This is a genomic window from Leptolyngbya sp. FACHB-541, from assembly GCF_014695875.1.
Classification (GTDB): domain Bacteria; phylum Cyanobacteriota; class Cyanobacteriia; order Elainellales; family Elainellaceae; genus JAAUTN01.
The window spans coordinates 1-57,671 of the sequence record NZ_JACJPC010000034.1 but is presented as its reverse complement, the minus strand read 5'-3'; the positions used below and the strand labels follow the sequence as shown (position 1 = coordinate 57,671).

Here is a 57,671-nt window from a genome sequence, read left to right as displayed (position 1 = left end):
AACGGGTAAGCTGTCTATTCAAAAGATTAGTGAGTCGTGGGCAAAGCATTTACAAGTTGGTGGAGGTCAGGATCTAATTATGAACACTGCTAAAGAATTGGTTTTACCTGGAGACAACACGAACCCCGACCTAGAAAATGGTTCGGTTTTCTTTGTGGGTACGGCAACTGTGATTCTGCGATATGCAGGATTTACAATCCTGACTGACCCTAACTTTTTGCATCAAGGCGACCATGTGCATTTGGGATATGGGTTGCGATCGCAACGTGTCACCGATCCGGCGATCGCCATCGAAGAATTGCCGCCGCTTGACCTGGTTGTGCTGTCTCACATGCACGAAGACCACTTTGATCGAGTGGCAGAACAAAAGTTAGATAAATCACTCCCCATTGTCAGCACTCCTCATGCCACAAAATCATTGCAAAAGAAGGGCTTTAACGCAGCGCAGGCAATTGATACCTGGGAATCTATAACGGTGCGTAAAGGGGAGCAATCCCTCAAAATTACCTCAATGCCGGGACGGCACGGTCCGGGTATTCTTGCGGCGGCATTGCCCCCCGTAATGGGCAGTATGTTGGAGTTTCAGTCTGCTGGGCAAACTCACTTTTGTCTTTACATCACTGGAGACACACTGGTGTACGAGCAGCTTAAGGAAATTCCAAAACGCTATCCCAATATTGATTTAGCGCTGCTGCACCTGGGTGGGACAAAGGTATTTGGGATTCTGTTAACTATGAATGGCAGACAAGGTGTGGAAGCAATTCAACTAATTTCCCCTCAGACTGCAATTCCGATTCATTACAACGATTACACCGTGTTCAAATCTCCACTTGAGGACTTTAAAGCCGCTGTGGTGTTGGCAGAGTTAGAAGATCGAGTGAAGTATCTGAAGCATGGTGATACCTACAACTTTCAGGTAAGGACTCAAATTGCAAAGGAGAACTGAGCATGAGTGAGCAAACAAGCCCAAACTCTGATGTAACGGATCAAGATAAAGCGGGGCAGGGTTGGATGTACTGATACTACTGATATAGGTAGAAATGCTGCTCAAATCACTCTTAAGAGGAAGGCGATCGCCTTCCTCTTTCTTGATTATGGGGAATAGTTTGGCGATCGTAGTCCCACCGAAGCTGATCTGGCATTAAACCCTACTTCACTCAAATACTATGGCGTTCCCCAAGCAGCTATTGCAGAAATGGAAGTCCTTTAAGAGTTGGCTCTTTTACCTGGGTTACGCGCCCCATGCGTATGTCTACTCGCGGACTCGCGATCGCCTTGAGCGTGAGTATGCTCCCCCACCTACCTCTGAGGGCTTTGACCAACCAGGGAAACTGCTTCAGGCAGAACCGAGTGAGCGAGGCGCTCGCTTTTACTTTGAGCAGGCTGAGCTTGACATCACATTTCTTACGGCTGATTTGGTGCGGCTAAGTTGGCAGCCGGGAATTCCTCCAGTGCCCTACGGAATTGCCCGCCAAGAATGGGATGCAGTAGAAACCACACTAGAAGAAACAACAGAAGGGTGGGCTTTATTCAGTCAGGGAGAGGGCGCTACTAAAGTCACTGTTAGCTTTGAGGGAAGCATCAAGTTCTATGGCAGCGAAGGGCAGTTACTCCGAACTGAACTGCCGCCAAAACTTGAGGGAGAATCCTGGACACATCAGGCGGAACTGTTACCCGACGAAGGAATCTATGGTTTGGGGGAACGGGCAGCACCGTTGAATTTGCGGGTTCCTCGAAAGATAGTTGAGAAGGACAAAACTACATTCAGCCGCTCCTACCGGATGTGGAATTTTGATGCGGCAGGCAAGTATAGTCCTGGTAGCGATCCGCTCTATATCTGTATTCCGGTCTATTTGGGGCTACATCGGCAAGGTAGCTACTTAGTGTTTTATGAAAACACCTTTGAAGCAACTTTTAGCTTTGAAGATACTGCTACTGCTGCCTTTACAGGAGGCGCATTACGGTATTACTTTGCTGCGGGTACCCCAGATCAACTGGTAGAGCGGTATACAGAACTGACCGGGCGATCGCCCCTCCCTCCTCGTTGGGCGTTGGGCTATCACCAATCCCGGTGGGGATATGAGACAGAGGAAGCGGTTCGGACAACGGCTAAGGGGTTTCAGGAACACAATTTACCTCTGAGTGCAATTCACCTAGACATCGATGTACAGGTAGATTATCGCGCCTTCACCATTGACCCCGATCGCTTCCCCAAGCTGCCCGAGTTCATTAAAGAACTGGGTGAATTGGGAGTGCAGTTCATTGCCATCCTCAACCCCGGAATCAAATACAGCCGCAAAAGTCATCTTTTCTTGGAAGGTCGGCTGCTGGACGCATTCTGCAAATATCCCGATGGTGAGATTGCGATCGCTCCCGTTTGGCCCGGTTTAACCGTCTTCCCTGATTACACCCATCCGGCTGTGCGAAAGTGGTGGAGTCGCCAATATGCCTACCTTTTAGACGTGGGAGTGGCTGGCTTTTGGCATGATATGAATGAGCCTGCTGCCTTTGTGGCTTGGGGCGATCGCTCTCTACCCAAACCCATGTTGCACTACATGGAGGGCAGAGGTGGCACTCACTTAGAGGCACACAACGTTTATGGATTGATGCAATCCAAAGCAGGCTACGAAAGCCTGTGTCAGAACCAACCACACCAGCGCCCTTTTATTGTGTCGCGGGCGGGCTGGGCAGGGCTCCAGCGCTACGCCTGGACCTGGACAGGCGATATTGAAGGAAGCTGGGAAGCTTTGCGCCAAACTATTTCTACTGTTGTAGGGTTGGGACTTTCGGGTATTCCTTATAGTGGTCCTGACATTGGTGGCTTTCAGGGAAATCCTAGCGCAGAGCTGTATTTGCGCTGGTTTCAGATGTCTACTTTCCTCACGTTTTATCGAACTCACTCTTCAGTGGAGGCAGACCACCGCACACCCTGGACGTATGGTGAGCCAACTTTAAGCATCATTCGAGAACTATTGAAATTGCGTTATCGCTTGATGCCCTACTTCTACACATTGGCATGGCAGGCAAGCCAAAAGGGATACGCGCCAGTCCGTCCACTGTTTTGGGCTGATCCGAGTGACCTCAATCTGTGGGGTGTAGCAGATGCATTCTTGTTAGGAGACAGCTTACTTGTTTGCCCGGTTTTGGAGGAAGGGGGGCGATCGCGCCAAGTTACTTTACCCAAAGGAAACTGGTATGACTTCTGGAACGGCAATCTGTTAGAAGGTGCCACAGAGGTTGATCTGGATGCACCTTTAGAAACAATTCCTGTGTTGGTGAAAGCAGGTAGTATTCTGCCAATGGAAGACTATCAACAACTCACTTTGCACCTTTATCCACCCGTTCAAGGAAATTGTGAAACATCAGTCTACAGTGATGCAGGGGATGGGTATGGAGAATGGCGGCTGGATCACTTTCAACTGATTCGGTTTGAGCATGGATTAGATTTAATCTGGCAGGAAGAAGGTGAGTTTCCTTTCCCCTACACCAGTATCCAGATTCAAGTTCATGGCTTTGAGCTACAGCAAATGTGGGTTGATGACGTAGAAGTAGAATGTGAAGGGAATCAATGGAAGGGCGATCGCTTCCAAAAGATCTACTTGAAAGGAAACTAAGTAATGAACCATCCATTTCATGATGAAAAAAGCCTGTCACAGGTTGCTGAAGAGTTGGGTAATGAGGCATTGGTATTAGGGTTAATTCCTAGTTTTGTCGTGCGTCATTTTCCGGACAGCAAACAGTTTTATATTCCTGATGAAAACCAGTCTGCACCACTTACCCCAGAGGAAGCATACCTGCGTTTGAAGAAGATGGTTGAACAAGCTGCTGCAAAGCGGGATGATGAAGGGTAGAACCTGACTCCAAGAGGACTGATCCATGACACAGACTCGGACTGAATCTACGGGCGTTGGACCCGTGATTGTGAGCCCAATGGATCATTACAACCAGGAGCTGATTGCAAATCTTCATCCTGCCGATTGGGTCAATCCTACACCCGCTCAGCGATATAACCTGGTTGTAATTGGTGGAGGCACTGCTGGGCTAGTGACAGCGGCAGGAGCAGGGTTGCTGGGCGCAAAAGTCGCCCTGATCGAAAAACATTTACTGGGCGGTGATTGCACTAATGTTGGCTGTGTTCCTTCCAAAGCGATGATACGCTCGGCACGAGTGGCAGGTGAGATTCACCGTGCCAAGCACTACGGAATTAATGTGCCCGAGGGAGTGACGGTAGATTTTTCCGCCGTGATGGAGCGACTGCGACGAGTTCGTACAGAGATTAGCCCAAACGATTCTGCAACACGATTTCAGCAAGAGTTTGGGGTAGATGTATTTTTTGGAGAGGCGCGGTTTTCAGGGGCAGATGCCGTAGAGGTAGCGGGACAAACGCTGCGGTTTAAGAAAGCAGCGATCGCCACAGGTTCCTCTCCCGCTCGGTTGCCAATCGAAGGGCTGGAGGAAGCCGGATATCTCACCAACGAAACGGTGTTTTCACTCACCGAAAAGCCTGATCGTTTGGCTGTCATTGGTGGCGGCTACATTGGCTGTGAATTGGCTCAAACCTTTCGGCGATTGGGGTCAGAAGTCGTTTTGTTTCAGCACGGCTCCCGCATTCTTGAGCGGGAGGACATTGATGCATCAAATATCGTGCAGCAAGTGTTTGTGCAGGAAGGCGTTCGACTGGTCTTAAAGTCGCAAATCAAGCGAGTTGAGAAAAAAGATTCTGTCAAAGTGATCCACTACGAAGCAGATGGGCAGGAGAATGCTGTCACGGTGGATGAAATCCTGGTGGGGGCAGGCAGAACGCCAAACATTAAAGGCTTAAACCTGGAAGCAGTAGGAGTTAAGACCGATCCCAAAAAAGGAGTGATCATCGACGATTATCTGCAAACCACAAACCCTAACATCTATGCAGTCGGTGATGTCTGCATGAAGTGGAAATTTACCCATGCTGCCGATGCTGCCGCCCGTATCCTAATTCAAAATGCCCTGTTTGCGGTTGCTGGAATTGGGCGCAAAAAGCTGAGTGCGCTAAACATGCCTTGGTGCACTTATACCGACCCCGAAGTAGCCCATGTTGGACTCTATCCTCACGAGGCTCAGGAACAGGGGATTGAAGTTGATACTTTCTGTGTCTCTCTTAATGATATCGATCGGGCCATCGTCGATGATGAAACGGAGGGCTTTCTAAAAATTCACGTCAAACAGGACACAGACAAAATTGTCGGAGCAACGCTGGTTGCGCGGCACGCTGGCGAAATCATTAGCCAGATTACCCTGGCAATGAACCATCAAATTGGGCTGGGGGCGATCGCCAACACCATCTACCCTTACCCCACCCAAGCAGAAGTGATTCGTAAAGCTGCCAGTCAGTATGGACTCAAGCGCTTAACCCGCTTTAAGCCCCTTGCGACTAAGCTGCTGTCTTGGAGACGTTGACCGGCAAAGCTAAACCTATCGGTCTTGGGTTAGTGCCTGGAACTCCTCGTTGGTTCGCAGCGGTTCTAATGTGTGGTCGGTTCGAGCCATGATGCGATAAAGGTTTGGGCTGAGAACTAGCGCCCGATGCAGATTTTTGATTGCCATCTCGACATCGCCTTGCAGGGTGTATGAGCAGGCTTTGCCATACCAGGCATTGGGGTTGTCGGCATGATGCTTGAGGGAGCGATCAAAGCTGGCGATCGCTTCCTCGTGTCGCCGCATTCTACTCAACACCAGCCCTCGATAATTCCAGGCATAGTAGCAGTTGCTCTTAATCAAAAGCGTCTTATCTAAGCTGGTCAGCGCTTCTTCGTAGCGTTTTAGGGCAGCCAGAGAGGTGGCCCGATTGTACCAGGCGTGATAATCGTCAGGCTTAAGCTTGACCGCTTTGTCAAAATTTTCGATTGCTTCACTGTAGCGATGCAAACAGGCGAGGGCGTTGCCCCGGTTATACCAGGCTTTTTGGTCTGCCGGATTGAACTTAATCGCGACGCTAAACCCGTCTATGGCTTCTTCATAACGTCCTAATCGTGCCAGGGCAATGCTTCTGCCATGCCAAGCTAAGGCAAGTTTGGGCTTCAGTTTCAGTGCCTTGTCAAAACTGGTAATTGCTTGATCGTGCGCCCCGGACTCATACAGCGCATAGCCCCGATGCATCCAGGCCTCGTAATTCTCCGGATTAACTTCCAGAAGTCGATCTAGCCTGGCGATCGCTCCTTCATATCGCTTGAGTTCGTAGAGCGCACTAGCCTGACTAAACCAGGTGTGCAAGTCTTGATCCTGACTCATGACAAACCTGAGCAAAGACGAAATGGGGTGAATTATTTCTGAAAATACTGGATGCAATGCCCTGATCTGCCTGAGTAGGAGTAATTTGTAAAACTCTCCTACCAAATCTAGCCGAAACTGAGTAACGCCATAGATTGAGTATATGGGTATTTTCTACCTCAGTAGTATTCCCAATTCTCAATATTTGCCACCAGAGCGAGGAAGTATCAGGATTTTATTAGTTCACATATACTGTCGTGGGCAAAGCTGCAATTGTTAAGATCTTGGATTGCACGAAGCTATATCCTATCTTCGGAGCAAAAAATTAATTCAAGAACCGCAACATGGCTGAACTGAAATCGCACCGCATAGAGAAAGATTCGATGGGTGAGCGGCAGCTTCCGGCAGAAGCTTACTACGGCATTCAAACTCTGAGAGCAACCGAGAATTTTCCGATTAGTGGACTAAAACCGCTGCCGACCTACATTGATGCCTGTGTTTTGATCAAGAAGGCGACAGCGATTGCCAATGGAGAATTGGGCTGTATCTCTTCAGAAATCAGTCAAGCGGTTGTGCAGGCAGCGGATGAAGTGTTGCGGGGTAGCCTGCGGGATCAGTTTGTGGTAGACGTTTATCAGGCGGGTGCGGGTACCTCCCATCACATGAACGTGAATGAGGTCTTGGCTAATCGCGCTCTAGAAATTTTAGGGGATCAGAAGGGTAACTATAAACGGGTAAACCCCAATGACCATGTGAATTATGGGCAGTCCACCAATGATGTGATTCCCACCGCAATTCGGATTGGTGGTTTGCTGGCGCTGGAGCATTCGCTGTATCCGGCACTAGAGGGGGCGATCGCGTCTCTCAACCAAAAAGCTGACGAGTTTCACGATGTGATTCGCTCAGGGCGAACCCATTTGCAAGATGCTGTTCCAGTACGGCTGGGCGAAAACTTCCGCGCTTGGGGACAAATTCTCGCCGATCACCTAACGCGAATTAGAACAGCCGCAAAGGATCTGACGGTATTAGGTTTGGGCGGTAGTGCTGCCGGAACGGGATTGAATACCCATCCTCAATACAGATATCGGGTCGCCGAAATTCTGTCGGAACTGCTGGGGCAACCTTTGCAGCCTGCGCCTCACCTGATGGCAGCAATGCAAAGTATGGCACCGTTTGTGAATGTGTCCGGTGCGTTACGGAATCTAGCTCAGGACTGCGCCAAGATTTCCCACGATTTGCGCCTGCTCGATTCTGGTCCCAAAACCGGATTCAAGGAAATTCAACTGCCACCCGTGCAGCCCGGTTCCTCCATCATGCCCGGAAAATACAATCCGGTGATGGCAGAAATGACCGCAATGGTGTGCTTTCAGGTGATGGGTTACGATGCGGCGATCGCCCTGGCTGCCCAAGCCGGACAGCTAGAACTCAACGTGATGATGCCGCTGATTGCCTATGATCTGATTCACAGCATTGAGATTTTGGGTAACACATTAGTCGCCTTGACCGAAAAGTGTATTCAGGGAATCACGGCTAAGGGCGATCGCTGCCTAGCTTACGCCGAGGGCAGTCTAGCACTGGTGACAGCGCTGAATCCTCACATTGGCTACCTGAATGCTGCTGCGGTTGCTAAGGAATCTCTGGAAACAGGCAAATCTCTTCGCCAGATTGTTCTAGAACGAGAATTAATGAACGAAGCCGAGCTAGCCCAAGTTCTAGACCTAGAAAAAATGAGCCTGCCTCCAGAGGTTTGATTCCCAATTCCTAATCTCCTACCTTCGTCTTCGCCTCCAGGCTTTCCAGACGGCTCTTTAGCTCCTGGTTATCTTTCTTAAGCTGGTCTAGATCCTGCTGGAGTTTTTTCACAGCCTGATCTTGTCCAGCATTTTTTTGCACCCGCTGCACGGCTTCTTCTGCGATGCGGCGTACCCGACCATCGGGGGTTTGGTCTGCTAGCGCTTGCAGAATGCCGACCGCTTTGATGGTTTCCATTTGCCCTAAAGCACTGGCGGTTGCCACCTGGATGAGGAAGAAGGTTTCACCGGACAGTTCTTCCAGGCGATCGAGGATGCGTTCCAGGTTGAGGTTGGACTGTCCGGTGGAGATTGCGCCCAGTGCCCGAATCGCTGCCAATCGCAGCGCTTGCGGAACGCCAGCAGCAGTGTATTCCAGGATCAGATTCAGGGCAGCTTCGGAGGTTTTGAGTTTGCTGAGTCCGGCGATCGCCCCACTCCTCACCGTTTCATTCCAACCTGCCCGTTCCTCTAGCACTGACCTCAACAGCTTCAGCGCTTTCTCTTCCTTGGATTTGCCATTCAGGTTAGAGGCTGCGACCGTTCCCAGCACGCGAATAGCTGCTGCCTCGACGTAATAGCTTGCATCTCCTTGTTCAACGATGGGTTTGAGCGCTTTGTAGCTCTCCAGGGTTTTGATTTTTGCCAGTGCTTCCACGACTGCTCGACGGACTCTGGCTTCGGGGTCTTGCAGTCCTGCCACCAGTCCGGTAAACGCCTGGTCAAGTTTGACAGAGGCAAGCTGTCCGGCAATTTCTGCCCGCACTCCCCAGAAGGAATCGGTTTTTAGTGCTTCAGACAAGGCTTTAACTGCTTCTAGCCCGCCTTTTTTGGCCAGCGCTTCGGCAGCATAGATGCGCGAAACCGGATCGGGGTCATGCTGAAGTTGAGCTTTCAGTTCTGCCACTGGATATTCCAATGTCACAGTTTTGAGGTAGCGATTGTCTACGTCAAAGCTGATGAACTGAGGCTTTTCAGGCAGAGGGAAGTAGAAGGTCTGCTCTCGTTCATGCAGCCGCACCGTGAAGGTTTGCAGAGAAGGCTTAGCTTGCTTATCTCCGTCCTTGATGTAGCCAAAGCCGATCGGTAGCTTCAGGTCAAACAGGGTGCTGTTGCTGCCGTTGCTGTTTTCCTTTGCCTGGGTTTGAGTGACGGTAAGTTTTACCAGTTTGCTGTCGCCGTCCCAGGAATAGGCGATTTTGAAGTCGGGGTGTCCACCGCGGAAGACATACTGGTCAAACAAGAAATGCAGGTTGCGTCCGGTGGCTTTTTCGATCGCCCTCAACAAATCAACCGTTTCGACGGTTTTATGAGCGTTGTCCTGAACAAAGGTATGAACCGCTTTGAAGAATAGCTCATCGCCTAACTCGGCGCGGATCATGTGATAAACACAGGCTCCCTTTTCGTAGAGGTGGCGATCATAAAGTTCGATCGCTTCTCGGTAAATGTGGGTGACGATGGGGCGGCGATAGCGAGAACTGTCTTCAGAAATGTAGCTGCGAGCTTCGTTCAGCATGTAGTAAGCAGCAGCATCGGCTCCATATTCGTGATCCGTCCACAGCACCTCGGAATAGGAAGCCATGCCTTCTTTGATCCAGGCGTGTGACCAATGTTTGATCACGACCAGGTCACCAAACCATTGGTGGGCTAGCTCATGTGCGACCAAGCTCTCGGTGCCGCGATTATCCAGGGCCGCTCGTTCGTCGATCAAGCAGCGATCGGTGAGCAGCGTGGTGGAGGTGTTTTCCATACCGCCGAAGATGAAGTCATCGACGCAAACCTGAGCGTATTTGGGGAAAGCGTAGGGATAGCCAAATGCCTGACTGAAGAATTCAATCATTTCAGGCGTTTTGCCCATGCTGCGACGGGCATCGTCTTCGCGCCCTTTTTCGACGTAATAGGTGACGGGTTTGCCCTGCCATTCGTCTCGAATTTCGGCAAAGTCGCCAACTGCTAGGGTCATCAGGTAGGTAGGATGCACCTGCTGCTGTGACCAATGGTAAATTTTGTCGTCTCCAACGGCTTCAGTGTTAATCAGTTCGCCGTTGGAAATTGCCATAAATTGCTTGGGGACGCGCACCCGAATTTCGGAGGTGGCAAGCTGTCCGGGATAGTCGAAGCAGGGAAACCAGAAGCGGGAGTCTTCGTCTTCGCCCTGAGTCCAGACTTGGGTGGGTTTGTTGGGATAGTGCTGGTCGGGAGCGATGAAGTAAAGTCCCCGCTGAGGATTTTCGACGCGGTAGGCGATCGCCACCACAATCGGCTGTCCTGCCTCGGTTTCTTGCTTTAGCCGCACCTGAAGCTGTTCGCCATCATAGTCGAAGGGTTGCTCTACTTCATCGACCTGTACTGATTCAATTTGCAGGTTGACGGCATCGAGCATCAATCTGTCAATGCCCCTGCGAACGGGATTGATCCGAATGCTACAGGTGCCTTGATAGCGCTGATTGGGAATATCTAGCACCAAATCCAGGAAAATATGCTCGACCTGTCCAGGGCGATCGGGATTGTAATGAGGTCTGGCTCCCGGTAGCTCAAAGGACTTGTGACCGTTGTTTTCAGAATCAAAGTAGGACTGTAGCATCGAAAAGTTAATCCTGAGAAGCTAAAAAGTACAGATGGCGGCTAACGAATAAGTCGGAATCAGTCTGACTACCAGATTAGCGCGATTGGGAGAGATAAGTGGAATGGTGGATGTACGTCAACAGTAGGCTGTTCGGCTATGAGAGTTGTTGAAACAGAGCATTTAATCCTTCGTAGGCTGACGGTTGAAGATAGCGAGTTTATTCTTGCACTCTTGAATGACCCTTTGTGGTTGAGATTTATTGGTGACAAAGGTGTGAGAACACTTAATGATGCTCGTGACTATATTTTGAAGAACCTAGTTGCTATGTATGAGCGTCTCGGCTTCGGACTGTATTTGACTGAGCTAAAGGGCACGGGTGTCTCGATCGGGATTTGCGGTTTGATAAAAAGAGATTTCTTGGAAGATGTGGATCTTGGATTCGCCTTTCTTCAGGAGTTCCGGGGAAAAGGATACGCATATGAATCTGCTTCTGCCGTGATGGAGTATGGGAGAAGCAGTTTTGGCTTAAATCGTATTGTCGCGATCGCCTCACCGGACAATTTCGATTCAGCAAAGCTGCTAGAAAAGCTGGGATTTAGGTTTGAGAGAATGGTCAAACTGGCTGATGATAGCGAAAGCGTGAGTTTGTTCGCCTCTGACCTCTAACACTTCACAGTAGCGGAGGGATGAACGTCCCCGACGTTCATCCAAAACCTGCTCGGCTTGAATCTCAGCAGATTAGGGTGCCTTGCTAGAAACGAGAATTTCGCTCAAGCTCTTATTTGAGATAATAAGCCTATCTGTTTATAAATCCTTGATAGTAACCTGTGCCCTATGACTGCTGTGAATGCTGCGCCTCGATTGGCTTCTCGTTTGGTAAATGGAGTGCTGGCGGTGAAGCCGCTAGCAAATCTGGCAAAACACCAAGCCCGCACGATGATGATTAAGCGGGCTGAATCGATTGGGGTGTACTGGCGAGAGGAGGTGAAGGCGTTGCGATCGCGCCGTCCGTCAGGTACGCAATCTGTTTCTGATGCTGAGCTTTCCCCCGACTGGGAAGCAGACCTGACGCGGATTCAGAATCCTGAGTTGACCTATCCAGAGTATTACTTGCGTCCTTTCCATGCCTATGATGAAGGCAACTTAGGTTGGGAAGCCGCAATGGAGGTAGATGTTGCTGCCCACGCGGTTCACGCTCGGATCTGGCCAGAGGCGGGAGCGAAAGGGGATGCAATGCTGCGGCAAAGCTATCACGATGTGCTTAAGGCGCAACTGCCTGCTGATCCCACAGACATTCTTGATCTCGGCTGTAGCATTGGCATGAGTACGGTTGCACTTCAGCAGACGTTTCCTCAAGCAAGGCTGACGGGGTTGGATCTGTCGCCCTACTTTTTGGCGATCGCCCACTACCGCACTTCTTCACTCCCTAACTCTCCCACTTGGCTCCACGCTGCTGCTGAATCCACGGGTTTACCCGATCATTCTTTTGACCTGGTTTCAGCTTGTCTTCTATTACACGAGTTGCCTCGTGCGGCTTCGGTTGAGATTTTTCAGGAGGCTCGACGATTGCTGCGTCCGGGTGGACATTTGACGATCATGGACATGAATCCAAAGTCAGACGTTCACGCGAAGATGCCGCCCTATGTGTTGACGCTGCTGAAGAGTACGGAGCCATATTTGGATGATTATTTTACGTTCGATATTGAGGAGGCGATCGCTTCAGCAGGGTTTACGAGACCAACGGTGACGTGTAATAGTCCTCGTCATCGGACTCTGATTGCTCAGGTCTGCTAAAGCATCTCTGTCTTTTTGTTCTGTTTCTCGATTCAAGTCTTTTTCGGGGGCAAAGCCCCCGAACCCCCATTGAGGGACGAAGCGCGTCCCCCAAACCCCCTCCGCAAGGAACTAGGATAGGCGGCATAACGCGCTTCGCATTGCAGGGGTGGCAAGTATTCTGGTGTGGCGATTGCAGGGGTGGCAGGTATTCTGATGTGGCGTTCACTCGATTGGGCGAGTCTACAGCATGAGGTTGAGGATTGGAATAGGAGGCTACATTGATAGTGATCAGCAGCTCAGCCTAACACTCCAACCCCCAACCTTTAATGCCCAGTCTCAATCACGGGCACATTTTGGCTGAGGCGCTGTCAAGTTGTTTAGAGGCTTTATCTCTTCACCTCACCTAAAAAACTATTATGAAAACTCTTTGGCTTTTATCAACGTTGGTTTTACTTGAGTTGATTAATTTAACGACTTCAGCTCAGGCGGCGCAGTCTCAGTTAGACAACGGTTCTGCAGGTCTAAATCAAGGTTCGAGTGGCGACATGGTTGTTGCAGATGCCCGTGAGGATTTTGAAGATTGGCTTGAACGCAATGGACGTGATCGGGATGATGACGATGACGACGACCGTCGTGATCGTGACCGGAATGATGACGATGACGACGATGATGATGATGACCGTGTTCGCGATCGCCAGGATGAGGCGCGTGAAGATTGGGAAGAGCGGCGCGATCGCGGGGATTGGGAGGACGATTGGGAAGATGATCGGTTAGGCGATCGCGACCGGGATGATGACGACGATGATGACGACGATGATGACCGTATTCGCGATCGCGATGACAACCCCATTCGGACTGGACGCGAGAACTGTGTAAACCCTAGAGACGATCATCAGGGATGGCGTTGGATATTAGACCAAATCGGTAGGGGCTGTGAGTAAGCGCACCGCTCAATCCTAAACTTCTGCGAGGACAGGTTCCTGTTGTTCTACTGGATGTTCTACTGTCTCTGTTGCATAAACCTCGCAGGAGTTATTTGGGCTTTCGATCAACTTAACCTTGTGTAGAGATGCCCCAATTTCTCGAATCGGCTCTTGCAGCAGGTCGCGAATGTGGATGGCAATGTTCTCTGCTGTCGGCACTACCTTTTCAAAATAGGCAATATCTTTGTTGAGAAAAGTGTGGTCAAAGGGTTCTACAACGTAATCGTCTACTGCCTTTTGAAGGGCTACCAGGTCGGCAATCATACCAGTGCGCGGATCGATTTCGCCTTTAATCGTGACTTCCAGATGATAGTTGTGCCCGTGTCCATTGACGCGGGCACATTTGCCATAAATTTCTGAATTTTGCTCTAGTGTCAGGTGGGGTAGTGCTAGACGATGCGCGGCGCTAAAGTGAGTGCTAATCGTTAAATACGCTTCCATGTTGTTTCCTTCGTATTCAGCCCAAAGTTCGGGATGTTCAAAGAGTTGAATGCGGACAAGAGGCAGGTGTGGTGAAAGTCGCTGCCAAATCACCCGCGCCATATTTTCGGTGGTGGGTAGAGTTTGCTGAAATTCTGTCCAGGCATCGTTGAGATAAGAGAAATCTAGCTGGCTGGTGACTTCTCGCTTGATTACCTGCTTTACATCAGACAGGTTTAGCACCATGCCATATTCGTCTAGATCCCCTTCCATGGAGACATAGAGGATGTAGTTGTGCCCATGTCCAGGCGCACGAACGCAGGGTCCAAACCGTTGAGCGTTCTCTGCATCGCTCAATTCTGGTAGACAATAGCGATGGCTAGCCGAAAACTGGGCACGGCGATTGATAATGCACTTCATAGGTGAGGAAATGTATTAAGTTCCGTAAATCTGCTCCACTGTCAGGATAATCCAATTGCCACTCTATTTTCATCTGCAATTGGATGTTGTGCCATTTCTCAAAAAAGGATTACAGATGGAAAGGCACCCTGCGTCGTGTGGGGCCTTTCCATCTGTAAATTTTTCGGCAATTCTTGCAAATCGGCATTGTGATGGGAACCAGTCCGCTGGCGCTTTCGCTCGTGCAAATCACACCGGTGGAAGGATGAGAATAGTGTTCGTCGCTATAGTGACTAATACTCTGTTGGTTCCTCTACCACTTGAGGCTGGCTTGGTGGAATGCCCTCGATCGCAATCAGGGCCTCCATCACTCCTCTGGCGATCGGGGCAGCAACGGTAGAACCGTAGGCATCTTCCCCTTGCGGCTCGTCAATCACGACTAGTACCACGTAGCGTGGTGATTCGGCAGGGAGAATGCTAACAAAGCTGGTAATGCGAGCTGATTCATAGTAGCCTCCATCCGGGCTGGGTTTTTGGGCGGTTCCAGTTTTGCCTGCAATTCGGTATCCCAAAATTTGGGCTGACTCACCTGTACCTTCTTGAACGGCTACCTCCATCATGCCCAAAACCGACTGGGCTGTTTGGGGGGAGAATAGCCTGCGGGGAGCGGGCAACTTGGGTCGCCAGTATGCCTGTCCTTCGGCGTTATATAGTCCTCGCACCACATGGGGAACGACCATTTCACCCTGATTGGCTAGAGCACCATGCAGTTGCAGCAATTGCATCGCCGTGACCGAGAAGCCATGCCCAAATGCGGTTGTGGCTGGTTCTACTGGAGAACCTACAAATTGCTCCAGGCTCTTGATCTGTCCCTGGCTTTCAAAGGGTAGGTCGATGCCCGTAGGTTGCCCCAGACCAATTTTCTCCAGCCAGCCGTAATAGTCTGCTGGATCAAGGCTTTCCATGATGTGAACCATGCCAACGTTGCTGGAATATTGGATGATTTCTTGAACGCTGAGCGATCCCCGTCCGCCTCCGCGTTCATTGTAGTCAGAGTTCTGAATTGGCCAGCCATCGACTTCAATCCGGCCTTCGTCATAGAACACGTCATTGGGGCTGACGGCTCCCGACTCCAAAGCGATCGCCACATTAATTGGTTTAAACGTCGACCCCGGTTCGTAGGAATCGGTCAAAACCCAAGTACGAAATAGGTCCAGGTCAAATTGGTAATATTGGTTGGGATCGTAAGATGGCTCAGTCACCATAGACAGAATTTCGCCAGTTTGCACGTCCATCACCATCACGGCTCCCCGCTTGGCACCAAACTGCTTCATCTGCTGTTCTAGCGCCAGACGGGTGGCGCGCTGCAACCGACCATCTAGCGTAATTTGCAGCTGAAGGTCGTCCTGGTGCAAAAAGCTGCCCGACAGCTCATCGGGAATAATTGCGCCATCTCCAGCACGGCTAACCTGAACAGGCTCTATCGATCGCTCTAAAATACTTTGCTGGCTGTATTCCAGTCCTGCCTGACCCTGCCGCTCTGTGTTGACATAGCCAACTACCGTAGCAAACAGATCCTGCTGCGGGTAAAACCGCTGTTGATGTCGCTCTAGTTCCAGTCCATCCAAGCCCAGGTTAGCGATGCGGTTGGCTGTCTCCTCAGGCAGGTCATACTCAACTCGGATACCACTGTCACTTGAAGAGAACAGTTGAAAAAGCTCTTGCTCTGGGCGATTTAGGATTGGGGCAAGTTGAGTGGCCATCTCCTGCCGCGACTGCTGAAACAGAAATGGGTGAGCGTATAGCGTGTGAGCAGGTTCGTCGATCGCTACTACATTACCCTGGCGATCGATAATTGGGCGACGGGGCACAAATGGACGCAGCGCAACAGTCTGCTGGTTCTCTGCTCGCTGGCGCAACATGGGAGCTTGAACGATTTGTAGCCTCACCAGGTTGAGCGCAAGCCCAGCCCCACCGATCATTAGAACTCCCCAGACTGCTAGCAAGCGCGATCGGTTAGAGGGACTGATGGGCGATCGCTCCCCAATTTCCCGACCTGAACCGTCCTCCAATCCACGTTGGGGCGATCGCTTCAGCGAAGGCTGAGTCAAAGCGCTAGCGGATTGCCCACCTCGTAGGCGCTGTCCTTCCTTCTCAGCGGCCTTGCGGCTACGGAAGTTGCGAAAGGGAGGAAAAGAGATAGCCATCTCGATCAATATCCTAAAGGTGCCGTCTGAATCGGTTGTGGCGCAGGTGCCGCCTGTACAGGTGCAGGCTCGGTGAGAGGTGCAGGCTGTAAAAAGATCGCGTGGGTCGGATCGGGTATAGATAGCCCAGATGCCGGATCTTCTGCCTCTTGAGCCATCCGATCCTTTAGCACCTCGGTTGCTGCGGTCAACTGACGCTCTTGGCGCTGTAGAGCGTCAAGTCGATCATATTCCTTGCCCCAAAGCTGTTGTGAGTAGACTGTCCAGCCATAGACCGCTAGCGCGGATGCAACCAGGGAAAACGTAACAACTGTAGAAGTTCGCTGGGCAAAAGTTAAAGCTCGGAGCCACAGAGGATTAGCTGCTTGAGTGGGTAGCTGCACCGTTTGGCGAACCGCCGCCTGTGAACCAATGGGCTGAAGTTGAGACTGCCCAGATCGCCGCTCAATAGAGGGTTGGAATTGAGCAACTTTAGATCCCCCCGCGTAACTGCCGGGTTGTCTGGGTGGAAAACGTCGGCTAGAAACATTGGATCTAAGTGCAGCAGTCATGACTTTACTCCTCAACTAATGACGATGATGCTAGCCGCCTTTCTAAACATTGATGTCCACAGCAAATGTGTTGACAACAGATGTCTTTAACAATAAAAGCGATTTAGAGCGCTAGCGCAAATGAGAATTATGCTTTCACAATCTCGCTTAATGGGACTTTTAACCTTACTAATTGATTCGCTAATAGATCCACAAACTAATCAATTCGCAACAGGTTCTCAACAGGGCTGCTCGAATTAACAATACTCAAGTATCCAGGTAATGTAACAAGTAAACTACTAAATTTCCCAAAATTTCCGATTAAACTCTAGCCTTTCGGAAAAACTCTGAGGTTTTGCGACCAGGAGAAATGCTGGAGCAGCAGCTTGCCCTTGCACAAAGAATAGGCTGCCTGCTTTCTGAGAACTTCTTTGATTGCTTTGGGTCGTTTAGCGAGGTAGATGATGCCTAGTGCGAATCTAATGCAGACCCGACAAACTAAATAATTACACGATAATCGCTGATTTCAGCAAAATCTTGCCCACAAAATTAGAAGGGGTACCTCTAAGAGATACCCCGATTTGATGATTTAGTTTCGCGCTGAATCCAGTAGTTCCTAAATTTTGGTGCCGCACTTGGGGCAGAAGTTATGAGTCGCCGAGTTCTCGGTGCCACAGCTGCTACATGGGATCACGTCAGGCTGCTGCTTTGACTTAGGACGCTCTGGTAGACCGATCATTTGGGCATTGCTCTTGCCAGGGGCAACCATAGGGTAGCAGTTTTCATCTTTTTTGACGCGGATATCCATCAGCACAGGACCGTCGTGAGCCAGCATTTCGGCGATCGCCCCCTCCAACTGATCCCGCTCAGTCACAATCATGCCCTTGATCCCAAATGCTTGAGCCAGGATGACGAAATCTGGCATCCCAATTTCCATGTTGGAAGAAGAGTACCGTTCTCCGTAGAATGCTTGCTGCCACTGGCGCACCATCCCCTGCCAGCCGTTGTTAAGAATCACGGTCTTGACGTTGATCCCATACTGAGAAAGCGTTGCAAGCTCTTGTAAGTTCATTTGGAAGCTGGAGTCGCCGCTCACGCAGATCACCTGCTCATCAGGTAGTGCCACCTTTACACCCATTGCAGCGGGCATTCCAAAGCCCATCGTGCCCAGACCTGCACTAGAGATCCAGCGACGCGGTCCATTTTTGAGAAACTGCGCGGCCCACATTTGATGCTGCCCCACATCAGTGGTGTAGTAAGCATCAGGAGCTTGACGGTTGAGTTCGACAATAACTTCCTGAGGGGCAATACTGTCTGGGTAGCTGGGCACCACTAGCGGATAGTCCTCTCGCCAGCGGTTTATCCGACCGAGCCATGCTTGCGTCAGGCTGGGATCAGCCGGAATGCCGTCTTCCAGGTCACGGCGCAGCAGATCGGTTAGTACCTGTCGCACATCTCCCACAATCGGCACATCAGGAGTGCGATTTTTGCCCACTTCAGCGGGATCAATGTCAATGTGAATGACTTTGGCATGAGAAGCAAATTCATCAAGCTTGCCCGTGACGCGATCATCAAACCGCGCCCCAACCGCAATCAGCAAGTCACACTCACTCACCGCAAAGTTGGCGTAGGCTGTGCCGTGCATCCCCAACATGCCAACGGAGAGAGGATGGTTTTCGTCAAAGATACCTTTGCCCATCAGAGTTGTAGTAACGGGCAACTGAAAGCGTTCTGCCAGGGTGTGAATCTCAGCATGGGCCTCAGCTGCGATCGCTCCACCGCCCACATACAGTAGCGGCTGCTTTGCCTGCCGAAGCAGCTTCAACGCCTGACTCAGCTGACGCGGATTCCCCTTCACCGTAGGACGATAGCCGGGTAGCTTAACACTTCCGGGTTCCACAGGGGTGTAGTCAAATTCTTGCAGCCCAATGTCCTTTGGCACATCGATCAAAACTGGTCCTGGACGACCCGAACGGGCAATGTAAAACGCTTCTGCCACAATCCGCGCCATATCCTGGGGATCGCGCACCACATAGGAGTGCTTGACGATGGGCAGCGTAATGCCGTAGATATCTGTCTCCTGGAAAGCATCACTGCCAATCGCAGTACTGGGAACCTGCCCAGTCACAATCACCATTGGAATCGAGTCCATCTGTGCTGTCGCAATGCCTGTAACCAGGTTGGTCGCACCAGGACCAGAAGTGCCAAAGCAAACGCCAACTTGTCCAGTTGCCCGTGCGTAGCCGTCCGCCGCATGGGAGGCTCCCTGCTCGTGTCTGACCAGGATGTGCTGAATGCCGCCAGCTGCCTCTGCTCGATAAAGCTCGTCATAAATCGGTAAAATTGCGCCGCCGGGGTAGCCAAAAATGTGCTTTACCCCATGACGCTTCAGGCTATCAATTAAAGCAAATGCGCCAGTTGCGCGAACTGCTGTCGGTTTGGGAAAGGGAATTGTGGACGCAGACGTAGTTTGAGCAGGTGCAGCAATTTGGGAACGCACAGGGAAAACCTCACGCATAGCTTAGATCTGTATCTAATGATGCACTAAATCGTTAATGATCCAGTCTAGTTCTGATACTAGCTCCTGTCGAGAGTTGTAGAGTTATCTCGCTCAATGTCGCTCAGAGTGCTAAAACCTCTTGCAGGCTCGGGTTTTGACGTTTAAGCAAGGCTTGAACGGAGTGATGCAGTTTGTCAGTGTTTTTTGACTTAAAAATCAGCCCGTCAGTCTGGAATCAATTTGACGAGTTAGCAGGTCGATCAAAAATGCGGCAGCAGTGATAGGGGCTCGGCGGGGGCTGTTAGGAAACAGAGATGGCGATTGCTCCTCCCCTTTAAGCTGATACCCCCAAACGGTTTGGGGCGATCGCCATAGTTCTAGATGCGGTACGGGTGGGTCAGCATAAAAACTTTCTGCTGCCGCACCCAAAGGCGCTGAACTCCAGTGCGTAAAGAAATCGTGGCTCAGGCGGTATAGCGGAAATTCACCCCTCAGAGGTACACCCCAACCATCCACTGCAATAAATGCTTTCACCTGTCCACCTGATCGCTGCCAGGTTCGGGCTGCCCCAATTGCCCCGACGACTCCAGCACTAAAACTGAGAAAAACTAAAGAAGCATGAGAGGAACTCGGTAATAGATTCGTGGATAGATTTTGATCAGGCTGTTCTGAATTCTTGCAAGGTTTCCCTATCCACGCGTAGAGCGTTTCTAGAATGTGAAATGCGGAGTAGGGGGGATAGCGATCGGATGGAAAAATGAAGTAGTTCGTTAATTCTCTCAGAGGTGTCCGAGTGACATCTTCTAGACCTGCCAAAAAGCTCGCAGTTAGCTCTGGTGGATGAATTCCCGGACAAATAATTAGGCTCATAAAAGTCAGGAACTCGAACTCGAACTCGAAGCCAAAACTGGCTCTGGTTGGGGTGTGGGTTTGCGACTATGCTGCTTGCCTCTGGGAGTAATTAGCCAATTGTTGTTGCCGTGTAGGTGATCGTATAGCCCCACAATCGCAATCATATTTTTGAAGGTGATATACGGGAAAAACAACAGCATGTGCTTGATGTAATAGGTCACTGGGTAGCGCACAAAAGCGATCTTTGCTGTTGCTAAAGTTTGATAAATCCCGCTAAACACCGCCACAACTGTACTCAAAAATAGATACTGATTGTCAGAAGATTCAAATGAGCCCTGATAAAGGAACAGACTTAGGACAATCGGAATAATTTGGATGGCAGTTATGGAATAAAGCTCACAAAAATAGAGTAAATAAGTCCAGTAAACCTTTTGCCACAGACTTAGTTTAGGCGATCGCCAGACTCGGCGCTGATATTTGAGGCTAACTTCTAACCATCCCTGTGCCCAGCGTTTGCGCTGAAACCAAAAAGATTGTCCATCAACAGGCGCAAGCTCCGTGGTGATGATGCTGCGGTCATGCAAAATGCGATAGCCGTTTAGCAAGGTTCGCAGTGAAGCATCGATGTCTTCAGTCAGCATCATTGGGTTAAAGCGGATCTGCTTTAACACCGAGGTACGCCAGTAGCCGTTTGAGCCACCAAAAATGCTGGAGTCTGTCAAGAAAGATTTGGCAGGATGGCTAATCCCATAAAGCGTCTCAAATTCTATCGCGACGTTTTCGGTCAGCAGGTTTTGACTATGGTTACGAATAATGTTGCGTCCTTGAATTACGTCGTAGCCCCGCTCAATCCAACGCCAGGCCCGAAAGAAGCAATCTGGAGCAGGATGATGGTCTGCATCCAACACACACGCAACTTCACCCGTAACAATATCTAATGCAGCATTGAGGTTTTCGGCTTTGGAGCGACTGCCCTCAACTCGCAACAAACGTAACTCCGGATAAGACTGAGCAAGACTGTGCAGGTCATCTTCCACAGGCAGGTCTATCGGCGTGTTGTAGGTGAGAATCACTTCTAACCCACCTTCAGGACGCTGTACGTTGAGCAAGATGTGCCTGAGTGTATCTAGGATGATCGACTGCTCGTTAGGCAGATAGGCCGCAATCAAAAACGAGCAACGCGGCGTGGGCCGCTTTGGCTCGGGGAGTCTGGAGCCACCCATCCCTAACAGTGATTTGGTGCGTTGGTGAAATTGCCCCAATCCTGACTTGACGTTGTACTGGTCTGTGGCAAAGCGGCGAAATAGGGCGTTGGTGGTTTCTGCAATGATGATCAATGCACTAGCCATATAGAAGGTGGCGATCGCCATGTGCAAGTTCATCAAATCCCATCCTCCTACTCGCAAACAGTAGTAAAAGATGGTGGGGACACCAATCAACACAACGTGGGTATAAATCAGCTTGTGTAGCTCGATTGTCCACTTCGTCACTTAGTTACCCTCCGGAGGTTTTTTAGATAAATCTTGAATCGACAGGTGTTTGATGGCTAGAGGAGGTGAAAAGAAAAGGTGAGGGAAGAAGGTGCCTAGTAAAGTCGGTTCAGGGACATAGAATGCGACAAAAAAATAATAGTGTGAGGAGTAACTAAGAGAGTGAGTTGTATTTGGAGCCATTGCGACTGATTGAGGAGTCGTTCAAGGAGGAGTGGGTGTCCGGTTCCAGGTCATCCTCGTTTAGCCACAAAATTCTTTGACCATCAGTAATCTGACAGAGAAAAACCTCCTTGTCGTCTAGCAGTCGCTCTATTTTTATCACGGTCCAGCCTGCTTCGTTCCGATATCGGACGCGATCGCCAACCTGAGGCAACCAGGACCGAATTTGAATCTTGGGGGCGATCGTCAGCACATAGTCAAGGTCACGCAGTATCCCCATGACCACTCGCTGAAGCAGCGGAGTCGCATGGTCTGCCACCATAGCCAAAAGTAGCGTTGCGACAATCATGGCTGGCAGCAGCAGCCAGTACAACACGCGGCTATCTTCAACCACCAGATTGATGGTTCGATCCAGCACAAAATCGTGGATCAGAAAGTAGCTGTAGCTGTGTGCCCCCAGCCAAAGCATCGTTGATTTAGCGAGGCGAATTTGTGCTAAAGCCTGAAATGCCACCATGCAGCAAAGGGTTAGACCAATCGGCAGCAGCAAATCAGCAAATACCCAGCCCAGGCGCGAAAACTGGCAGATGAAACCCATTACGTAAAACAGGATGCCAAATCCCAGCACCCATCGTGTCGGCCAAAACAGTGGCCCTTGCCCCGCGCGGTAAGCCCGTGCCACCACCATGCCTAGAACAAAGGTGCTGAGCTTAGCAATAAACGGTAGAAATGGCAGCCAATCTGTGGCTGTATCTAGAACAACATAAGTGGGATGTCCGTCAAATTTGTAAACTGCTAGTGCCCGATAGCCAATCGTTAAAGCAAGGCTGACAATCAGCAAATTGCGAGATCCCCACCGCCGGAGCAGATGCCACAGGAAAGGGAAAATCAGGGCAAAACTGAGAATGAGAGGCACAAACCACCAGGGTCCACTGCTCTTTAGCAGCAGTTCGCCGGAGTACTCAAACAGCAGCGGAAAGCTAGCACCCGCGAAAACGTACCACAAGTCGGGTCTGTAGCTGTTTGTTGCGATTCCAATTGCCCATAGGAAGGGGTAAGACAACCAAGCAACTGTCCAAAGGGGCCAGAGAATCCGTAAAAGCCGATGCTGCAAAAAACTGCCGACTTCTAAGGGTTTCCCTTTTAAGGACAACACCAAACTAAATCCGCTGATTAAAATGAAGACATCAACAAACTGAAACCCAAACCAGGCTGGAAAGCTAAGAATATAAGTTAGCAAGTTGTGCCCCAAGCGATCGCTTGCTACCTCAATCAAGCGAAGATTCGCAGCTAAGCCCAATGGTTTTGGGGTAAATGCATAGTCTGTAAACAGAAGCTGAGCGTGATAAACCAGAAGCATCACTGCGGCAAAAATCCGAATTCCTTCTAGCCACGCTAACCGTTGTGATGATGAGCCTTTCACAGCAGCCATAGATCCTTACACCTCTTCAAGAAGGGCTTAAATTTGGCAGTACAAGCTGTCTGGAAAAACTTGCATTTCCAGACACCAAATGCGGCTACTTGCGCTAAAAGACCAAACTCGAAGCTAATTGGGTTAAACGGTTTGAACTAAATCAATCTGAAGCCAGGATTTGAGACTAAAAGATACAAAATCTCAATGACAAGCTGGTTTCAAAACAGCCTCTTTGTGCAAACAAAAGGGCGACCCTACTTGGCTGAGAAAAACTCTCAGCATCTACTCACATATGCTTTTCTAGAAAATTGTTACGGTTCATAACGGGTCTTCTCGCTAATTCGTCACTTGTAACAAAAATACGTGTATATTACATCACTCCGAAGTTGTACATATTTCTTCATGTGTTGATGAAGAATAATTGAAGAATAATACCATTTTTCCTTTGGACTGCTAAGTTTCCAGTCCGCGACCGCTGAAAAGTATTGCTTATCACCCTTGGTGAAATTTTTGGGGACAAACAAACAGCAGTAGCAGGCACAACCCCCTGCCAAAGCGAAGGGAATTAGTTCAATTGCTTCTGCTAGCGAACAGAGAGTGCTAGCGGAGCGCTTCGTCTCTACAAAATCTTGAAACCTAACGGCGGTTTCTAATCATCAACCTCACTGATGCGGCGCAGGTTGATGACATCGCTCATTTTGCGAATTTGAGTGAAGGTGCGATCGAGCTGCTGATGATCGCGAATGTCAATTCCCAAATCGATAATGGCGGTCTGCCCAGGAATGGTTTTAACTTGAGCACTGCGAACATTAATGTCGTGATCGGTGAGGCGAGACAGAATATCTTTAAGCACACCCACTCGATCAATCACTTCAATCTGAATTTGCACCAGGTAGGTGTGGACGCGACTGCCATTTGTAACGGTTGAATTCCAGCTAACGGGAATCAGGCGATCGCCCGGAATGCTCTCCGTATTTTGGCAGCCCTGCCGATGAATTGAGATGCCGCGACTGCTGAGGGTGACAACACCGATAATAGACTCACCTGGTACTGGGTTGCAGCAGCGGGCCAGGTGGTAAAGCAACCCTTCTACGCCAGTAATGGGGGAGTCAGACGGACGTGTGACTGGACGAGGGGCAGCGGTTGTACTGCTGGGCAATAAGACCATCTTGCCATCATCTACTTCAATCGCAGGCGCGATCGGTTGCTGGGCTTTAATGGCTTCTCTGATCCGGTTTACCACCAGATTGAGCGTCATTTCCCCGTAGCCTAGAGCAGCCAGCAGGTCTTCTACAGACTGGTAGTTACATCGCTCTGCCGCACTTTGCATCGGATCAGATTTGAGTAAGGCCTCAAAGCCCTTTTTACCTAGCTCTTTCTCTAACATCTCCCGTCCGCGCAGGATGTTTTCGTCACGGTGCGATCGCTTGTACCACTGACGAATTCGGTTTCGTGCCCCCGTCGTCACCGCAAAATTGAGCCAATCTAGACTAGGACGAGAATTTTTCTGGGTAATGATTTCGACGATGTCGCCATTTTTCAATGGAGTGTCCAGGGTGACAATTCGACCGTTGACTCGTGCCCCAGCGCAATGATTGCCAATCTCAGTGTGAATGCGATAGGCAAAGTCCACAGACGTCGCACCCCGACTCAGCGGCACCACGTCTCCGTGGGGCGTAAACACATAAACATCATCGTCAAATAGATTGTCCTTAACGCTTTCCAGGTATTCCTGGGCATCTTTAAGGTCACTCTGCCAGTCCAGCAGTTGTCGTAGCCAGGTAAATTTTTCATCTTCAGCAGTCATTCTAGAACTGCTGCCGCCCGTCTCTTTGTATTTCCAGTGAGCTGCAATCCCGTATTCTGCAACGTGGTGCATTTCCAACGTACGAATCTGCACCTCAACGGGTCTGCCTGTGTTACCGATGACTACCGTGTGCAGCGATTGATAGCGGTTTGGTTTCGGCAAGCCGATGTAGTCCTTAAACCGACCAGGAATGGGGCGAAATGCATCATGGACAACGGCTAAGGCGCGATAACATTCATCATTGTTTTCGACGATCATCCGGATTGCAGCAACATCATAAATGTCGTGGAACTCTTTCTGCTGCCGCTGCATCTTTTGGTAGATGCCATAGAGATGCTTGGGGCGACCGCTGATGTCATGACAGTGAACCCCCAGTTCCTCAAGGCGATCGCGCAACAGGGCTGCAACTCGTTCTAACCGCGCTTCTCGATCAGCTCGCTTGTCGCTGACAAACTGCTGCATCTCGCGATAAGCTTCGGGCTCCAAATATTTAAACGCCAGATCCTCAAGTTCCCACTTAAACCGACCGATCCCCAATCGGTTTGCGAGAGGGGCAAAAATTTCTCGCGTCTCTAAAGCAATACGGCGGCGTTTGTCGTCCGGTAGGTGTTCGAGCGTCCGCATATTGTGCAAGCGGTCTGCCAGCTTAACGACAATGACACGAATGTCTTGTGCCATTGCCAGAAACATCCGGCGAAAATTTTCTGCCTGACGCTCTTTCTTACTGGAAAAGTTGAATTTTGAGAGCTTGGTCACGCCGTCTACCAAACGCCGCACTTCAACTCCAAATCGCTGCTCAATTTCTTCGGGGGTTACCTCTGTATCCTCTACCACGTCGTGCAAAAAGCCCGCCGCAATCATGACAGGACTGCCGCCTAAATCTCGCAACAGCCCTGCAACGGCGATCGGGTGGCAAATGTAAGGTTCACCAGAGGCACGATATTGACCTTCGTGAAGACTGTAACCAAATTCAAATGCCCGACAAATTAACCCCGCATCAACCGGGGAGTCACTTGAATCACCACTACTGGAACTGGCACCGTCACTTCGCGTCCGCAGGCATTCTTGTAGCCAGCTGGGCAAATTCAAGCTGATAGGGAAGGGGGTAGTAGCCGTCACGTTCATGCTGTCACGCTTTAAGAGCTTGGAGGGCTCTGGAGTAGATGTTTGCTGATTCTACGGTATTTAATGTGATTTAGTATACAAACCGATGAAGCAGGTTTTAGTCCGCTTCAAATCTGGTGTGCTGCTGGAGAAGGCAGCTAGTAAAGTTAAAAAGTTTCTTCTAGAGAAAAACCTTGGCGTCTAGCCAGGTCACGATGATAGAGAAGTTCTACCAGAACTATGCTGGAGTCTCGTGAAACTGCTGCTTGATTTTACAGTTCACCTTAAAATGCAAAACTTTGAAGTCCCTGTTCTACTAATATATACAAACTTCTTTACGTCTGAGCCTGATTCAGAAGTTCTAATTCAAATTAGACCTTAGAGGTGTTTTATGTTGTCGGGCTTGTCTTATCAACACTATCAACAGTTTCAAAATGCGCTGCGGCAGCTAAAGCTCACGGTAACTCGGTCGAACCCTGACCTTGCTTCGCTTCATGCCGATTTTTTGGAGGTGCAGCAAATGTTTCAATTGCGAATCATGGGGACAGATTTGGATCAAATTGATCCGGCGGTGGTGTCGCAGGTGCAGTCTTATCAGACAGAGATTAATAAGCAGATGCGGCTGTTAGGGATGGATGTGATGTTCTTGCAGGCAGCCCGTCAGCCCACTACAGCCCAGCAAAGACAAGCTCAAATGAGCGATCGCATTGTTACCCTGATCCGCTATTGCGATGCTCTGTTGGGGTCCGAGTAGTGCTAAAAATGTCATGATTTTGTGAAAAGAATTTGATTGGAGAAGTCGCTGTGCAGTGCCCTAAAGATAAGAAAGTAACCCTAACCGAGAGTCGCTTGTCCAGCGAACTGCCAGTGCAGTGTTGCCCTGACTGCAAGGGAACCTGGATTCCGGCTGAGGAATATCAGTCTTGGCAAAATCGCCAGCCCCGTTCAAATTCCTACCCAATGCCTAAAACGTTGGATGTCGATTACGTGCAGTCTCCGTTCGATACAAAAGCTGCTCTTTGCCCAGAATGCAACTGTTATTTGGCGCGGGCTAGAGTTGGGCTAAAAACTCCGTTTTATGTAGAGCGCTGTCCCAACTGTCATGGCATCTGGTGCGATCGCGGCGAGTGGGATGTTCTAGAGAAATTGGGGCTACACACCTCAATCGAGCAGCTTTTTTCTAGCGAATGGCAGGCACGGGTAAAAGAACGAGAATACGCTGCCCGCGAACGCCGTGCCACTGTCGAAAAATTGGGCGAAGATTTGGCTGAAAAAGTATTTGAACTAGCAGAATTACTGGAAAATCATCCTAACGGCGATTTTGGCGTAGCTTATTTGATGCGACGGTTTGATAAATAGGGGTTGGGGATTGGGGACTCGGGGTTGGAGTTAGGAATTAGAAATAGCGACAGATGCAGGAGTGACATCTGGCAAAATTAGAGGTGGCGAACTAACATGAGCCAGGATTCAGTCTTTCCTAACTCCCAATCCCTAATCCCTAACCCCCAAGCTCCTCATGCCCAGCTATCAATTTCCTGACTCCTTCCTTTGGGGATCTGCAACTGCCTCTTATCAGATTGAGGGAGCGGTCAAAGAAGATGGGCGCAAACCTGGTGTTTGGGATACGTTCAGTGCGAAATGGGGCCGAGTGATAGATCGGCAGACGGGGGCGATCGCCTGTGACCATTACCATCGCTACCCAGAGGATGTGAAGCTAATGGCAGACTTGGGGATCAAGCACTATCGCTTTAGCATTGCCTGGCCACGAATCATCCCTGATGGGCGGGGAGCGGTGAACGAAGCGGGGGTGGACTTCTACAGACGGCTAGTAGACTGCCTGCGGGATCACGGGATTACCCCACACGCCACGCTGTTTCATTGGGATAGTCCTCAAGCATTGGAGGAGCGGTATGGCTCTTGGCGCAGTCGAGAGATGGCGCGAGATTACGCTGATTATGTGACGGCAGTGGTAACGCGACTGGGCGATCGCATCACTCACTGGATGACAATTAACGAAATTCCCTGCTTTACCCACATGGGCTACGGCACCAAGCAACCGCCCCACGCTCCTGGAACCGTTGTCAAAACTTGGAAGGAAGTTTGGCAAACGTCTCATCACGCACTGCTGGCACACGGGTTAGGCTGTCAGGCAATTCGGGCAGCTTCTCCAGTTGCCTGCTCGGTGGTGTTAGTGGATAATCCTGCTGTAACGGTGCCCGTTGACGAATCGCCTGCTAACGTGGCTGCTGCTCAAAAAGCCTTTCCCACCTGCGGTCAAAACGGTGGAATCACTTTTCCGGCGCTGACGGGTGCCTACAGTCCCGCCATGCTAGAGCAGCTTGGGGATCAGGCTCCCGATATTCAGGATGGCGACTTGGCAACTATTCACCAACCGCTCGATGCTATCGGGTTAAACATTTACACCGGAACTTACGTCCGAGCGGCGGACAATCCGCAAGGGTACGAACTGCTCAGCTTTCCTAAAAGCTATCCTCGACTGCACATGCCCTGGCTGCATGTTGTGCCGGATGCGCTGTACTGGGGCATTCGCCATGTCAGCGAAACGTTGTGTCGGGCAGATCTGCCCGTGCTAATTACAGAAAACGGCTGTGCGGCTGAAGATGAGTTGACTCGCCAGGGAGAGGTGCTGGATTGCGATCGCATCCTCTACCTGCGCGAATATCTCAAAGCCGTTCACCGAGCCGCTAGCGAAAACTATCCCATCCGAGGCTATTTTGTCTGGAGCCTGATGGACAACTTTGAGTGGGCATGGGGCTACAGCCGCCGCTTTGGAATTACCTACGTAGATTACAAAACCCAGGCTCGGATTCCTAAATCCAGCTTCAACTGGTACGCCGAGTGCATTCGGCAAAATCGAGTGGTTTAGCCAATGCCTTCAATAATGGGATGGAAGAAGAATGCAAGCCCCAGGATCGCGTAGGCAGCTAAGAGCAAAGTTCCTTCCAACCAGTTCGATCGCCCATCCGAGCTAATCGAGTTGGCAATGAGTACCGCGACCGCGACTGCAACTAACTCAAATGGATTGAAATCTAGATCCATCGGTTGTCCCATTGCCCAACCTGCCAGCACCAGCACAGGTGCAACAAATAGAGCGATTTGCAGGCTGGACCCGACTGCAACCGAAACAGACAAATCCATTTTGTTTTTGATTGCCACCGTTACGGCTGTCGCATGTTCAGCCGCATTGCCAATAATAGGTAGCACAATCACCCCCGTAAACAGTTCCGTTAGCCCTAAGCCAGAGGTAGCTTCTTCAAGCGAACCGACTAAAAACTCAGATTCGATCGCCACAAATACTGTAGCAACGAGCAATACCACCACCCAAAGCCACAAATTTGGCTTTTCTGCGTGTCCTGCCTCACCTGCCTCGCCTGCCTCAAATTCAGCTTCTCCGACATCACATAGATAGCTGTGAGTTTTCATCGAAAACAGCAGGGTCAACCCGTAAACCAAAATCAACACGATCGCCACTGCAACAGACAAACGTTGCTGCGTTACTTCATCAATCCCGCTGGAGGTGAAATTTACTGCCGTAGGCAGCAACATCGCAATCACCGCCAAATTCATGGACGACGCATTCACCCTAGCTACCACAGGCTGAAAGCTCTGCTCCTTAAACCGCAACCCACCCAACAGCATCGCAAGACCCATCACCAATAGCAGGTTGCCAATGATCGATCCGGTGATACTCGCTTTGACCACGTTCACCAGTCCGGCTCGCAATGCAACTAAAGCGATAATCAGTTCTGTCGCATTTCCAAAAGTCGCATTCAACAGTCCTCCCAGTGTAGAACCTGCAACCACAGCGATTTCCTCGGTTGCCGCACCCATCCAAGCTGCCAGTGGCAGAATGGCAATGCTTGCAGTCACAAACACTGCAACTGCCCCCCATTCCAAATAGTGAGCCACGATTGAAATCGGCACAAAAACCAACAGGACAGTGAAAATCAAGTTCTTTGTTGACATGCAAGTCTCTAACCTTTTGGAAATGAACGAAGAACTATCGCTTGGCTAAACAGAAACCGCTGTAAACCTCACGCAGTTAGCATTAGACCATATTACTTCGCAGAAAATTGCCGTCCTGGAAAAGACAAAAAAAAGGAAGGCTAAACCCTCCCTCTTTTCTGCCCTAACTTAAACGTGTGCTTAGAAGTTGCGAGAATAATTACCGCTCTTATTGCCCCAACCGCCGCCGCCGCCACCAGAGCGTCTATCGTTACTTCCTTCTTCGCGGGGTTTGGCTTTGTTGACGCGAAGGCTGCGCCCCATCCATTCAGCGCCGTCTAGCGCCTCGATCGCTGCATCTTCTTCTGCCTCAGCAGACATTTCGACGAATCCAAAGCCACGAGGACGGCCTGTTTCTCGATCGGTAGGTAGGTGTACTCGTTGAACGGTACCATACTCCGCAAAAACAGTACTCAGATCATCCTGAGTAACATCGTAGGAAAGGTTACCTACATAAATTGACATGGAATATCTCCAGAACTTGAGAAAAAGGGTGTAGAGAGAACTTGATCCGGAGAGTAGCCTGTCATACTGAAAGCCAACACTGCAACCGAATTCATACTCGGCTAGTAGTCTAACACAACCGATTCAATCGGCAAGGTTTCAAAGTTTTGGATTGATTAATATCGCAGTCCTAAGTTAGTTGTGAAGTGAGTGGTTCATGAGAGGCAAACCCCCAAGGAATGCGCCTCTTATCACCTATTTCGGCTTGCCATTTTTTTCTAAAAGGCCGTTTTGCAAAGCTATGTTAAGTTGCTGGGTCGGGACTGGTTTCGTCAGCTGTAGTGACTTTGGAAGAGAAAAATTGACTAATCCAGTGAGTGAGGATGTGAGAGAGCAGACCTAGAGGACCTGCAAACAGGCAAAGAATGAGAGAGTGAACCGTCCAAACGCCTGTCCGCTGACCTTCCCCGTAAATCCAGCGACCTACAAATAAATCCATCACTAGAAAATGAACCCAACCTGTTGCAGCAACCTGTTCACTCGAAAATAGGCGAGCAATGTCAGCCAGTTGAGGGTTAGAGAAATCTTGAGCAGTTTCAGGAGTAATGCTGCCTGCAAACAAGTAAACGTATAAGCTGGCCAGCACCACAAATGGCAGAAAAGACTGCATGACTTTGCGAGTCACGCCCCAGTTGGGCAATAGGATCATCAGCGCCCAAAAGGGCAGGACAAAAAGGTTGGCAACGTTAAAGAGGAGGTCGAGAGACATAAGGGAGAAATGAGGAACGAATAGTAGGTGGGAAGTAGTAGGGAAGACCTTGCTTTTACCGATCACCTACCTTAATAGTGAGTGCCTGTTTTGCGATGATGGATAGCGGTTTTGGCTTCGGGGTCTAGCACTTTACCGCGATCGACCGTGGCGTAAACGACCCAATGATCACCACATTCCATGCGTCCACTCACGGAGCATTCTAAATAGGCAGAAGCCTGATTGAGAATTGGTGAGCCATTTGGTGCTGTATCTGTATCTACATCGACGAAGCGATCTTCTGCTGGGGCAAAGGGTTTAAGGAAGTGTTTCATTAAGCCCAGGTGTTTCCCTTCTGCCAAGATGTTGAGAACAAAGGAAGTGCCAGGATACAGCAAGGACTCGATCGCCCGCTCTTTTGCAACCGCAATCGTAAGTCCGGGTGGGTTAAACGTAGCTTGAGAAACCCAGGAAGCTAGCATGGCACTGGCAACATCGCCTTGTTTAGTGGTGACGATGCAAAGCGAACCCACGATGCGTCCAACGGCTTGTTCTAAAGTGGTGGCGGGTTGGCGTGGCTCTCGTACTTTTTTCGCTTTTTTGAGAGCTTGGGCGAAGTCTGTACCAGCTTCTTCGCAGTATTTTAGGGTTACGTCGGTGGGTGTGAACTTAACACGAATGGGGTCAAAGCCAAACCGAAAACCAGCATCCTTTAGCTTCCCTTCGAGCAAATCGATCGCTTCCCCGCTCCAGCCAAAGGAGCCGAATACGCCCGCCAATTTGTCTTGCGGCACGGTGGAGAGAATCAGACCCAGAGCGGTTTGGATTTGGGTTGGAGCATGTCCGCCCAAAGTTGGAGAGCCGATCGCAAAACCATTGCACTTTTCCAGGGCAGTCTGAATTTCGGTCGATTCAGCCGCTTCACAGTTAATTGATTCGATGGCGACTCCGGCTTTGGTGACGCCACGGGCGATCGCCTGAGCAATGGTTGCGGTGTTGCCATAGGCAGAGGCATACAGCAAGGCGACAGATAGATCTTGAGCCTTTTGCTGCTGGCTCCAGTTTTGGTAAGCGTGCGTCAACTCGGTAAATCCATAACGCACCAGCGGACCATGACCCGGCGCGTAAAATTTGACCGTGAAGGGAGCAATTTTTTCCAGTGCTGTGGTGACCTGACGAGCATTGGGAGCCATCAGACAGTCATAGTAATAGCGACGGTCTTCGCTCAATACAGACCAGCCTTCGTCAAACACCTGATCGCCACAGACATGCGCTCCAAAGAACTTATCTGTATATAAAATTTGGGTCTTGCTGTCGTAGGTGCAAAGGCTGTCGGGATAGCGCGGACTGGGGGTAGGAATGAAGCTCAACTGGTGTCCTTTGCCCAAATCAAGGACTTCGTCAGGCGTTCCGCGCATGATGCTAATGGTAAGCGGCACGTCTGGCAATGCAGAACGGAGGGCGATCGCCCCTGGATTTGAGCAAACAAAAGTAATCTGAGGTGCCAGTTCTAAAAGCACCTTCAGCGTTGCCGCTCGGTTAGGGTTGACGTGCCCCAAAATGACGTAGTTTATCTGCTTGGGGTCAACGTGACGCTGTAGCGCAGCCAAATAGATTTCAGTAAATGATTCACCGGGTGGGTCAACAATCGCAATCTGGTCTGCCGCAATCAAAAAAGAGTTAGCGGTCGTGCCTCGCTCCAAAGCATACTCAATCTCGAACCGGAGTCGATTCCAACTGCGCGATCGCAAAATCGTCGTATCCAGAGCGATCGGCAAAACCTGCACATCCCTCGGCTTTGACTCTGACATAAACACCTCATCAGCTAAGCAGTTGAAACCACAGCAGCACTGGTGGCAAGATTCATTCCTCCTCACTTTATCGTCAAATGGAGATATCGATGGGGGATGGTTGATTTGCAATACTTTCAGCTCTCAGAAGCATTGCAAATCAAAAGCGAATGTTTCCTCTAAGGGCGTAGCATTCGGCAGGTCAACCCCGGAACAGACCAAAAATTTCTGCCCGAATGTCACGCTTCGACAAAGCCCTGGGTTACACCAGACTCCTCAAACATGCTCTAAAACTAAGCTTTTCACCCAGAAATTTCTGACTCTTGCTGGCTAACTTCTGGGATTTGAAGTTGCCTTGTATCTCCGTTTGTCTCTTCTCTAGAAGGGTCAATTTCAGGTAAAGGATGTTCTGCTACCGGATGGGTATGATCGTCTCGATGAGTCACAGTGCGAACTGCAATCAGGAATTCTTTGAGCAACACTGCAATAGGAACGGCGACGACAACGCCCAGCAATCCTCCAATCCTGGCTCCAGCAAGAATGGCAATGAAGACCCAGAACGGATTTAAGCCTGTAACAGTGCCTAATACTCTAGGGGCAATAAAGTTCTCAACAATTTGCTGCACAATCAGCGCAGCTGCCAAAAGTTGAAATGCCAGTCCAATATTTTGCAACGCGACGAGTAGTGTTACTAGCACAATCCCAACGGTGCCGCCGAATGGCACCAGTGCCATCAGCCCAATCGTCAAGCCAAACAGCAACCCAAAAGGAACCTTGAGCAGCAAAAATGCTGAGGTGAGTCCCAACCCCATGCAGGTAGCTGAGATGATTTGCCCAAAGAAATAGTTTTGAAAGCTGAGCCTTAACGTTCGAGAGAAGGGCTGCTGAAGGCGGGCGGGCAACCAGCCAATCAAACTGCTCCAGATGGCATGGCTGTTTTGCAGCAGGTAAAATGTCAAAACTACTGTCAGTAGAATGTCTAGCAGCCTGACTACGGTGAACACAGTCAGGTTTAGCGCCAGATTCAGGGTTTGTCCAGCAACACCCTGCAATTCCCCGGTTAGTCGAGCATTAAGCTGGGCCGCTAATCCATCCAGGCTGATCGGCAAGCCTAATACACTGATGCGCTCGTCTAGCATGACGAGTTGCCGTCGCCCAGAGTCAATCCATTCGGGTAATCGTGCGACTAGCTGTTGGGCTTGCGTAAAGGCAAGCGGCACCAACGTCACGCCTAATGCCAACACAATTAGAATCGCCACCAAAAAAACCAGAATCGCTGCCTGCCCTCGCTTGATTCTGCCCTTTTCTAACCAGCGAACTGGGTAGTTCAGCAAAAAGGCAGACAGAGCTGCTGTCAGCAAGACGATGAACAGAGAGCGAAAATAGCCAAAAATTTCAGAAAACGCCCAGGCATTCAGCACAGTCAAAGGTGCGGCCAAGGCGATCGCCAATAGCCGCGAGAGTGGAGTGAGCGCTTCCCACCACCTGACCAATCTGCTTTTGGATGTGGATGACCTGGAACCAACCATGAAATCTGATCTTGGAGTGTCCTATTGGTTATTATGCGGGACTCCAGTACCAGATGCGTGTGTCTGAAGAGGAATACCAATTTTCAACTGCCTCCAACCCGCAAACTCAGTCTGAAGGAATTAGCGTCCTCAAGGTTCTCCCTTGCCTGAACTATCGGGCTGGAGAGCTTGACATCAGCAAGAATCGCTATAAACAGCCAGGAAAATGGATTCAGAAGAAGCGGGTGATGGGACTCGAACCCACGACATCAAGCTTGGGAAGCTTGCGTTCTACCACTGAACTACACCCGCAATTTAAAGCACTTTCAACCAGAATTTGTGCTTATCAAGAATAGCATTTGTGTGATGCTATTCAACAATTAAACGGCTGTCTGGATGCCGTAAGAAACTGTAACAAGATTACCCTGTGAGGCTAGCCGAGGGGGTGAAGTAGAAGGGGGAGCGATCGCCATAAAGTAGAGGAAAGATCACCCCCTATACACAGGTGTATTGACATGGCATTCGGCATTGGCATTGACGACGTTTTTGGTGGCGTTGGCGATTTGATCGATTTAGTTGATCTCGACGACCTGATCGATAACATCAACGACATTGATCTGGATGACTTAGGTAATCTGTTTGATGACTTGAGCGGCGACATTGGTGACGTATTTGACGACTTGATTGACGACATTGACAATGCCGTCAACGGCAACAACGGCAACAATCGCATCCGAGGCAACCGTCGAGACAACCTTCTGGCTGGGCTCAACGGCAACGACACCTTGCTCGGTCTGGGTGGCGATGACTTGCTTTTGGGTGGTGCGGGCAACGATCGCCTGGAAGGTGGTACAGGGGATGATGTTTTGCTGGGTGGCAGCGGCAGTGACACCTACGTCGGCGGCAGAGGCAGCGAAGTTTTTGTCTTAGAAATTGGCAGAGGGCGAGATTTGATCACAGATTACAAAGACGGAACAGACAAAATTGCTCTGCTGAGTGATTTAGAATTTAGCGACTTGAAGATCAGCCAAAGAGGGAGCAATACCTTAATCAATAAAGGCAATGATCTGCTTGCAGTTATTCAAGGAGTAAGAGCCAGTACCATTACTGCAAACGATTTCACAAACTTCACCGTATAGCAGAATGTGTAGCAGCTTTTGGAGCAATATAAAGCAAAGCGTGGGATTGAAGCTGTTTCCTGAAATGCTTGCTCCGCCAGGTTTTTGGCAATCGCTCCTGCCTGTCTAAAGCTACTTGTCTATGCCATTCAGCCTACTACAATCCCTCATTTGGTTGATGCCTCTCTTGGAGTAGTTTGGTGAGCTAGTAAATGGAGTCGATTTGAAAATACCTAAAGCAATGCGTAAGTTAAACATAGGTCTCACTGACGAACAGCGCCAGGGCGTAATTACCCTGCTCAACCGGGATTTGGCAGATGCTTACCTGCTGCTAATCAAAACAAAGAAATATCATTGGGATGTTGTTGGTCCTCAGTTTCGCTCTCTGCATCAGTTGTTAGAAGAGCACTATGAAACATTGACTGAGACCATTGATGCGGTCGCCGAACGTGCCCGCGCTTTGGGTGGCTACCCCATCGGTACGGCAAGAGAATTCTTGGAATACACTTCGATTAATGAGCATGTAGGTGACCTGCCTACAGCTACGGAAATGGTAGCTCGCCTGATGGAAAACCACGAGCAAATCATTCGCAACCTGCGTGGACACATCGATCAGTGTTCTGAAGAGTTCCATGATGAAGGAACCGCTGACTTCCTCACCGGATTGATGGAAGGACACGAGCAAATGGCTTGGATGCTGCGTTCCTTTATTGAAGGCGAATCAATTCAGCCTTCTGGCGATCGCGTTGGTACAGAAACCGTCGGCATGAAGTAAGGCAGTCTCTTAGCGTAACTACCTCCTCCTAATTCAATCTTCTTAACACAGTAGCTTAGCAGCCCTTAACTGGGCTGCTTTTTTGATCCGGTTAATTGTAGACTGCGGAAGGATGCAAGGGTTGATGCGATCAATGAAAAAATATTGGCTGCCCTTAGGTTTGCTGCTAGCACTAAGCTTCCCTGATGCAGCAAGACAGGTAGACGCACAGTCTCTCCAGGTTCGGGTAGATCGCTGGCTAGAGGTGCGCGAAGCGACAGGGACAGTCACTTATCAACAGGGGCAAAATTCCCGCAACGCCAGGGTGGGCACGAGGTTACAAGCCGTAGGTGAAACAATCCGCACGGGACAGGGAGCAAATGCCGTATTAGCGGTAGATACAGGGATTGGGTTCGTCAACGTTTCGGAAAACACGACCTTGCGGGTGCAAAGCCTGGAAGCGACAAACAGCGGCGGTCGAATTACGCAACTTCAGGTTTTAGGTGGGCAAGCCCGTTTACAAGTGCGGCGATTGACTAATCCTGACTCCAGGTTAGAAATTCAAACACCTGCAGGCGTGAGCGGCGTTCGGGGAACTGATTTTGGCGTGAGTGTTCAGCCCGACGGTAAAACAGGGGTAGTGACCTTAGAGGGAGGGGTCGTTGCTTCTGCTCAAGGACAGTCGGTCGCTGTGAATGCAGGATTTCAAAGTCTGGTCATTCCAGGTGAACCGCCTTCGCCTTCGGTGCCCTTGAGAGATGATCCAGGTTTAGATTTGCGCCAGCTTACCGCAGAACCAAACCGAACTGCCCGCATTGCTGGTCAGGTTGACCCGGTAAATTTAGTGCAAATTGAGAATGAACCGTTGGTGCTCGATCGCCAGGGCAATTTTGATGTAACCGTTCCTCTACCTGCCAACAGAAGCATTGAGGCTGTCGTCACAACTCCGCTGGGCAAACAGCAAGTTTATCAATTGTTGATTCCCTAACACAGAGCATTTCAATCGCAGATCATGAATGTGTAGACCCTGCCTAGATCAAAAGTAAGCGACTCGTGCGTCTAGTCCTCGCGATCGCAGTACTCGCGATAGGTTTTCTGCACCAGAACGATTGGGAAATGCCCCTGCCTGGACATAGTCCCCTAATCGTGAATCTGCCAGAAATGCATCGGGCACACACTGCCGCACCACATTCAGGGTGTTGTCTCGGCGTGCAGGCACAACCACCACATACCGAGAGGTAGGCGATCGCCCCAACACAATCACATTTCCCTGCTGTGTCGTGTTAAAGCTACTGCTTGTTGCACAAACCGACTCAGCAGTTTGAGCCTGCACGGTCGCTGTGAACGGCTCAGACAAACAGCTGAGTGCAGCGATCGCAAGCAATCTATGCAAAGTTTTATGGATCATAGACCAGAGGCAGAGTAAGTGCGTTCTACCTTTATACCAATTCCAAAAATTAGGGCTACAGATGGAAGGGCACCTCGCGGAGGGGGGTGCCCCTCCATCTGTTTAAAGAAACGCCCTTATAAACGCTGCTCTGCAGGACAGCCAGGTTTACGTTTAGCCTCTAGATACTCTGCCATGATTTGCTGATAGCGCGATCGCCCAAAAATGCTGTAGTGACCTGGATAAACAGTGTCAACCGGAAGTTTTTGCAGTCGCTCATAGGTCTGAATGTAAGTCGGAATGTCGCTGCAGTGGAGTTGGTCTAACAATTCGCCGTCATAAACCACATCACCTGAAAACAGATCTTGAGACTTAGCGTCGTACAATCCAATGCAACCCGGTGAATGTCCTGGTAGGTGCAGTACCTCAAAGGCGCGATCGCCCAGATCCAGCACATCCCCCTCTTTCAAAACCTGAGTTGGCTCAGCCGCATGAAGCGTATATTGAGTCACGGTGAAATCAGCATGGGGCAGTTGCTCGAAGTGTTCTTCTAACACCCAGCCTTGCTCAGCAGTACAAAGCGCTTCGTGGTCATCTCCCGTTTCCAGAGCTTTTGCCTCTGCTGCATGAATGGCCCGGTGGTCAAACTCATGCATTCCACCTGCGTGATCAAAGTGAATGTGAGAGGCGATCGCCAACAACGGCTTGTCGATCAGCGAAGCAATGTGCTGACGCAAGCTAGAAACGCCAAGCCCCGTATCAATTAGCAGGTCCTGCTTCTGACCTTTAATCAGCCACAAATTTGCCCGATTCCACCAGTAATAGTGAGGCTCGCTGAGCAGATAGAGCCAGTCATTGATCTTTTCGGTAACAAACCAGTTTTCACAAATAGGTTTAGTTGACACGATAGTTACGCACTTGCCTGAAGTGCTTGTACATATTTTGGCTCAAGCCGCGCCTCCAGATCCGCAGGAGCCTCCGGAATTTGTTCTTGTGTGACCAAAAACTCACCTAAAGACTGTAAGTGTTTTGCTAAGTAGATGTCGCTATCAGGGTTGCTCAGCATTTCAATATTCTTTTCTAAACTGGTCAGGTCAACCCCTTTTAGCTCAGTTCCAACGTCTTCTGGCGCTAGCTCTAGGCGATCGCCCACAATCGCATACGCTTCGTCAGAATTGGTTTTCAAAAACTCGATGCCTTTGAAAATCCCGCTTACAAAAGCCTCGCCCGCAGTCGGATTTTCCTCCAAGAATTGAGGACTAAAGATGTACACATCCAAAATAGCGGCTGGCATCTTGGAGGTGTCATAGATAATTCGTCCATCCGACTGAGCATCATTGGCTTGCTTTAAGAAGGGAGAATAGGTCACGGCAATATCAATTTGACCTGCCTGATAAGCTGCCGCTGCTGCATCTGGCGTGACATTCAAAATCGTTACATCATTAGCAGTCAAACCCGCTTCTTCTAACACTTGAAGCAAGAAAAAGTGGCTAACCGCACCTATTTCAACTGCAATTTCTTTCCCCTTAAACGCAGCAATATCGGCAATGCTATTGCGGGCTAGAATTCCATCTCCCCCTAGTGAAGAGTCTGCAATCTGAATAATGCGATAGTCCTGTCCTTTTGCCGCTAATGCTACTGCTTCGGAGGTGACGTTGTTTTGCCCCTGAATTTGGTTTGAGGCAAACGCCGCATCTGCTTCTGCGCTGGCACTAAACACGTTGTAGGTAAGATCTAAGCCACCTTCTTCAAAAAAGCCTTTTTCCAAGGCTACATATAGGGGCGAGTAGCCAATCCAGAGCGTGCTGCCCGTAGAAGCCGCAACGGGTTCTGCTGGTGCGCTGGCAGTGTCTGTTGCTTCAGAAGACGTTTCTGAGGTCGTTGGTGTAGACTGGGCGCAAGCATGAAGGGTCATCCCTCCGGCAAAGCCACCCATCAGATACATCGCTTGACGACGACTAAGACGACGAGTAAAAATCTGTGGCTTTTGTCCCATTCTTGCTACGCTCCTCTCTTAAGTGCCTGAATCACACCTGGGATGTGTCCGAAGCAGTGATAGGGACTAATTAAGCTGATTCTGTCGAGAGAAAATGTCAGGGAAACTACAGTTTGCCGTCTGAATATTACGGTTGTCATAGAATCAGGTTTGATAGCATGAGCATAATTCTGTAATTCATGCTCCAATGTCAATTGCCATTACTGAAGCTATTACAACAATTGCCGAGGCAGAACGACGATTTCAACTGTCGCGGACAGAAGACGAGGCATTTTTCTTAGAATGGCAGACCCGTTTACCTCAAGCCAGGAACTCTATGCAGCTTTGCAGATTTTGAAGCGGATTGGGCAGATGATTGGGGAAGCCGGAAGGTAGGGGCGATCGCTCATACTCTAAAATCTAATCCGGCTCAATACCTTGCGATCGCCTCTCAGCTCCTTCATTACAAATCAGCGTATGATTCAAGTCACTCGAAGTGCCTTCATTACAGTTCAGAACTACTCAGTTAGGTTTCGGGAAGTGATTCAAGTCACTCAGAGTGCCTTCGTTGGGGTTCAGAACTGCTTCGTTGGGTAGTTATTGCCTTCTGTTGCAGTTTCAAGAGGCTCTGTTGGTAATTACAACCTCGTGAATGCGATCGCCTTCCTGGGATTTACGGATAGTTTGTTTCTAGTCGCGTCGTTTTTCGTAGTACGCAATTCGTGATCAATAGAGCAGTAATCTTCCTCTCTCGTGACTAGATTAGAAAAAAGTTTTGAGAGGGCGATCGCACCATGCACAGTCTCAATACCTGGCAGCCTCAATCTTTACCTACAGAAGCTATAACTCTTCCCGCAGAACTGTACACTTCTGAAGTAATTTATCAGTTAGAGCAAAGGCTGATTTTCGGCAAAACCTGGTGCTATGTCGGACATGTAAGTCAGCTTCAGGGTGCAGGTTCATACTTTACGGTAGAGCTTGCCGAACAGCCTTTGATCATAGTGCAAGACCAGTCAAACAATCTACGCGGATTCTTTAACGTTTGCCCTCATCGTGCTGCACCTTTAGCCACAGACAGCGGCAAATGTAACCGTCTCACTTGCCTTTATCATGCCTGGAGCTTTGACTTGGAGGGCAATCTCAAAGGCATTCCTGATATGCAAGAGGCAGAGAATTTTAGTTGGGCAGATCAGGCGCTAACACCCATCCAGATTGATACATGGGGACCATTTATTTTTGTCAACCTTGACTTGAATGCGCCCCCTTTGGGGAATCAGTTAGGGGAATTGCCAGAGTTATTTAAGTCTTACCAGTTCAATGAATGGGCGAGAGTTCACAGCGTTGACTACTACACCGATACAAACTGGAAGCTGTATGTAGAAAACAATGTGGAAAGTTATCACGAATTTTCGGTTCACTCCAGCATTGCCAAATACTATAAAGCGACAAAAGCTGAAGCTAGACATCACTACTATTTACAGTACGCCCCTTTCCCACCCGATGATGAATACTACTCAATGGACGCAGATCTCATCTTTTCAGGATTAGGAGACGTGGAGAAACACGGTAAATGGACCGTTAGTTTGTTTCCTAATTTTGCCTGGATTATTCGTCCCTGGATTGCAATTATTTACCTGATTGATCCACAGGGGCGATCGCGCACTCGTATTCGTTGGGATTGGCTGGTGCCAGATACAGAAGCCGCAAAATCACCCCAAAATTTGGAGCCACTGATTCAGTTTTTTGACAACATTCAGCAAGAAGATCTGCGGCTGTTGCCTGCAATTCAAAAACGCATCCAGTCCTCAGGTTATCGTCCTGGTCGCCTATCGCCCACCCGTGAAGTGGGAACTCACTTGTTTCAAGAATTAGTTATGCGGCACTTGACTCAAACTGTAGATTCTAAGTGATTGGGGCAACTTCACTATCCATTAATTCTTCAGAATCTGCTTCACAGGCTTCGGGGTCGAGGATGCACTCAAGCTTGGTGTTAGGCTCATCGGGGTCAAGCGGATTGACGAAAAAAGCCCCTGTTTGTGGCGGTAAGGTTGGGTCGAGCAACAGTTCTGCAATCGTTTTCACCATTCCTGCCAGCGGAATTGCCAGAATTACGCCCAATAACCCGCCAACTTTGCCACCTACTAGCAATGCAGGTAGCACAATAGTGGGGCTCAGTCCTGTCAGGTTGCCCAGAATGCGCGGTGCAAGCAAGTTATCTTTGACTTGTTGAAGGGCGATCGCCGTTCCCACAACCTGCACTGCCAACCACCAATCAATAAATGCCACCACCAGTCCCACAACCACAATTCCCAAGGTTGCGCCAATGAAGGGAATCACTTCCATCAAGCCAATAAATGTGGCAAACACCAGGAAAAATGGAACTCGCAACCACCAAAACGCAAGTGATAAAGTGACTGCCATGAACAGCCCTAACAGCAGTTGCCCTGAGAAAAACCGCTGCAAATTACGCCGAAAGGAGTCGGTCAAGTATTCTTGAATAGGGGGCGCAAAAAAACTGGTGACACCATTCCACAGTCGCTCTCCATCAAGCAACATGTAAAACGAGATCACCAGAATCAGAATTAGATCTACTACCCAGTTAAATGTGCCTAACAGCAGCCCTACTCCACTAGAGGCAATGGTTTCAGCTTGACCCTGTAGCTCAGTCAAAAGCTGCTCCTGCAATAGCGGAATTGCAAATCGTATTTGGTGAACCTTGCTCCAGTTTTGCAGCCCTTCTAACTGTTGTTGTCCAGAAGCGATAAGTTCTGGTGAGTCAACGATGAGTTGTTGTGCTTGAGTCAGAACGGGAGGGGCGATCGTAACTCCAATTAGCCCAACGGCAGCTCCAGCAAGAAGGTAGACCAGTCCAGCAGCGAGTCCACGCGGCATGAGGGTATGCAGTCTTGCAACCAGATAGTTGAGCAAAAAGGCAATTAACCCAGCCGTCACCAAGATGCTGATTAACTCACTAAAATACCTCAATGCATTGAGGGTCATCCATCCTGTAATTAAAATCAGCGCCCAAGTGATGAGAAGTCGCTGTAGTGGCGTAAATAAACGATCCATTATTTTCAATATAAAAACTCAATTCTAGATCTATTACTCTAGACTCACCTGAGCGCCAAGTTGATCCTGCGCCAAAAAAGTTCTATCCATTGGAATAGGGGCCACAGGCTCAGTTAGAGTGAATTTTCCGGCTTCTATCCATTGCTTTAGCTCTAGTGCGACCTGCCGTGACAAAAAGATACTGGCAAGAGGAGCAACTCTTACACTTTTACCGTCAATGGTGAGACGACCCGTTTTGAGCTGAGCATAGCTAACCAACCCAAACGTAGGACGAACTCGTCGCGGAATCGAGAAGTCTACTACAGGAGCTACCAGGTCTTGATCTTGAACAGCACAGCGAACGACGACTTCCTCATTCAAAACGGGTAGCGGAATGCCTACGCCAATCATGATTGACGGTCCGTAGCTTTTGAAATAACAGCCTTTAACCCAACGGGGACTCATCTGTTTTGCATCGCCGATCAGCGCCAGAGTAGCGGCAGGTCCAATGGGGGTACGGTTAGGCAAGCGCTTTTGTAGCGGAAAGTGCTGAGTGCCTTCCCAGGCAACATAGCCTTCACCACCGCCCAGGAAGACGCGAGTGCCAATGCCGATCAGCTTCAAGTCGGGGTCATTCAGCAACGGGGAAACAGCCCCAGGGTTGGAATAAACAGCATTTGCTAGCTGCGGTTGGAGTGGCCCTAAGTAGGTAAAGAGAGGGCGATCGCCTCCATTCACCCCAACGATAAAATTTTGGTAGACGTTGCGCGGGTTATACAAATAAAACTGATTGATCGTTTCGCGGGTAATCGTCGTTTCCAGAGAAGCGCGAGAGTAGCAGTCAGTGACCTGCCCGATCGCCCGTAGATGAACCGGTTTGCCCGCAATCAGGTCGGCGATGACATGACCGCCGCCGCGATCGCGCACTGCATTACGGGAGCGAGAATCGCGCTCATCTGCGTCAGCCAATTCGCCCATGCTAGAGTATTCTGTCATTTGGGTTGCGCCCAAATACAGGTCAACCGCGCCAAACCCAGAATAAGCTAGCACCCCATCCATCCAACATTGACGAATCTTGATCGGCGGATCAGTGTGTCCCAGGTTGAGTACCGCGCCTGAAGACTCCATCGGCTCAAAGGTGCCGGTGGTTACTACGTCCACTTCTTTAGCTGCCTGAGTCACGCCTACTTCTTTAACTCGCACCTTGAGTTCTTCAACCGTCCAAACGACTGCCTGTTGTTGCTTGATTTTGTGATTAATTTCATTAACGGTACGCATGAGTAAAGCGGCTTATTCCTTGAGGCAGTTGTAAATGCAGAGTCAAAAGAGGACACTCTGTGCAATAGCTTTATCACAATTCTGCAGAGCAATGCAGGTCAAGGCATGGTAAAACCGAACGGAGTTGGGAGAAAACTAAACAGGGTTGGGAGAAAAAGACGAGACGAGACTGGAAGTGAAGGTCCCCACCAGAGACCTCGGCTACTCTTACGAGTTCTGAGCTTTTTGGCGATCGCACTCTGTATTGGTGTCATCGCAGGTTTTCTCATTAGCTTCATTGTTGAAGCCTTTTCGATTAGTTTAGGGCAGGGAATTCAGAGTTTGTGTGCAGGTGCCCTGCCCTTGATCGTGATTTCCTACATCACTTACTTCACACCGCTTCTGCAGCCCCCTCGCATCATTCCCACATTCAATATTTACTTCGTGTTTGCCCTATGGACGCTGGCACTGTTCATTTTGTCGGCACTGTGGCGAGATGGAGGAAATGATATTCCAGTCGCGGAAATGCTATTTTCATTCACGCTCAGCATGATTTTGTCGATTTCTAATCGAATTTCTTTCGAGGCATTTCTGGCTTGCGCCTACGGCGTTCTCACTGGTTTTCTGCTGTACGTCGCGCTTTCAAATTAACGGGGCAAGGAAATCTCCTACAAAGAGGTGGAGGCGTTATGCGCCTCCACCTCTTTCATTTGTAGCTGGTTGAAATGAAGCGGTAACAACTAGAAATCTAGTTCAGTAAACAGTTCTGTGACAGACAGCGTGAAGCCTGGAATGATATCTTCTCCTTCCAAGCTGTCAGTCAGTTTGAGTAATTTGTCGGGTTAGGCAAGAAGCATCATCGTATTCTTCAGCAATGCCGAGTGGGTCTATGTTTATGCTAACTCCGGTCAGGATTGCCTAAGCGACTAGTTGACTGCGATACCCCGTTTTGCTTGGCGATCGCGAATATGCTCCAGATCGCCCAGCGGAATGGCTGAAATCAGTTGACGCGTATAGGGTTGCTGGGGTGATCGGTAGATTTGGTCGGCGGGTCCCATTTCCTCAATCTTGCCTCGGTTCATTACCATGATGCGATCGCTCATGAACTTCACCACCGCCAAATCATGGGAGATGAAGATGTAAGTGAGTCCAAACTCCTGCTGCAAATCCTTCAGCAGGTTTAGCACCTGCGCCTGCACTGACACATCCAGCGCAGACACCGACTCATCGCAAATGATGAACTTAGGATTCAGCGCTAGGGCACGGGCAATGCAGATCCGCTGTCGCTGTCCGCCAGAAAACTCATGGGGATAGCGATCGATGCACTGAGGGTCTAGTCCTACCCTTGCCAGCAAATCTGCCACTCGTTCTCGCTGGTTGCGACGACTTGCGCCGATTGAGTGAATCTTCAGCGGCTCCATTACCGCTTCGCCAATCGAAATACGTGGGTCCAGTGAACTGAAAGGGTCTTGAAAGATAATTTGCATATCTCGGCGCAGCTGCCGCAACTGCTTTGCGCCCAGCTTTAGCACATCTCGCCCTTCAAAGAAGATTTGACCACCCATCGGCTTTACCAGTCGCAGCAGCGTTCGGGCCAGGGTAGTTTTGCCGCAGCCTGACTCGCCCACCAATCCCAGCGTTTCACCCCGATAGATGTTAAAGGAAACGTCATTCACTGCCATCATGTAGCGTTGAGTCTGCCCAAACATGCCGCGCAGAGGAAACCCAACTTGCAGATTTTGCACCGAAACGAGAGCGTCTTGCCGCTGCAACTCACTTAAGCGCTGGTTGATGTCTACTTCGCTGACCTCAGCATTCATCCGCAAAGCCTGATTTACGTCCAGTGACTTTTCTCGAATGATTGGCTCACCTGTAGGTGTGGTGGTGACTTCCATGAAGTCCGAGATGGTGGGCAAATAGCGCAGACGACGGTTCGGTTGCGGACGACAAGTTAGAAGTCCTCTGGTGTAAGGATGTTGTGGGTCAGAATAAATTTGCCAGACAGAGCCGCATTCGACAATCTTGCCCTGATACATCACCGCAACCGTATCGGCAATTTCGGCAATGATGCTGAGGTCGTGAGTAATGAAAATCATCGACATGCCCCGGCGATCGCGCAACTCTCGCAGCAAGTCGAGAATGGTCGCCTGCACCGTCACATCCAGCGCTGTAGTTGGCTCATCCGCAATCAGCAGCGAAGGGTTGCAAGAGATCGCCATCGCAATCATCACCCGCTGAATCTGCCCACCCGATAGCTCATGTGGATAGCGTTCTAAAATCGCGTGCTTCTGCCGATTTATCTCCTGTAAAATTTCTCGTTCTGAAGGCTGTTCAGCCACGGATGCTGAAGCTCGTCCTGCTCGCGCGGGCACACCCGCAACTTTTTTCTGCCATTCCTCCAGACAGCGCTGCTTGAGTTCCTCATCGCTGGGCAACAGCTTTACCTCTTGCAGCAAATTAATTGCCCTACGCCGCGCCTCTGGCACAGGAATATCCTCATGCTGCCGAATCGCCTCAATCAACTGAAACCCACAGGTAAAAACCGGATTCAGCGAACTCAGCGGTTCCTGAAAAATCATTGACACCGCTCCGCCGCGATATCGCTGCATCTGTTCTGGAGCTAAAGCCAACAGATTGATGGGTGCTGCATCCTCTTCCAGGTTGCGAAACCAGATTTCGCCGCCCGTCACCCGACCGGGTGGGCAGGGAATTAACCCCATTACAGCAAGGGAGGTGACTGACTTGCCCGACCCCGATTCGCCCACAATTCCTAGGGTTTGACCACGCTGTACTGTAAATGAGATGCCATCAACCGCTTTAACCAGGTGATCTTCTGCGCGAAACTGCACCTGGAGATTGCGAACGTCGAGAATAGTGTCACTCATGGGAATCAAACAAAAGTCAGCACACGAAATTTAGATGGATCTTAACAGTGTCAACTGGTTTGTGCTGTTAATTTAGGTATGTTTTGTTGGGGGCAGTAGACAGTACTACTTTCCATTCCCATCCTTCATCCCTCTAGTCATATACCCTGCCATCGGGCAACGTTGCGCCTCTCAAGTCTGCCCCCATCAGGTTGGCGCTGCTTAACTCTGCCCGGACCAGGTTGGCGTTAGTTAAATCAGCGTTCGTCAAATTAGCTCTGGCAAAGTAAGCATCAACCAGTTCTGCCTCCCGTAGATTGGCCCCCTGGAGGTTTGCCCGACTTAAATCAGCCCGAGTTAACCGAACTGCGATCAGCATCGCCTGCCTCAAGTCTGCTTTGATTAGCTTGATGTCCGGCATTACGGCTCCCTGGAAATTTACGCCTGCCAGGTCAGCTTCGGTCGCATCAGCTCGCTCTAGCTTAGCGTTTGCCAGGTTGGCTCGACGTAGATTTGCGCCCACCAGCTTTGCTTCGGTTAGGAATGCTCCTTTCAAGCTAGCTTCATCCAGGTCGGCTTCGCTCAGATCGGCTCCCCGCAGTGTTGCTTCGCTTAAATTCGCGCCCCGCAAATCAACTCTAGAGAGATTTGCGCCTGTCAGGTTTGCGCCGCGCAAGTCTGCCTTTCGCAAGTTTGCGCCACGCAGGTTGGTGCTGTAGCGGCGATTTTCTTCACGCATGTTGGCTCCCCGCAGGCAGGCTCCGGTTAGGTTTGCGCCGCTCAAGTTGGTGTTGCGTAAATCTGCATCGATCAGGTTGGCATCCAGTAAATTCGCCAGGGTCAGGTCAGCACTACGGAGGTCGGCACTTTGCAGCATGGCTCCGTGCAGGTCGGCATCGCGTAACTTAGCCCCGATTAAGTCGGCTTGGCTCAGGTTGGCACCACTCAACCGGGTGGACAACAAGTTTGCCTTGCTTAAAGTGGCTCGATTGAGATAGGCAAAGACCAAAATCGCATTGTGTAAGTCTGCTTGGCTCAGGTCTACGCCGATTAAATCTGAACCTGATAGGTCTGCTCCAGATAGGTTTGCACCCACAAATTTTGTTTCACCAGTTGCATATCGACTGAGCAGTTCACTTGCATTCATGTTCGCAGTGTTCCGAGAACGGTTAAATCTGATCGGTTGGAATAAAAGATTTTTGGCTAAGCCTAATTCTTAAAGAGATCTTCAACTGCGGTTAAAAAGGCTTCATAAGCCTGTTGATGAGAGTTTTGTCGCTCTAGCGAACTGTCAAGAATGGTGCTAGGAATCACTGGTGAGTTTAGTCCAGGTTGGGGATAGTCTAATGGGTTAGATGGTTCAGCAACGGGTGCAGTTGGTGGATATCCCTGAATTGGGAGCTGAGGTGGGGAGTTGATTTGAGTTGTAGAAGTGGAACGGGGCGATCGCTCAACCATCTGAGTTGAGCTGGGCATCTGCATTTGCTGAAGACCAGCAGCATAAAAGGGTTTGGCAGCCCGGAGAATAGCACCTGCTGCTTGATGGTACTGATCAGGCTCCGCCAAAGCTTTAGCCGTATTTTCTAGCTTTACCTGAAGGTCATTCAAGCTGAGATGATTGAGGAACACGTCACGCAAGAGGTCATCCAGAGTTTGTAACTTGAAGGCCGTCCAGCTTTCATCATTTTGGTCAAACTGGTCATAAAGTGTGGAGAAGATCAGAACTTTGGCCCTGAGTGGATTGGTCTGTTTCATTAATTCCAGGCGCAGATCAAACCAGTCAAAAGAGCGCCTGATCTGCTCAAGCACCTGTGGATTGGAGTCGGGGTTAAATTTGGGAGCAGTCGTAAGCTTTGAGGGAAAGGTAGGAAGCTGGGGCAGATTGGTAATTTGAATAGGCTCTGGCTGGTCCATGCTATCGGGCAGAAGTTCGTTGTAGAGCGGCCCAAAGGTGACGACAATTTTGTTGGCGATTGGAGTGTACTTTGACTGGCGATTGAGCGTCTTAACGATGCTGTAGAGGACGTTTTTTAGCTCTTCTAACGTGGGTGCCAGTTCGTGAATGTGCTGAACTAAATTGAGGAAATCAATATTGTCTAGAATCGCTGGATTATTTTCCCAGTGATTGCCGCTGGCGCAAAACAAGAGCTTTTTGATACCTAGCTGCTCGCGATCGCGAGCTAACTCCCGTGCAATTTTGCGGTAATGGCTTTGGAGTGACACCTCTTGAGGCAGCGGCTCATAGTCGGGATAGGCTTTCCTCAGCGCGTTGGTGATGGCATTGGCGACTAGCGTATATTCTGCTTGCTTGTTTAAGGTTTTGACTACTCCGTTCAAGAAAAGCCTGAGTTGCTCCACCGTAGGGGCAGTGTCCAGCAGGCTTTCCAGTAAGTTTCGCAAGTCAAACTCATCTAGACGAGCTTGATTGCTCTCCCAGATATCCGTACAGGCATAGACGAGCAGCTTCTTAATTCGCGTCAGGTTTTGATCCTGCGCCAACTCCTGTAAGACTTCGTTAAGGGAGCATGGGGTTGCCATTGTTTCCTCTAGAAAAAATGCACCAAAAAAATTTGCTTGATCACTTTTTCCAACGTCAGACCGATTTTATCGGGAACTTTAGGTAGAATGCCAAGACCAGTCTGCGCCAAATCGAGCTACATTCGATTTAAAAACACTTTCTTTACACCATCTTTAAATAAGCTGCCCCAGATACTACTGAACCTGAGGATGAATTTGGGCGTAGAAGAGCTTAGAACATTTCTTTCGTACGGAACTTCTACAACAGTGATTCGACAAGTCATTCAGAGAAGTCCGTTTGGACAAGTCTGTTTGGACAAGTCTATCGATGTGGGCAGGATGGGACAGCGTGAAACCTATTGCTCATCTAAGATTCGCTGGGTCACGCAGTCGCTTTGCCCAACCTGTATGAAGTAATTTTGAGAGCTACCACGACGTATCGTTCGTGGATAGCAGCGCTAACTGGTTCCCACTTCTAGCTCTAATTTCTAAAAGTCGTTTGTCAGCTTTGACTGAAGCCGGACACTCAACCCGTTCGCGATCGCACCCTTCTACCTACGTACACCCATTGTAGAGGTATTATAAGCTTCATTTTCATGACTACAGCTATATCTCTAGTGCAGTAGGATGAGGGCGGAAGTTGAGACCACCGGGGGGAAAAACTACGCGCTCTCTTAGAAGGTTAAGGATTTCTAGCTATTCCAATGGTCGCATTCTAATGATGGCGATCGCCCTGCTGACCTTTCTGTCCTATGGGGTCCTGGTCGTTAGTCTAGTGACACAGCAGTTCATGGTTTCTACGTCCAGACTTTTAACCGATCCGTTTTTGCAGCTACCGACCGAAAACTCGGTGCAGGTAGTTTGGTTTACAGAATTTGAGGGCGATCGCCACCAGGTGGAGTATGGAGAAAATTTCGAGCAAACGGCGATCGCAGCCACCACTAAGCTGAGCCGAGTCCGAGAAGATCAGAAATCTCGGGTTGGCGAACAAACCGAAGATGGACAGATTTACAACGCGCCAGTGATGCGGGATATTTGGCGACACGAAGCTGAAATCACAGGGTTAACTCCCAACATTCGAGTGCCCTATCGGGTGAAGAGTACGGAGGGAATTGGAACGGTTAGCAGCGATGAGTTCACCCTTGCCGCCCGCCCCCAAGCAGGCACGCCGCTCAAAATTTTGCTGACTTCCGATCACCAGTTGATGCCGCTCACGCCAACAAATCTGCAAAAGGTGGTAGAAACCGTTGGGCGAGTCGATGCGGTGTTTGCGGCGGGCGACCTGATTAATATTCCCGATCGTGCTTCAGAATGGTTTGACGACAATCGGGGTGGGGCATTTTTCCCCAGCCTCCAGGGACGCACCAATCAACAGCTAGATCAAGACGACCTAAAAATTTCCTCCAATGGTGGAGAAATCATTCAACATGCACCGTTATTTACGGCGATCGGCAATCATGAGGTGATGGGTCGATTTTCGATGGAGTCTGACTTAAACGAGCAGTTCAACGATCCTTACCCTAAGCAGGCGGCTGAGCAGCTTTATGCTCAAATCAATGCCCAAAATTCTGCTCAGAGCAATACTCAAAACGCGAAGCAGCTTGACCCTGAAGAGCAACAGACCCGCGAACTGTGGCTAAAAGACAACACGTTTAATACATATACCTATCAAGAGATTTTTACCCTGCCAGAGAGTCAATCGGGTGGCGAAAAGTATTACGCTGTCAGCTTTGGTGATGTGCGGCTAGTGGTGCTGTACGCTACTAACATTTGGCGCGTTCCCAGTCTGGAGCCAAATGCCAAAGGCAGATACCGGGAGCGACAGGACGACCTGGATGACTCGACTCGCTGGGGCTATGGACAGCATATTTTTGAGGCGATCGCCCCAGGCAGTCCGCAATATACCTGGCTGGAGTCAGAGCTAAACAGCCCAGAATTTCAGCAAGCTAAATACAAAATTGTCATGTTTCATCACCCTCCTCATTCCCTGGGTGACAATATCGTTCCGGCTTACACCGATCCGGTGCAACTCATTGACCGCGATGTTGAGGGGCGCATTCAGTCTGTGCGCTATGAGTATCCCAAAGAGGCAGACTATCTGATTCGAGATGTGGTGCCGCTGCTGGAGCAGGCAGGCGTTCAGCTTGTATTTTACGGACACTCCCATTTGTGGAATCGCTTTGTCGACGCCAGCGGTATGAATTTCCTGGAATCCTCTAACGTTGGCAACACCTACGGAGCCTACCAAGAAAAGCAGCGAGCGGTGCCCACCGGCTACCAGGAAGAATATATCGCAACGGGTGATCCAAACCACCTTCAGCCCGTTGTTCCTAGCCTTGCTCCCCTACAGGGAGACAATGGTCAGTTCTTGCCCTATATTTCCAGCAATAACATCACCGTTTTTAGCATTCTGGATACGAAGACGGGAACTGTGGACAGCTACCGCTTTGATGCAAAACAACCAGAACAAGGGGTAGCCAAGTTTGACGAATTTTCACTAACAGAAGGTCGAGAGTAAGGGTATTAGTCGCCAGTCATTTTCTATATAAAGCTGAATATTTTGGAGCGTGTCCCGCGTACGCAGGACACGCTCCAAAATATTCAGCCTTGAAGAGTCAGAATTACAACAACGGGCTAATGCGATTTCGATAAGCAGCGTTGTCTAAGCCAGTGCCACTATTTGCCGTTGCCGGATCGATTGCCGCTTCTAGTGCCTCAATGCGAGCGTCCGTTGCGGGGTGAGTACTCAGGAAAGTCGGTACGGAGCCTTGCCCCATTAGTTTTTCCATGAACGCAACCATTCCACTGGGAGCATAGCCTGCTGATCGGAGCGTTTCTAGCCCGACGGCATCTGCTTCGAGTTCGTCTTGGCGGCTGTTAGGCCTGCTGATCGCGAGCTCTACGCCAATGTTGACGGCGGTGTTGCGGTCGAGTCCGGCAGCGCTTGCAACCCCAGAGGCAATCGCCCGCTGCCGCATTTGTTGAACCGCGTGTCGCTCTGAGATATGACCAATTTCATGGGCAATGACGCTGGCTAGTTGCGCCTCATTGTCTGCAGTTTTGATCAAACCTGTGGTGACGTAAACATAGCCACCCATCGTTGCAAAAGCATTCACCTGATCGTCACTCACGACCTGGAAAGTATAGGGAATATCAGGGCGTCCACTATTAGGGACTAATTGCTGCCCAATGTCATCCACGTACTCATTAATGCTGCTGTTGGTGTAGCGTCTAAACTGTTGGCTAAGTAACTGCTGATTAATCTGTCCGCCTAACGTAACTTCCTGGTTATCAGACAGGCTAGAAAGCTGAATCACCTGAATTCCGCGAAAAATCAGATCGAGCCAGGGAATTGCTTGTCCAGGTTGGGGTGTACCGATGATGCATCCCAGTGATACGATGACCGAAATTAAGCCATAAAACCAGCGCCGACGGATTTGGTAGGAGAGGCGAGAAAGAAGCTGGGACATAACAGGTTTATGAAGCGAATGGTAGAAGGATTTACTAAAAAGTTCTAGAAAGCAAGGACGAAATCTTGGATACTTATGTTGCCATTCTAAAATTTCTGGTGGCATTCAATTTGGGCTTGAGGGGTTGAGTGATGCCCAGTTGTGATAGGCTGACCAGTGTTAAATCAGTGTTCTTGGGCTTTTAAGGCGATCGCCCCAAAGCAGAATGCTGTCATAAGTTTGAGATGCGTCTGATGGCTATTCTGGATTCTCAAGGTCGATTGTTTGGCAAACTCAGCATCCTGGACATTGGAGCTGCTCTGATCATTCTGCTAGTTGTGGCAGGTATTTTTCTGTTTCCCGGCACGTCTGGCTCTGTGGCTCAGTTAGGCATTCCCACCAAGCCGATTGAAGTAGATGTGATGGTGCGAGGGTTGACGGTTGCTGAACCTGAAGGTTTGCTGGCAGATCTGGAGGAAGCCGGAGAAACCAGCATCATTATTCGGAATCAACCGTTTGGACGAGTCGACATAAAATCAATTCGGACTTTGCCCAGAACAGTTGCAACGCCTCAGCCTGATGGTTCCGTTGCTGCGCTGGATGACCCCAGACCGGAGCTAGATTTTACAGTAGACATGCTGATGACGCTGGGTGGCGATGCCGAAATCACCAGTGATGGTCCGGTTTTAGGTAACAACAAGGTCAAAATTGGGGTGCCGATTGAGGTCGAAGGCCCAACCTACCGATTCAATACCTCTGTTGTGGGCGTGCGGGTGCTAGAGGAATAAGCTTACCAACAAGTTACCAACAAGGCGATGTGGCGATCAGGGTTGCGGCAGCTTCGTGACTGAGCGGTTCTGAGAAAAGGTAGCCCTGCCCGTATTCGCAATCCAGCGATCGCAACATTGCTAACTGTTCTTGAGTTTCAATGCCTTCAGCGATCACGGTCATGCCTAAGTTGTGGGCCAGCGTGACGATGGCACGAACGATTTCATTATTTTCCTCGTCTAGCCCAATGCGGCTAACAAAAGATTGGTCAACCTTAAGCGTGTCTGCCGGAAAACGGTAAAGATGGCTGAGCGAAGAATAGCCTGTACCAAAATCGTCGATGCCTAACCGTACATTCAGCGCTTTAATCTGCCCAAGGGTAGCGATCGCCGCTTCAATATCCTCCATCACCATGCTTTCTGTGATTTCTAACTTTAGAGTTTGAGCATCTAGCCCGGTTTCTGCCAGGACACATTCAACCTGGTTGATCAAATTGGGCTGAGCAAACTGCCTGCTAGAGAGATTAACGCTGATCACCATCGGTGGATCAGCCGGAAACTGTTGCTGCCAGGTTCGCAGTTGTTGACAGGCTTGCAGCATTGCCCAATAGCCAACTGAGGTAATCAAGCCACTATCTTCAGCGATCGGGATGAATTCCGCTGGTGAGATCAGTCCGTGTTTAGGATGCTGCCACCGAGCTAGTGCCTCAAATCCAGCAATCTTACCTGTTTGGAGCGACACCAGCGGCTGATAGTGTAGGCGCAGTTCTTGTCGCTCTACGGCTCGCCTCAAGTCAGTTTCGATTTGCAGCAGCGTCACGGCTTGTACTCGCATACTCGGCTGAAACAGGGCATAGCGTGCCCGTCCCAAACTTTTGGCGTGATACATTGCCGTTTGAGCATCGCGCAGCAGATCGTCAGACCAAACATAGCCTGTCGAGCTGAGCGCAATGCCAATGCTGGTTGTCAAACAAACTTCGTGCGCATCAATTTCAAACGGCAAGTTGAGCTGAACTTGTAGGTGATGTGCCGCCCAGCTTGCCTGATCGGTAAACTGCGCCTCGCGCAGCAGGATAGCAAATTCATTACCTCCCACCCGTGCTAGCAAATCCTGGCAGCCGATGCCGGTTTTGAGCCGATCGGCAATTTTGACCAGCAGGCGATTGCCATTCTTAGAACCTAATTTCTTATTGACAGACTTAAACCGATCAAGATCCAAAAATAGGACCGCAAACCCATCTTGCTTGTACTGATTGGTTTGCCGAACGCTGCACTCTAGCTGCCGCATAAACAAGGCACGATTGGGCAAGCCCGTGAGGCGATCGCGAAATGCGGCATGGTGCGATCGCCAAGCTAACAGAATTCCCCCTGCCACAATCAGCCCCACGCTTTGTGTCAGTAGAATGCCCTTTAGCAGCAACAAGACTAAACCGATCCCAACTGAGATACCTAGTAGAACAGGTTGCAGCGAAAAAACGGTAACGCCACTTAGGTTGCTCAGCGTTGAGCGGATTAAATTAGGAAATCCAGATAAGTTGGAAACCACAAAGATTTAGAATAAGCCAAAACTGCAAACTAACTTTTCTTTTAATCGAAATGTAATGAAATGTGAATAAACATGCAAGACCTGGGTGAGCAAAAATTCTCCCTTCCCTTTTCCGTTCACCCTTCCGAACCTCTATACAATCTTGAAGTCCTGGCAAAATTAAAAGTATTGTTTTAGTGAGGCAGTTCGATTGAAAGTTGTGCCTGAGCAGCGTATCTCTATTTCCCTATCGAGCGTGTTGCTCATTTTTGGAATCATCCCGCTGCTAATCGTACTGTGGCAACTGCGAAGCCTGATCGTGCTGTTGATGATCTCGGTTGTGTTGGCAGCGGCGATAGCCCCCGTGGTGGATTGGGCAGAGCGTTGGCGAATTCCTCGCTGGCTCACAGTCGTTTTGGTTTACCTCGCCCTGATTGGTGGACTGACTGGAGTCAGTTTATTGATTGGCCCAACCGTTTTTACACAAATTGAGCAACTGATCAGGCAGTTGCCCATTTACATCAACAACGTACTCGCTGTTGTAGAAGATCGGCTGTTTACCCTAAACAACACCCGTCCAGAACTGGTCAATCAGATTGAGCAGTTTCTCAATTTTCAGGGAATCACGGCCTGGGTGATCCGATCGAGTCAGCAGCTACTAATTCGGTCCTACAGTCTGACCACAGGGATCGTCGGTGGAGCTTTTAGCCTAATTCTGTCGATATTTGTCTCAGGCTACATGCTTTCCGATAGCCGCACCTTGATTAACAGTTTGACACGCCTTCTGCCAAAGCCTTGGGATGAGCGACTAGCTGCACAGGTTGACCCCATTGCCTATCGAATTGGTAGCTATATCCGTGGGCGAGTACTAGTTTCAGCAATTTTAGGGGTGGTGATTACTACTAGCTTGAGCTTTCTTGGACTCTCAGATTTTGCGTTGGGTTTGGGGGCGATCGCCGGGGTCACCAACCTGATTCCTTTCCTCGGCCCGATTTTGGGTGCTGTCCCTGCTTTAGTTGTAGCCCTCTCCCAAGGCTGGTGGACCTTACTCTGGGTATTCCTGCTATTTGTAATCATTCAAAATGTCGAAACCTACGTGCTAGACCCGTTGCTAGTTGGCAGTTCAGTTGGAGTTCATCCGCTGTATCAACTGCTGGCAGTACTAGGTGGCACTCAGGTTCTAGGAATCATTGGCGCAATCATTGTGCCTCCCTGGGTCGCTGGAGCCGCCGTTTTGTTAGAAAATCTCTACCTGCAACCCAAACTTGCGGCTGAAAGGCAGACGAGGATCAGCTCAGACAGTCCAACATCAGACAGTCCAACAACCGTTGCTTTAACAAAATAGAAGCTTATCTATTCTGGTTCAGCCAGGTCACCAAATCAGTCTCGTCAGAAAAATCGAGCAGCGCTTCCCCTAGCTCTTCTACCCGCTGAATTGGAAGATTGCGAATCTGTGCTTCCTGATCAGAATTAAGCTGCCCTAAGCGGCGGTGAAGTTGACGCAGAATAACAGAGACTTCACCTTGCTGAATGCCCTGCTGAATGCCCTGCTGAATGCCTTGTTCCATCCAACTTGTAACGATCTCCATGACTTGCTCTCGCTCGGTTAGCCCCAGTTTATCAATCTCAGCCTGGAAAGTTTGTTCTTCGGCTGCGTTTAACTTCAGACAGGTATCGACAAATCCAGAAATCAACTGCATTCGAGCCGGATCAAGGCGCAAGGTTGCTAGTAAGCGCAAGCATTCTGCCTTCACTTTGGGTCTGTCCTTTGGAGCAATCTTCATTTTTGCCATTAGTGCAGCAGCAACGGGATTACGCTGTTGAAGGAAGTCTCGCCAGTTCAGGCGATTAAGCTGAATTGCAGCGTAGTTAAAATCGAGAATTTTGCGATCGGGAAACTGCACTTGATAACGGGACGGCTCTGCTCGCTGAGGTGCATCAAAGGAGAAAATTACGACTGGGTAAACCGGCAGCTGATATTTTTCGTGAAGCCGAGCGAAGTAGTGAAACATTCGTCTAGCAAACTCGGCTTGAGCTTTGGACTGATTTTCTAAGTGAATCAGGAAACAGGTTTCTTGTCCTTGAAATCGAACTTTTGCCAGCATGTCAACTTCTCGACGTTCCCCAGAAGTTATCCCTCTTTCATCACTCTAGGCGGAGTAAAATAAGAGTGAGTTTCTCCAAAGTTAGATAGGGCAATGGTTACACCCCGCCAAGCCGTTAGTACAGTCACGTTCATCGACAACTA

At 49.8% G+C, this 57,671-nt stretch carries 45 protein-coding genes, 1 tRNA gene and 2 pseudogenes; 20 read left to right on the top strand and 28 right to left on the bottom strand.

The genetic code is table 11. From position 1 onward, the window contains the following. The first annotated feature begins 79 nt into the window (after positions 1–79). The 4 genes from H6G00_RS05420 to H6G00_RS05405 all read left to right on the top strand — a co-directional run bounded on the left by H6G00_RS05420 (position 80) and on the right by H6G00_RS05405 (position 5,436). Positions 80–946: an MBL fold metallo-hydrolase gene (locus H6G00_RS05420; protein ID WP_190795946.1), complete on the top strand. Its 867-nt coding sequence runs from the start codon at positions 80–82 to the stop codon at positions 944–946. Between the two features lie 220 nt (positions 947–1,166). Beyond that, complete coding sequence (locus H6G00_RS05415; protein WP_190795945.1) at positions 1,167–3,614, top strand: glycoside hydrolase family 31 protein; 2,448 nt, start codon at positions 1,167–1,169, stop codon at positions 3,612–3,614. Between the two features lie 3 nt (positions 3,615–3,617). Further along, positions 3,618–3,851 (top strand): hypothetical protein, encoded by a 234-nt coding sequence (locus tag H6G00_RS05410; protein WP_190795944.1) that lies wholly within the window; start codon positions 3,618–3,620, stop codon positions 3,849–3,851. A gap of 25 nt (positions 3,852–3,876) precedes the next feature. Continuing rightward, entirely contained in the window at positions 3,877–5,436 is a 1,560-nt protein-coding gene (locus H6G00_RS05405; RefSeq protein ID WP_199318324.1) for a mercuric reductase, read from the top strand. 15 nt (positions 5,437–5,451) lie between these two features. Here H6G00_RS05405 and H6G00_RS05400 read toward each other — a convergent pair whose 3' ends face one another. Continuing rightward, entirely contained in the window at positions 5,452–6,267 is an 816-nt protein-coding gene (locus tag H6G00_RS05400; protein ID WP_190690385.1) for a tetratricopeptide repeat protein, read from the bottom strand. Positions 6,268–6,590: 323 nt separating this feature from the next. Here H6G00_RS05400 and H6G00_RS05395 point away from each other — a divergent pair, with 323 nt between their 5' ends. Then, positions 6,591–7,997, top strand: coding sequence for an aspartate ammonia-lyase (locus tag H6G00_RS05395; protein WP_190795943.1), 1,407 nt, complete (start codon positions 6,591–6,593; stop codon positions 7,995–7,997). A 10-nt stretch (positions 7,998–8,007) separates the two neighbouring features. Here the strand turns inward: H6G00_RS05395 and H6G00_RS05390 are convergent, their stop codons facing one another. Continuing rightward, positions 8,008–10,620: a M1 family metallopeptidase gene (locus H6G00_RS05390; protein WP_190795942.1), complete on the bottom strand. Its 2,613-nt coding sequence runs from the start codon at positions 10,618–10,620 to the stop codon at positions 8,008–8,010. A 138-nt stretch (positions 10,621–10,758) separates the two neighbouring features. On the opposite strand from H6G00_RS05390, the gene H6G00_RS05385 reads away from it, so the two are divergent. The 3 genes from H6G00_RS05385 (at position 10,759) to H6G00_RS05375 (ending at position 13,319) form a co-directional block, all read left to right on the top strand. Next, positions 10,759–11,268 (top strand): GNAT family N-acetyltransferase, encoded by a 510-nt coding sequence (locus H6G00_RS05385; RefSeq protein ID WP_190795941.1) that lies wholly within the window; start codon positions 10,759–10,761, stop codon positions 11,266–11,268. A gap of 168 nt (positions 11,269–11,436) precedes the next feature. Continuing rightward, positions 11,437–12,396 (top strand): class I SAM-dependent methyltransferase, encoded by a 960-nt coding sequence (locus H6G00_RS05380; RefSeq protein ID WP_190795940.1) that lies wholly within the window; start codon positions 11,437–11,439, stop codon positions 12,394–12,396. 398 nt (positions 12,397–12,794) lie between these two features. After that, entirely contained in the window at positions 12,795–13,319 is a 525-nt protein-coding gene (locus H6G00_RS05375) for a hypothetical protein (protein WP_190795939.1), read from the top strand. 15 nt (positions 13,320–13,334) lie between these two features. Here H6G00_RS05375 and H6G00_RS05370 read toward each other — a convergent pair whose 3' ends face one another. The 8 genes from H6G00_RS05370 to H6G00_RS05335 form a co-directional block, all read right to left on the bottom strand. After that, positions 13,335–14,201, bottom strand: a complete 867-nt coding sequence (locus H6G00_RS05370) for a 6-carboxytetrahydropterin synthase (protein ID WP_190795938.1) — start codon at positions 14,199–14,201, stop codon at positions 13,335–13,337. A gap of 272 nt (positions 14,202–14,473) precedes the next feature. Next, complete coding sequence (locus H6G00_RS05365; RefSeq protein ID WP_190795937.1) at positions 14,474–16,387, bottom strand: penicillin-binding protein 2; 1,914 nt, start codon at positions 16,385–16,387, stop codon at positions 14,474–14,476. 5 nt (positions 16,388–16,392) lie between these two features. Further along, the gene (locus H6G00_RS05360) at positions 16,393–16,938 is read right to left on the bottom strand and encodes a hypothetical protein (protein WP_190690402.1); all 546 of its coding nucleotides are present in this window, start codon (positions 16,936–16,938) and stop codon (positions 16,393–16,395) included. A gap of 595 nt (positions 16,939–17,533) precedes the next feature. Further along, positions 17,534–19,435 carry a biosynthetic-type acetolactate synthase large subunit gene (gene ilvB / locus H6G00_RS05355; RefSeq protein ID WP_190795936.1) on the bottom strand — a complete coding sequence of 634 codons (1,902 nt, stop codon included), beginning with the start codon at positions 19,433–19,435 and terminating at the stop codon, positions 17,534–17,536. 198 nt (positions 19,436–19,633) lie between these two features. Continuing rightward, positions 19,634–20,287: a hypothetical protein gene (locus tag H6G00_RS05350; RefSeq protein WP_190795935.1), complete on the bottom strand. Its 654-nt coding sequence runs from the start codon at positions 20,285–20,287 to the stop codon at positions 19,634–19,636. A gap of 5 nt (positions 20,288–20,292) precedes the next feature. After that, positions 20,293–21,759, bottom strand: coding sequence for a glycosyltransferase family 2 protein (locus tag H6G00_RS05345; protein WP_190795934.1), 1,467 nt, complete (start codon positions 21,757–21,759; stop codon positions 20,293–20,295). 154 nt (positions 21,760–21,913) lie between these two features. Further along, complete coding sequence (locus H6G00_RS05340; RefSeq protein ID WP_190795933.1) at positions 21,914–23,353, bottom strand: acyltransferase; 1,440 nt, start codon at positions 23,351–23,353, stop codon at positions 21,914–21,916. A gap of 631 nt (positions 23,354–23,984) precedes the next feature. Next, positions 23,985–26,267, bottom strand: coding sequence for a bifunctional (p)ppGpp synthetase/guanosine-3',5'-bis(diphosphate) 3'-pyrophosphohydrolase (locus H6G00_RS05335; RefSeq protein ID WP_190795932.1), 2,283 nt, complete (start codon positions 26,265–26,267; stop codon positions 23,985–23,987). Positions 26,268–26,637: 370 nt separating this feature from the next. Here H6G00_RS05335 and patD point away from each other — a divergent pair, with 370 nt between their 5' ends. The 3 genes from patD (at position 26,638) to H6G00_RS05320 (ending at position 29,133) form a co-directional block, all read left to right on the top strand. Further along, positions 26,638–27,000, top strand: coding sequence for a heterocyst frequency control protein PatD (gene patD / locus H6G00_RS05330; RefSeq protein ID WP_190643446.1), 363 nt, complete (start codon positions 26,638–26,640; stop codon positions 26,998–27,000). A gap of 50 nt (positions 27,001–27,050) precedes the next feature. Continuing rightward, on the top strand, positions 27,051–27,605 hold the full coding sequence (locus tag H6G00_RS05325) for a zf-TFIIB domain-containing protein (RefSeq protein ID WP_190643445.1): 555 nt from the start codon (positions 27,051–27,053) through the stop codon (positions 27,603–27,605). Positions 27,606–27,762: 157 nt separating this feature from the next. Further along, on the top strand, positions 27,763–29,133 hold the full coding sequence (locus H6G00_RS05320) for a GH1 family beta-glucosidase (protein WP_190795931.1): 1,371 nt from the start codon (positions 27,763–27,765) through the stop codon (positions 29,131–29,133). Here the strand turns inward: H6G00_RS05320 and cax are convergent. From cax to H6G00_RS05290, 6 genes are all read right to left on the bottom strand, one after another. Continuing rightward, positions 29,130–30,233, bottom strand: coding sequence for a calcium/proton exchanger (gene cax / locus H6G00_RS05315; RefSeq protein ID WP_190643443.1), 1,104 nt, complete (start codon positions 30,231–30,233; stop codon positions 29,130–29,132). The genes H6G00_RS05320 and cax overlap by 4 nt on opposite strands. Positions 30,234–30,413: 180 nt before the next feature. Further along, positions 30,414–30,737 carry an RNA-binding protein gene (locus tag H6G00_RS05310; protein ID WP_190643442.1) on the bottom strand — a complete coding sequence of 108 codons (324 nt, stop codon included), beginning with the start codon at positions 30,735–30,737 and terminating at the stop codon, positions 30,414–30,416. A gap of 283 nt (positions 30,738–31,020) precedes the next feature. Continuing rightward, positions 31,021–31,485 (bottom strand): ABA4-like family protein, encoded by a 465-nt coding sequence (locus tag H6G00_RS05305; protein WP_190643441.1) that lies wholly within the window; start codon positions 31,483–31,485, stop codon positions 31,021–31,023. A 71-nt stretch (positions 31,486–31,556) separates the two neighbouring features. Continuing rightward, positions 31,557–33,275: a diflavin flavoprotein gene (locus tag H6G00_RS05300; RefSeq protein WP_190795930.1), complete on the bottom strand. Its 1,719-nt coding sequence runs from the start codon at positions 33,273–33,275 to the stop codon at positions 31,557–31,559. 281 nt (positions 33,276–33,556) lie between these two features. After that, complete coding sequence (locus H6G00_RS05295) at positions 33,557–34,783, bottom strand: AI-2E family transporter (protein ID WP_190795929.1); 1,227 nt, start codon at positions 34,781–34,783, stop codon at positions 33,557–33,559. A gap of 219 nt (positions 34,784–35,002) precedes the next feature. Next, positions 35,003–35,074: transfer RNA gene (locus H6G00_RS05290), tRNA-Gly, on the bottom strand. A gap of 203 nt (positions 35,075–35,277) precedes the next feature. On the opposite strand from H6G00_RS05290, the gene H6G00_RS05285 reads away from it, so the two are divergent. From H6G00_RS05285 to H6G00_RS05275, 3 genes are all read left to right on the top strand, one after another. Beyond that, positions 35,278–35,901, top strand: a complete 624-nt coding sequence (locus H6G00_RS05285; RefSeq protein WP_190795928.1) for a hypothetical protein — start codon at positions 35,278–35,280, stop codon at positions 35,899–35,901. 220 nt (positions 35,902–36,121) lie between these two features. Then, positions 36,122–36,655 carry a Dps family protein gene (locus tag H6G00_RS05280; protein ID WP_190643437.1) on the top strand — a complete coding sequence of 178 codons (534 nt, stop codon included), beginning with the start codon at positions 36,122–36,124 and terminating at the stop codon, positions 36,653–36,655. Between the two features lie 133 nt (positions 36,656–36,788). Beyond that, positions 36,789–37,622, top strand: coding sequence for a FecR family protein (locus H6G00_RS05275; RefSeq protein WP_190795927.1), 834 nt, complete (start codon positions 36,789–36,791; stop codon positions 37,620–37,622). A 48-nt stretch (positions 37,623–37,670) separates the two neighbouring features. Here H6G00_RS05275 and H6G00_RS05270 read toward each other — a convergent pair whose 3' ends face one another. From H6G00_RS05270 to H6G00_RS05260, 3 genes are all read right to left on the bottom strand, one after another. Then, complete coding sequence (locus tag H6G00_RS05270) at positions 37,671–38,042, bottom strand: SPOR domain-containing protein (protein ID WP_190795926.1); 372 nt, start codon at positions 38,040–38,042, stop codon at positions 37,671–37,673. Positions 38,043–38,158: 116 nt separating this feature from the next. Beyond that, positions 38,159–38,926 carry an MBL fold metallo-hydrolase gene (locus H6G00_RS05265; RefSeq protein WP_190795925.1) on the bottom strand — a complete coding sequence of 256 codons (768 nt, stop codon included), beginning with the start codon at positions 38,924–38,926 and terminating at the stop codon, positions 38,159–38,161. A gap of 5 nt (positions 38,927–38,931) precedes the next feature. Next, on the bottom strand, positions 38,932–40,017 hold the full coding sequence (locus H6G00_RS05260; RefSeq protein ID WP_190795924.1) for an ABC transporter substrate-binding protein: 1,086 nt from the start codon (positions 40,015–40,017) through the stop codon (positions 38,932–38,934). 187 nt (positions 40,018–40,204) lie between these two features. On the opposite strand from H6G00_RS05260, the pseudogene H6G00_RS36555 reads away from it, so the two are divergent. Both H6G00_RS36555 and H6G00_RS05255 read left to right on the top strand, forming a co-directional pair. Continuing rightward, positions 40,205–40,318: pseudogene (locus H6G00_RS36555) on the top strand (type I restriction endonuclease subunit R); the annotation flags it as partial. Positions 40,319–40,790: 472 nt separating this feature from the next. After that, positions 40,791–41,906 carry an aromatic ring-hydroxylating dioxygenase subunit alpha gene (locus H6G00_RS05255; RefSeq protein ID WP_190795923.1) on the top strand — a complete coding sequence of 372 codons (1,116 nt, stop codon included), beginning with the start codon at positions 40,791–40,793 and terminating at the stop codon, positions 41,904–41,906. Here the strand turns inward: H6G00_RS05255 and H6G00_RS05250 are convergent. Both H6G00_RS05250 and H6G00_RS05245 read right to left on the bottom strand, forming a co-directional pair. After that, positions 41,899–43,065: an AI-2E family transporter gene (locus tag H6G00_RS05250; protein WP_190795922.1), complete on the bottom strand. Its 1,167-nt coding sequence runs from the start codon at positions 43,063–43,065 to the stop codon at positions 41,899–41,901. The genes H6G00_RS05255 and H6G00_RS05250 overlap by 8 nt on opposite strands. 33 nt (positions 43,066–43,098) lie before the next feature. Beyond that, positions 43,099–44,322, bottom strand: a complete 1,224-nt coding sequence (locus H6G00_RS05245) for a homocysteine biosynthesis protein (RefSeq protein WP_190795921.1) — start codon at positions 44,320–44,322, stop codon at positions 43,099–43,101. Between the two features lie 105 nt (positions 44,323–44,427). Here H6G00_RS05245 and H6G00_RS05240 point away from each other — a divergent pair, with 105 nt between their 5' ends. Beyond that, positions 44,428–44,952: a hypothetical protein gene (locus tag H6G00_RS05240; protein WP_190643427.1), complete on the top strand. Its 525-nt coding sequence runs from the start codon at positions 44,428–44,430 to the stop codon at positions 44,950–44,952. 89 nt (positions 44,953–45,041) lie between these two features. Here the strand turns inward: H6G00_RS05240 and H6G00_RS36550 are convergent. From H6G00_RS36550 to H6G00_RS05225, 4 genes and pseudogenes are all read right to left on the bottom strand, one after another. Continuing rightward, positions 45,042–45,143: pseudogene (locus H6G00_RS36550) on the bottom strand (Uma2 family endonuclease); the annotation flags it as partial. An 84-nt stretch (positions 45,144–45,227) separates the two neighbouring features. Beyond that, positions 45,228–47,186, bottom strand: coding sequence for an ABC transporter ATP-binding protein (locus H6G00_RS05235; protein WP_190795920.1), 1,959 nt, complete (start codon positions 47,184–47,186; stop codon positions 45,228–45,230). 133 nt (positions 47,187–47,319) lie between these two features. Continuing rightward, positions 47,320–48,312: a pentapeptide repeat-containing protein gene (locus tag H6G00_RS05230; RefSeq protein ID WP_190643425.1), complete on the bottom strand. Its 993-nt coding sequence runs from the start codon at positions 48,310–48,312 to the stop codon at positions 47,320–47,322. 62 nt (positions 48,313–48,374) lie between these two features. After that, positions 48,375–49,703, bottom strand: a complete 1,329-nt coding sequence (locus H6G00_RS05225) for a hypothetical protein (RefSeq protein ID WP_190795919.1) — start codon at positions 49,701–49,703, stop codon at positions 48,375–48,377. Positions 49,704–50,472: 769 nt separating this feature from the next. On the opposite strand from H6G00_RS05225, the gene H6G00_RS05220 reads away from it, so the two are divergent. Beyond that, positions 50,473–52,200 (top strand): metallophosphoesterase, encoded by a 1,728-nt coding sequence (locus H6G00_RS05220; protein WP_190795995.1) that lies wholly within the window; start codon positions 50,473–50,475, stop codon positions 52,198–52,200. Between the two features lie 103 nt (positions 52,201–52,303). Here H6G00_RS05220 and H6G00_RS05215 read toward each other — a convergent pair whose 3' ends face one another. Further along, a complete protein-coding gene (locus H6G00_RS05215) occupies positions 52,304–53,152 on the bottom strand; it encodes a M48 family metallopeptidase (protein ID WP_190643423.1) in 849 nt (282 codons plus the stop codon). 233 nt (positions 53,153–53,385) lie between these two features. On the opposite strand from H6G00_RS05215, the gene H6G00_RS05210 reads away from it, so the two are divergent. Next, positions 53,386–53,919, top strand: coding sequence for a DUF4330 domain-containing protein (locus tag H6G00_RS05210; RefSeq protein WP_190795918.1), 534 nt, complete (start codon positions 53,386–53,388; stop codon positions 53,917–53,919). Between the two features lie 13 nt (positions 53,920–53,932). Here H6G00_RS05210 and H6G00_RS05205 read toward each other — a convergent pair whose 3' ends face one another. Next, positions 53,933–55,444 carry a bifunctional diguanylate cyclase/phosphodiesterase gene (locus H6G00_RS05205; protein WP_190795917.1) on the bottom strand — a complete coding sequence of 504 codons (1,512 nt, stop codon included), beginning with the start codon at positions 55,442–55,444 and terminating at the stop codon, positions 53,933–53,935. 199 nt (positions 55,445–55,643) lie between these two features. Between H6G00_RS05205 and H6G00_RS05200 the strand changes: the two genes are divergently transcribed. Continuing rightward, entirely contained in the window at positions 55,644–56,768 is a 1,125-nt protein-coding gene (locus H6G00_RS05200; protein WP_190795994.1) for an AI-2E family transporter, read from the top strand. A 4-nt stretch (positions 56,769–56,772) separates the two neighbouring features. On the opposite strand, the gene H6G00_RS05195 is transcribed toward H6G00_RS05200, so the two are convergent. Continuing rightward, the gene (locus tag H6G00_RS05195) at positions 56,773–57,528 is read right to left on the bottom strand and encodes a DUF4351 domain-containing protein (RefSeq protein WP_190795916.1); all 756 of its coding nucleotides are present in this window, start codon (positions 57,526–57,528) and stop codon (positions 56,773–56,775) included. Positions 57,529–57,671: the final 143 nt, after the last annotated feature.

Excerpts from the sequence above, each read along its gene's own strand:
- H6G00_RS05420 (WP_190795946.1), top strand. The coding sequence starts at position 80 with ATGAACACTGCTAAAGAATTGGTTTTACCTGGAGACAACACGAACCCC.
- H6G00_RS05415 (WP_190795945.1), top strand. The coding sequence starts at position 1,167 with ATGGCGTTCCCCAAGCAGCTATTGCAGAAATGGAAGTCCTTTAAGAGT.
- H6G00_RS05410 (WP_190795944.1), top strand. The coding sequence starts at position 3,618 with ATGAACCATCCATTTCATGATGAAAAAAGCCTGTCACAGGTTGCTGAA.
- H6G00_RS05405 (WP_199318324.1), top strand. The coding sequence starts at position 3,877 with ATGACACAGACTCGGACTGAATCTACGGGCGTTGGACCCGTGATTGTG.
- H6G00_RS05400 (WP_190690385.1), bottom strand. The coding sequence starts at position 6,267 with ATGAGTCAGGATCAAGACTTGCACACCTGGTTTAGTCAGGCTAGTGCG.
- H6G00_RS05395 (WP_190795943.1), top strand. The coding sequence starts at position 6,591 with ATGGCTGAACTGAAATCGCACCGCATAGAGAAAGATTCGATGGGTGAG.
- H6G00_RS05390 (WP_190795942.1), bottom strand. The coding sequence starts at position 10,620 with ATGCTACAGTCCTACTTTGATTCTGAAAACAACGGTCACAAGTCCTTT.
- H6G00_RS05385 (WP_190795941.1), top strand. The coding sequence starts at position 10,759 with ATGAGAGTTGTTGAAACAGAGCATTTAATCCTTCGTAGGCTGACGGTT.
- H6G00_RS05380 (WP_190795940.1), top strand. The coding sequence starts at position 11,437 with ATGACTGCTGTGAATGCTGCGCCTCGATTGGCTTCTCGTTTGGTAAAT.
- H6G00_RS05375 (WP_190795939.1), top strand. The coding sequence starts at position 12,795 with ATGAAAACTCTTTGGCTTTTATCAACGTTGGTTTTACTTGAGTTGATT.
- H6G00_RS05370 (WP_190795938.1), bottom strand. The coding sequence starts at position 14,201 with ATGAAGTGCATTATCAATCGCCGTGCCCAGTTTTCGGCTAGCCATCGC.
- H6G00_RS05365 (WP_190795937.1), bottom strand. The coding sequence starts at position 16,387 with ATGGCTATCTCTTTTCCTCCCTTTCGCAACTTCCGTAGCCGCAAGGCC.
- H6G00_RS05360 (WP_190690402.1), bottom strand. The coding sequence starts at position 16,938 with ATGACTGCTGCACTTAGATCCAATGTTTCTAGCCGACGTTTTCCACCC.
- ilvB (WP_190795936.1), bottom strand. The coding sequence starts at position 19,435 with ATGCGTGAGGTTTTCCCTGTGCGTTCCCAAATTGCTGCACCTGCTCAA.
- H6G00_RS05350 (WP_190795935.1), bottom strand. The coding sequence starts at position 20,287 with ATGAGCCTAATTATTTGTCCGGGAATTCATCCACCAGAGCTAACTGCG.
- H6G00_RS05340 (WP_190795933.1), bottom strand. The coding sequence starts at position 23,353 with ATGGCTGCTGTGAAAGGCTCATCATCACAACGGTTAGCGTGGCTAGAA.
- H6G00_RS05335 (WP_190795932.1), bottom strand. The coding sequence starts at position 26,267 with ATGAACGTGACGGCTACTACCCCCTTCCCTATCAGCTTGAATTTGCCC.
- patD (WP_190643446.1), top strand. The coding sequence starts at position 26,638 with ATGTTGTCGGGCTTGTCTTATCAACACTATCAACAGTTTCAAAATGCG.
- H6G00_RS05320 (WP_190795931.1), top strand. The coding sequence starts at position 27,763 with ATGCCCAGCTATCAATTTCCTGACTCCTTCCTTTGGGGATCTGCAACT.
- cax (WP_190643443.1), bottom strand. The coding sequence starts at position 30,233 with ATGTCAACAAAGAACTTGATTTTCACTGTCCTGTTGGTTTTTGTGCCG.
- H6G00_RS05310 (WP_190643442.1), bottom strand. The coding sequence starts at position 30,737 with ATGTCAATTTATGTAGGTAACCTTTCCTACGATGTTACTCAGGATGAT.
- H6G00_RS05305 (WP_190643441.1), bottom strand. The coding sequence starts at position 31,485 with ATGTCTCTCGACCTCCTCTTTAACGTTGCCAACCTTTTTGTCCTGCCC.
- H6G00_RS05300 (WP_190795930.1), bottom strand. The coding sequence starts at position 33,275 with ATGTCAGAGTCAAAGCCGAGGGATGTGCAGGTTTTGCCGATCGCTCTG.
- H6G00_RS05295 (WP_190795929.1), bottom strand. The coding sequence starts at position 34,783 with ATGGTTGGTTCCAGGTCATCCACATCCAAAAGCAGATTGGTCAGGTGG.
- H6G00_RS05285 (WP_190795928.1), top strand. The coding sequence starts at position 35,278 with ATGGCATTCGGCATTGGCATTGACGACGTTTTTGGTGGCGTTGGCGAT.
- H6G00_RS05280 (WP_190643437.1), top strand. The coding sequence starts at position 36,122 with ATGCGTAAGTTAAACATAGGTCTCACTGACGAACAGCGCCAGGGCGTA.
- H6G00_RS05275 (WP_190795927.1), top strand. The coding sequence starts at position 36,789 with ATGAAAAAATATTGGCTGCCCTTAGGTTTGCTGCTAGCACTAAGCTTC.
- H6G00_RS05270 (WP_190795926.1), bottom strand. The coding sequence starts at position 38,042 with ATGATCCATAAAACTTTGCATAGATTGCTTGCGATCGCTGCACTCAGC.
- H6G00_RS05260 (WP_190795924.1), bottom strand. The coding sequence starts at position 40,017 with ATGGGACAAAAGCCACAGATTTTTACTCGTCGTCTTAGTCGTCGTCAA.
- H6G00_RS05255 (WP_190795923.1), top strand. The coding sequence starts at position 40,791 with ATGCACAGTCTCAATACCTGGCAGCCTCAATCTTTACCTACAGAAGCT.
- H6G00_RS05250 (WP_190795922.1), bottom strand. The coding sequence starts at position 43,065 with ATGGATCGTTTATTTACGCCACTACAGCGACTTCTCATCACTTGGGCG.
- H6G00_RS05245 (WP_190795921.1), bottom strand. The coding sequence starts at position 44,322 with ATGCGTACCGTTAATGAAATTAATCACAAAATCAAGCAACAACAGGCA.
- H6G00_RS05240 (WP_190643427.1), top strand. The coding sequence starts at position 44,428 with ATGGTAAAACCGAACGGAGTTGGGAGAAAACTAAACAGGGTTGGGAGA.
- H6G00_RS05235 (WP_190795920.1), bottom strand. The coding sequence starts at position 47,186 with ATGAGTGACACTATTCTCGACGTTCGCAATCTCCAGGTGCAGTTTCGC.
- H6G00_RS05230 (WP_190643425.1), bottom strand. The coding sequence starts at position 48,312 with ATGAATGCAAGTGAACTGCTCAGTCGATATGCAACTGGTGAAACAAAA.
- H6G00_RS05225 (WP_190795919.1), bottom strand. The coding sequence starts at position 49,703 with ATGGCAACCCCATGCTCCCTTAACGAAGTCTTACAGGAGTTGGCGCAG.
- H6G00_RS05220 (WP_190795995.1), top strand. The coding sequence starts at position 50,473 with ATGGTTTCTACGTCCAGACTTTTAACCGATCCGTTTTTGCAGCTACCG.
- H6G00_RS05215 (WP_190643423.1), bottom strand. The coding sequence starts at position 53,152 with ATGTCCCAGCTTCTTTCTCGCCTCTCCTACCAAATCCGTCGGCGCTGG.
- H6G00_RS05210 (WP_190795918.1), top strand. The coding sequence starts at position 53,386 with ATGGCTATTCTGGATTCTCAAGGTCGATTGTTTGGCAAACTCAGCATC.
- H6G00_RS05195 (WP_190795916.1), bottom strand. The coding sequence starts at position 57,528 with ATGCTGGCAAAAGTTCGATTTCAAGGACAAGAAACCTGTTTCCTGATT.